The sequence below is a fragment of the Ruegeria sp. BHSB064 genome (genome assembly GCF_059613205.1).
The window spans coordinates 1-57671 of sequence record NZ_JBXWSB010000007.1; the positions used below are offsets into that span (position 1 = coordinate 1).

A 57671-nucleotide genomic window follows, 5' to 3' on the forward strand; every position below is an offset into this window, starting at 1 on the left:
GCCACGGGCCAACCTCGACAAACACAGCCCCCTGTTCTTCAGCCCATTGATGGCTGGGCGTCAGACGGGTGGGTTTGAACTCTTTCCCGACCGAGCGTCCTGCCCATGCGCCCATCGGTACCGGCGTATACGGAGGTCGGAAGATCGTGGTGCCTGTTTCAGGTATGGTCTTGCCCGTGATCTCGGCCATAACGGCCAACGCGCCCACGTTTGCTGTCTTGCCTTGATCGGTCGCCATACCCAGCGTGGTATAGCGTTTCAGGTGCTCGACACTTCGGAACCCTTCCTGCTCTGCCAGCTTGACGTCTTTGACAGTCACATCGTTTTGAAAATCCAGCCAGGCGCGACCCTTTCCGGGCACGTACCAGAGCGGAGATATCTGGTATTCTTCGTCCTTGCTTTCGGGCAAGTCCATCCGTTTGGATTTGATCCCCAAGTCTTTCAAGGCAGCAAGCGCCGCATCTTTGCCGGACGCAAGCGCGCCGGAATTGGTAAGCTCACCCGCCGCAGCCCCTGCAACACCCATACCCGTTGGCAGATCTGCCGACGGCACGAAGGCTGCAAGTGTGTCGGACCATTGCGGGCGACCGCGTTGGTGACACGTCAGTTGCACATTCGGGTTCCACCCACCCGAGACACCCAATCCGCTTACCTCAATCGGTCGGGTCTGACCGTCGGACAATTGCACGGTGATCATTTTCAATCCAAGTCGGCCCCGCGCATCTGTGACCTGTGCGCCCGCCAGCAATTCACACTCGGCAATGCGTGGCACGTCGTGACGAGGGTCGATCACAGCGACGACCTTTACCCCTGCGCGGATCAAGTCTTGCGCGGCAAAGTGGCCTTCGTCGTTGTTGGTGAAGATCGCAACGCGCTGACCCGGTGTAACCGCCCAACGGTTTGCATATTCGCGCATCGCACCTGCCAGCATGATGCCCGGTCGATCATTGTTGGCGAACGCAATGGGCCGTTCCGTCGCCCCGGCACACAGTACCGAACGCTTTGCGTAAACGCGCCACAGAATCTGCCGCGGCTTGCCCGCTTCGGGCACCGCGAGGTGATCTGACACGCGCTCGAGCGCACCAAAGATGCCATGATCGTACACACCAAACACAGTGGTGCGTGTCAGCAGGCGGACATTGTCCATTGACGCCAGCTCGCCCAACGTCTGGGCAACCCAATCGGCATTCGATACACCCGCGAACCGGTCGCTGTCAGCCAGCAGGCGACCGCCCATCTGGCTATCTTCGTCAGCCAAAATGACGCGTGCCCCAGACCGGGCCGCCGTCAATGCGGCGATCAATCCCGATGGGCCCGCCCCGATCACAAGCACATCGCAATGCAGGTAGCCTTTGTCGTAGATGTCCGGGTCGTCTTCTTGTGACAGGCTGCCCAACCCGGCGGCCTTGCGGATCATTGGCTCGTACAGCTTTTCCCAGAACGCTTTGGGCCACATAAACGTCTTGTAGTAGAACCCTGCCGTCAGAAACGGCGACAACCGATCGTTGATCGACATCGCATCAAACGCCAACGAGGGCCAGCGGTTCTGCGATTTCGCCTCAAGCCCGTCAAACAGTTCGATCGTCGTCGCGCGCGTGTTCGGTTCCTGCCTGTTGCCCGTCCGCAATTCGACAAGCGCGTTGGGTTCTTCCGAACCCGCCGCCAGCACGCCGCGCGGGCGATGATACTTGAAGGAACGACCAACCAGCCGCACGTCATTGGCAAGAAGGGCCGAGGCCAGCGTGTCGCCCTGATAGCCCTCGTATGACTTCCCATCGAACGTAAAACGCAGCTTTTTCGAGCGGTCGACTAAGCCCCCTTGCAAGCGATTTTTCTGAGTCATTTCCCGCGCCCCATCTTGCGGGCAACGTCCCGCGCCAGTTCCGTTGCCAGAATTTCATGCGTCAATGTATTGCGGGTAACCACCAGCCAGGACCGGTCCCCCTGCTCATGAAACCAAAGCTCGCGATGCGTGCCCGCAGGGTTGTCCCGCAAGTAGACATAGTCGTGAAACTCGTCTTGCGCTGTTTCTGACTGCCAATCCGGCCGTTCGATCAACGAGGCGTCGCCCAGATAGGTGAACTCGGATGCATCACGCGGGCCCAGCAGTGGGTGATTGATGATCATGTCCTGGCTTCCTCAGTGCAAATTCGGTTGGGCGCCCGCGCCTCGTTCGTCAATCATCCGACCGGTTTTGAAGCGGTCCAGGCGATACGCGGTGGCGACCTCATGAGGGCGATCAGTGGCCATCAGATGCGCAAAGCAAAAGCCCGAGGCCGGTGTTGCCTTGAAGCCGCCGTAACACCAACCCCCATTGAAATAGAGACCTTCAATGCCTGTGTGATCGATAAAGGGTGATCCATCCATCGACATGTCCATGACACCGCCCCACATGCGAAGCAGACGGGCACGCCCAATCATCGGCATTACTGACATACCGCCTTCAACAACATCCTCAACCACTGGCAAATTGCCCCTTTGTGCGTAGGTGTTGTAGCCGTCGATATCGCCGCCAAACACCAGCCCGCCCTTGTCGGACTGGCTGATGTAAAAGTGACCGGCCCCATAGGTGATCACGCCGTCCAGAACAGGCTTTAGACCTTCTGACACAAAAGCCTGCAAAACATGACTTTCGATAGGCAGACGCATTCCCGCCTGCCCCATCACGCGACCAGACGAACCTGCAACGGCGACGCCCACCTTTTTGGCACCGATGTACCCTCGGGTGGTTTCAACCCCCAGAACTTTGCCGTTTTCGATACGAAATCCGGTGACTTCGCAGTTCTGAATGATATCGACGCCCCGCTGGTCCGCCGCGCGTGCATAGCCCCAGGCCACCCCGTCATGTCGTGCGGTACCGCCACGCCGGTGCAGCAAGCCGCCGAGGATCGGGAACCGCGCGTTGTCAAAATTCAGGAAAGGATACATCGCGCGCACGCCCTCTGTATCCAGCAGTTCGGCACCGGAGTCGGTGAACATCATCGCGTTGCCCCGACGGCGGTAGGCGTCGCGCTGTGAATCCGTGTGACAAAGGTTCAGAATGCCGCGCTGGCTGACCATCGCATTATAATTCAGATCCTGTTCAAGGTTCTCCCAAAGCTTGAGCGACAGCTCATAAAACGGCTGGTTGCCGTCCAGCAGATAGTTAGCCCGGATGATCGTCGTATTCCGACCGACGTTACCACCACCGATCCAGCCTTTTTCCAAGACCGCGATTCTGGCTGCACCGTGCTCTTTCGCCAGATAGTAGGCGGTTGCCAGCCCGTGACCGCCACCGCCGATGACAATGAAATCATAGTCTGATTGCGGCTCGGGATCTCGCCACGCGGGGCCCCAACCCCTGTGACCATTCAGAACCTGTCGCAAAATAGCGAGTGCCGAATACCGCATATGGATGTGTTCCTAACTGTCTGTGCACCAACGCATCTTGAGACACCCGAATGGCCGCTGTCAGTGCATATTCCGTCATGCACTTTAACAAGAGCGACAAATTGTAGACGAGTATGTGTTTGTTGTGATGGGATGTACCTGCAAGAAGACCTTCATTTGCCTCAGAAGCGGGAAACCACGGATCTGAAAACAAACACATCCCAGATGCCGGTTACACGTCGATTGCCTGACCGGTTCGCCGACTCAAACCCCGGATTTCCGCACGTTTGCGGCAAAGCAGTACCCGATTCCATGAACTGTCTTGATGAATGTAGGTTGGGTCGGATCGGGTTCGATTTTTTTGCGAAGCCGTAAAACGTGGACATCAATTGTCCGATCACCGACAACGGTCTCGCGCCCCCGCGCCTTGTCCAGCAACTGATCGCGTGAAAAAACCATATGCGGGCTTGTGACAAAAGCTTGCAAAACATCAAACTCAGTCGTGGTCAGGGGCGTTTGCTGTCCACTGTCTTTGGATGTCAACGTCCGTTCATGAGGGTTCAAAACCCAGTCACCGAAGGTGATAAGCACAGATTCAGACCCGTTTTCAGAGGTCAAACTCTCTTCTGCGCGGCTTCTGCGCAGTACGGTTCTGATGCGCGCCAGAACCTCGCGTGCTTCAAAGGGCTTGGTGATATAATCGTCAGCCCCGAATTCCAGACCGACAACCCGATCAAATATGTCATCGCGGCCCGACAAAACGATAATCGGGATGTTCGATTCAACGCGAAGCTCACGCGTAATGTCAAAACCGTTGCGCCCCGGCAAACCGATATCCAGCAGGATCAGATCCACACCCCCAAGGGCCAGAACCGCATCCATTGCAGTACCATCCGCCGCGCATGTGACCTGACAACCCTGCTTCTCAAGATACCTCTGCAAGAACGAGGTGATCTGCGGATCATCATCAACAACAAGAATATGTTCTTTGACCATAAGGGTTTCCGGGCGGGCGTTGCAGGCTGGCGCAGATCTGTTGTAACCGCGCCCGCTTGAATCGCGCAAGCCGCGAGCGGTAACAGTTTTCAACATAACGCGCGACATCAGAACCTTAGAAAGCTCAGCCCCTGCCCCGAGGACATTGTTTCAGTTTCGGCCGGTATGACCACCAAACCGTCGGCCTGCGCCAGCAACGCGACGCGCCCACTATAGGACGGAGCCATCAGCCGCAGGCGCGGCGACCCATCTGCGGAGACGCCTTCGATCTGAACGGGACGATACTCTTGTCGACCAGCGCGGCGTTGCAGCGGTTCCGCCAGAACCGCGTGTTCCGGTGCTTGAGGTGCGCGATGCAAGCCGGCTCGTCTTGCCATCATTTGTGATCCTACAATTTGCCAGGTCACATAGGCCGATACCGGATTGCCCGGCAGCCCGACATAAAGAGCGTCCCCGCGCCGTCCGAACATGATCGGTTTGCCGGGTTTCATAGCGACCTTCATCACTTCGGTCCGGCCGCCAATCGCCTCAAACAAGCGCGGCATGTGGTCTTCATCCCCAACCGAAACACCGCCGGTCGTGATGATCAGATCAGATGTCTCACACGCATCGCGCAAAACCCGCTCTAACAGTGTCGGGTCATCTTCGACCGGGCCCTTGTCGGTCAAATCGATCCAGGGTTTATCCAACAACGCCCGTAACATATAGCGGTTCGAGTTGTATATCTGACCGGGAGCAAGATCCTCACCCGGTTGTTTCAGCTCGCTTCCCGTTGAAAAGATCGTAACCCTCAGCTTGCGCACCACGTTGACTGCACCATACCCGGCAGACGCCAATGCTGCAGCTTCTCGTGCGGTAATCTCGCATCCTCGACGCAGGATTGGGGCACCAGCGTTCAGGTCCTCGCCTACCCGGCGGATATGCTGCCCCGGTTTTGGCCGGCGGGTGAACCGAATGCCCGTCTCTGTGGCTTCACAATCTTCCTGCATCAGTACAGCATCGAAATCACCCGGAACCGGCGCGCCAGTGAAAATGCGCAGTGCACTGCCCAATGGGGCCGAATGCTCGCCACTGTCGCCCGCTGCGATGCGACCGCCAACCGGCAAATCGAACAGCGGACCGTCGCCCAGATCCTGAGTCCGAACCGCATAGCCGTCCATTGCCGAATTATCAAAGGCGGGCATGTCGACCTTGCTGGCGCAGTCCTCTGCCAAAACCCGTCCGATCGCTTGGATCAACGGCAATGTTTCCGTGTCGGTCAACGGATCAGAGACGGCCAAGCCGCGGTTCAGTGCCTGATCGACAGACAAATACATATGAGCGTGACGATCACAGGCGCATCCATCAGCCATTTTGGTTCTCCAATTGTTCGAACAGCGCTTCAAATCCAGCTTGTTCCGCCTCACCGAGTTTGGGCAGATAGGCGCGCGCCTCTTCCAGGTTCGAGTTGGGATCGCCGACAACCAGCAGCATGACCATACCATGTCGGCCATGCACGCGGCAGCGAATACCATAGACGCCCTCTTTCTCGAAGGTCAGGTCCATCTCGGGCTTGCCCCTGATCTCGAAACTACGGGCTCCGACGGGGATCATTCGGATAATCGACGTTACCGTGTGACGCCCGGTCGACCCCTTGAAGCGCACAGTTGCTCCGGTGGGGACACGCAAAAGGTTCGGTTCAAACCGAAAGGCATGTGCCGGGGTATCGGCGTTCAAATCGATGATCTGATGCACAACGGCAACCTCGGGAACATCCTCGGCCTGTGCTGCAGGAGCAAATGCTATAGCCCCTACCAATATCGCTGCACATAGTTTCAGCGAAAATACCATCTGTCCCTCCGGGTTCAGGCCGCCCGTGAAGGTTCCCCCAACAGATCGGCCAGCGCGCTTATCATTACCGGCCATTCGGCGCGGTGGTCTTCGTCGCGCAGCTCGGTCAGCAATTGGCGACCAATGGACATCACCGCAGGGGCGTCGTCTTTGACATAGGTCAGGATGCGCTGTTCAGGGTTGGCCAACAAGAACGGCACAATAGCAGCGCCTGCCTGATCCGGAGCTGTCACTGACAAAAGACGCATCGCTGCTTGCCGCACCGGGGCCGAGATGTCATCCAGCAGGCTACGCGCCACGTCCGGGGTGCCATCCCATCGGGTCAGGACGTGCATGGCATCGATGCGAAAGGCGGTGTCTCCGGTTCTTACCATCGCTCGCAATTTACCTCTCAGCGCGTCTTGCGGTGGCAGATCGGCCTTCTGCAGCAATTTCAGCGCTTGCAGCGAAAGGGTGGAGTCTGTGTGCGAAAGCCCTTGAGTGATCAGGTCGATCAGTTGCGCTTCGTCCAGCTCAAGCCCGTTGCGCACAACCGAAACGCCAAGCGCCGCAAAGGCGTGTTGGGCTATGTCGCTTTCGGGGTCCTTGGCGATCTGGGCAAGCATGATCTGCATCCCGCGAATTTCGCCCAACAAGCGGATGGCAGACATGCGGGTCTCTCTGTTCAGCGCCTCGGCATCGTCGTCCAGCGCCACGCGGCGGCGTTTGGGATGGCGGGTAGCCTTGGCCAACAGAGCTTGTTCGCGCGGGGTAAGCGGCTGAAGGTCGTCTTCCGCGGCCTCTTGTGTCATCTCAGCAGCAATAGCGTCATGTCCCAGAATCGCACCGAGGCTGGACGTCGGACCATTCTCGCCGCCCTCGGACACATCCAGACCGGCGTCCTGCAAAGCAGCAATGTCGGCTAGTGGAGCGTCTTTTTCTTCCTCTTCTACTGCAACCGGCATAGGGGCCAAAGCGTAGGACAGCAGCAACTCGCGGCCCTGTTGTTGGTTTACATGCGGACGATCCGCATCAGTAACGATCAAGGCAAGTGACGCTACAGCTTTGAGCCGAACGGATCGGAAGGGTGAGCGACATGCACGCTGCAACCATTCTGCCGCCTCTTGCAGGGGCGAAGTTGCAAGAGCATCCACGATAGCCCATTGCAAACGCTCAGCCTTGAGGTCATCACTTTCTACAGAAAAGAGCGCATTCAGGCGATCCGCCACCAAATTCGGCGCCAAGGCTGACAACAGACCCAACGCCTGCGCCGAGACCTCAGGCTGTTGACCGGTGGCGAGGAAGTCCAGCACTTGCCAGCGCAAATCTTCCTCATCCGTGATAGGCTGGCTACGATCCAGTCGACCGATCAGCGCCAGTTGAACCTTGGCACCGGGATCACGCATCATACGGTCCAGCAGTTCGGGTTCCGAAAAACCGGACTGGTTGAGCGCGGCAATCCGAATTTCTTCCACAGAGTCCGTCAATGCCTGTTCGACCAAAACCGGATCGTTGGGCATCAGTGCTTCATAGGCAATCAAACGAACTGCGCCGTCCTTGTCATTCAAAGCTTTGCGCAGAATGCCTTCGGCTTCGGCGCCACCAATCGTCGCCAGGGTACGTATGGCGCGGTGGCGAAGGCGGCGGTTTGAAGACTGTGTGAAAACGCCCAGAGTCGGTACGGCTGGTACACCGATCCGTCCCAAGGCTTCGCAGGCAACCTCGCCCAACTCCTGCCCGTCTTCGTCCATCAAAGCCACGACAATGGGTTCAATCGCAGCGGCATCCCCCATCTGACCCAATGCCTGGATGGCTGCGATTTGGGTGTCCAGCCAATCGTCCCACTCATCCTGATGCAACTCGTCTTCGTCCCACGTGATCTCTTCGCCACGTCCGGTTACGAGTGTGCGCAGATAGGGCGTGGCGTCTGCGGCTTGCAATTCGGCCAGAGCGGTCACGCAGGCCAGTTTGACCTCACCGCAAGGGTCGTGGATCAGGTTTTCAAGCAATTGCGGAACTGCTTCTTTCACACCCAATGCACCCAACGCCTGGGCGGCATCCTGGCGGACGTCCTCATCGTCGTCCAGAAGCGCTTCGATCAGAGCCGGGCTATTGCTGGCGCCTATTGTGGTCAGGGCCTGAATCGCGCGCAGACGAATGACGTCATATTCGGATTTTGCGTATTCGGAAAACAGGCCGGTGGCCTCATCTCTCAGGGCGGTATTGGTCTGAATGTTCATATCAAGCTGCCATGTTTGTGTTGGGAAGGTTGGGAAGTGGAAGGCAGGTTTCCCAACCGATACCTGCCTTCCAGGTGGTCCCTTCTGCAGTGGGACCGAACCAGAGGGGCGGCATGGCGTCCGCCCCCCGGCATGCTGTCATCAGGCGATGTCACGCGGTGCAAAGGACATCGTGCGGAACGACGTTTTGTAGGGGCTGGGCCCCAGTTTGCGGACTTTGGCGACACCCATCTTGTAGTTGTAGTTGCCGCTGATCCAGTCGACGATCCGGCCCTCAAGCGCGTTTGCAGGTTGCTGCATGTGCAGAAAGTCCATGTAGACCACGCTTTTCTTGATGGCAGGCGTGACCATGGCCACGGCGGTAATCGCCGCCTTGGTCAGCTCGATATGCCCGTTCTCCATCAGTTTCGAGAACTGGAAGTCATCGCCTTCCACACCCAGCAGCGTGTGTTTGTTGCCCGGAACCCGTTCCGAATACACCATCACATAGTCGCCGCTTTCGATGCCGCGTTCAGCTGCATCGTCAGGGTGGATTTCGACCCAGTTTTCCGGCCAGCGCTGCACGATATACGGGCGGCGGCGGTCATCGAAGCCGGACTGCCAGCGTTCGTTGATCCGGCCCGAGGTCGCCCAAAGCTCGCCTTCTTCCTTGTTCGGGCTGAGCCATTCCCAATAGTCCGAGAACAGGTTCCACGGCGATTTCTGGATGTTGCACTTGCCGGTCTGGCTGTTGAAATGCGTCAGCTTCTTGTTGAACACATCCGCGCCGGCTGCACCGGTGTCAGGCAGCGTGCGGGTTGTGTCGTGCAGACGCTTGGTTTCAATCAGCGTGACCCCATCGGTATCCAGCATGACCGGGCATTGCACACCATCGGTGCCGAATTCGCGAACCTTCTGGTGAAGGCCTTTGCCCTCTTTCTTGGCCAAGCGGTAGACCGCGTGGAAGTCCTTGCGCGACCCACGGGTAAAGCGCACGGCCTCTTCCGCGACTTCGTTCGAGTTCTGCCAGTCGAACCCGTCAAAGCCCATCCGCTGCGCCAACTGTCCGACGATCCACCAGTCAGGCTTCGCTGAACCGGGCGCATCATAGAACTTCTGATACAGGCGCAGACGGCGTTCGCCATTGGCGCGTAAGAAGTCCTCTTCGCCCCAGGTCGCTGCGGGGAACACGATGTCGGCGTAACGGTTGCCGATCGGGTCCTGCAGATAGATGTCCTGGTTGATCACCACCAAGCCACCACTGTCGGCGCGGGCCTTCAGCGTGTCGATCATCTCTTGCTTGTCGAAGCTGGCGATCTGGTGCGGGTTGCGAACAGTCAGTTCTTCGAACTTGTCGGCCAATTGCTGGCTGCCGCACATGGACTGGATCCAGGTGGTGCCGATCACGTGTGCCATACGGGTATGGCCTGCGATCAGATACCGGTCGGTATCCATGGCGCGGCGACGGCGACCCGGCAGTTTCTCGGGCGATTTGTTGCGCGGGTATTTCCCGCCCTTCACGCCGCCCCGCTGGTGGCCACCGGCCCGGCCAATGACCTGACCCGGACGTCCGCCACACCCACAGATGATGCCCAGAGCAGAAATCGCCTGCGTGTTGCCGGTATTGTTGGACCAATAGAACCCTTTCTCGATCATGATCGAAGTTTTCGGGCGCGAGCCGTCATCCTTGGGTTTGGCGAGCCATTCGGCAGCCGTGTAGATCTTCTGCACGTCGATCTCGGCCATGGCCGCCGCAGTCTCAGGCGCGAACTCGTCCTGCGAAAGAAGCCACTCTTTCCAGTCGTCAAAGCCCTTGGTCTGGAATTTGCCCCAGGTTGTCCGCCACTGCCATGGCGTGTTCCGGGTGCCCTGACCAAAGCCGGATGAGCTTTCCCACTTGTTGTTGACCCATTTCTTGATCCAATCGCTGTCTTCCCAGCCATTTTCCACGATGACACGGGCGATGGCGTTGACGACCAGCAGGTCAGTGCCCGGCAGAACGTCGATATGCAGACCGCCCATTTTCTCGGCATGAGCCACACCAGCAGACCGGCGCGGGATCAGATAAATCTCCTTTTGACCATTCTGCATCCCCTTCATCATCCATTGGGTATAAAGGATGGTCTTGGTCTCATACGGGTCGGTGCCGCAGACCAGCAGGGTTTCCGCATCACGCCAGTCCTCGTACGAGGGGCCAAAGTTGTCAAAACCCGCATCCCGGAACCCGGGGGTCGAGGTCACATCGGACGGCGTGTCGTGGAAGGTGAAATTCGCAGTGTTGATATGGCGCAGCGCGTATTTCGAGATCGCATAGGTGTTCTCGATATACTGATAGCTGAAAGTCTTCACGCCATAAGCATTGGTGCCGTGCTTGGCGATGACGTGGTTGCCCACCTCAGCTGCCACATCCAGCGCCAGATCCCACGGAACCGGCATTAGCGTGCCATAGATCCGCATCAGCGGTGTCTTCAGACGGTCGCGTGTCGGTGTTTGCGGGTTATAGCATTTCTGCGCGATACACCCGCCCCGCAAGGAACTGTCGCCGTCTGTGTTGACGTATTGCGTGTCCTTGTCAGGAATGATCACCACATGGTGCGGCTGACCTTTGTGCAGAACGATATTGTGCTGGTTCGGCGCGACCCAGGCACCCAGCGGTGCGACGGGGAAATCCTCGCCAAAGGCATTCTCGTCCGCAGTTGGGCCACCGGGTTTGGCCGTCACGGGCCAACGGTAGACTTTGTAACCACAGGCCACGATGCAGTAATCACAGGCGGTCGAAATAACCTCGGCGCCTTTGGGCGGCAGCGGGACGTTGGTTTCGGGTACGTAATACGGGGTTGCCATGATACCGTTTCCCCTTATGCAATCAGATTGTCGTAACGGCCGTAGATCAGGCCGAACATGCCAACGGCGTAGATGTCATCACCGTCCAGTTCCAAAAGGACCTGTGGCAATGACTGGTAGGCTTGCCCCGAAACGAGGATGCCGTGCCGTGTCACGTCATAGGTGGACAGGTGCAGCGGGCACGGGCCCAGCACCTTATGTTCCGGCTTGTAGCTGTCATACATCGACCCACCCTGATGGGTGCAGGTGAGGTTAAAGGCCACAACGTCCTTTTTCGGTCCGATGCCACCGCCGCTTTCCACGCCGGTCTTGACCAGGATCGAGTCCGAATAGTCGCCCTCATCCGGGTAGTAGAACTCGACCGGTACATCCTGTTCCAGCTCGGACAGTTTGCCGATCAGCTTACGCGGATAGGTGGACACAAGGGCGGGCACCTGTTCGGCCTGACCGTGTCGGGTGGGCATCGCCACCATCACGGCAAAGGTCGTGGCACCCGAGGCGAACAGGAACTGGCGGCGGTTCACGGTGCAGGCCTTTTTGGCCTCACCCGAACAGCTGCATCCGGTTGCGTTATGATCTTTCATGACGCTTACTCCTCTGCTGCAACCGCAGGAAGCGGCTGGTAGTCCGGTAGATCAGGTTCTTCGACCAAGATCTCGTCACCGGACAGGGATTTCAGGAAGGCCACCAGATCCGCCTTTTCCTGATCATTCAGGCCAAGGGGTTGGATCAGCTGGGTTTTGTTGGCAGAGAACTCATTCTCGCCGCCGCCCTGGTTGTAGAATTCAACCACATCCTCAAGCGACTCCAACATGCCGTTGTGCATGTAGGGTTCGGTATAGAGTGTGTAGCGCAGGCTTGGCGTACGGAACTTGCCCTTGTCAGCCTTTTCCTTGGTGCGGAAATAGAAGCCGGGGTCGTCCTTGGTGTGGCGATACATCTCTTCGGTCGAACCTTTGGCATAGAGCTCGTACCGGAAAGTCACCTGCGCCAGGCCGTCATCCTGCCAGCCGTCATAGGCGGGCACGCCAGTGTTGTAGTATTTCTCATCCGACAGCAGCGCGCCGTTGTGGCATTCGGAACATTGCGCCTTGCCAGTGAACAACTCCAATCCGCGTTTCTGTTCTTCGGTCAGCGCCGCATCGTCCCCGCGCAGATAATTGTCGAAGGGCGTATCAGTCTGGACAATAGTGCGTTCAAACGCAGCAATAGCCCGCCAGGCATTGCCGATACGCGGCCACTGGTCGCCGAAGACATCGTTGAACCGTTCGACATATTCGGGAACGAAGGCCAAACGCGCCTCCATCATGTCGGCCTCGCCGTTGCCGGCAACCGCACCGCCTGCGGCGGATTTGGCCTGGCTTTCAAGGCTTTTGCTTGAGCCTGCCCAGAACAGTTTACCGTAGTAAGCCGAATTCACGATGGTCTGGCTGTTGCGCCAGTGTGTTGTGCCGGGATAGCCGAACGAAATCGGTGCTTCGACATCCCAGCCCACATCCGGGCTGTGGCAGGCCGAGCATGGCGTGGACGGGTTGCCGCCCAGACGCGCGTCGAAGAACAGCATCTTGCCCAGTTCGATCTTGGCGTCGGTTTGAGGGTTGTCCAATGGGATGGGTGGTTCACCCAGCGCCACCAGCGGCGCATCCGGGTCAGGATCTGCCCCGCCGATACCGGCTTCAATCTCCATACTGGTTTCCGCGATGGCCTGCGAACCAAGGACGGCAAACAGGGCAGCGGTGGCAATTGTGCCTGAAAGGTAAGACTTAAGGTCTTTCATGGGTCCACTCCTCAGTTTGTTGCGTCTTGCCAGTTTTCGATCGGCGCATAGTCCGTATCGATCTCTTCGGCGACGAATTCGGGGCCAGTCAGTGGCTCGCCGGACAATGCCTTTAGGAACGCCACCAGCTGCGCTTGTTCGGTCTCGTTCAGGTTCAGCGGTTTGATGCGCGGATCCTTGTTTTCGTCGTCACCGCCACCGGCGTTGTAGAAAGCAACCACATCCTCGAGCGTCGCAATCGACCCGTTGTGCATATACGGCGCGGTATAGGTCAGCTCGCGCAGCGTGGGGGTCATGAAGGTGCCGAACGTGTCAGCGGTGTGTGTGCGGATATAGGCACCCGGATCGTCGCGCAGGTTCATGTAGTTCTCGACGCCGAGGAACTTCATCATGGTCACGAAGGTGATGTGACGTTCCGGATTTGCCCAGATATCGGGATTGTCGCCAACGCCGATGTTGTGCGGTAGATCGTCGGTGAACCGCTCACCCGAGTGGCAGGAGTTACAGCCGCTGGCATTGAACAACTCGTACCCTGCTTTGGCCTCATCCGACATCTCACCGGTGTCAAACGGAGCACCGCGCGAAATCAGGGTTTTCAGGTATTCCGGGATCGCATTGCGAACACCACCGTTCGAGGGCTCGCCAAATCCGGCGGCTTCGAACATTTCGACATAGACCGGGTCTTGCTTGATGCGTTCCTGCATCAGACGCATGTCCATATTCATCGAGTAAGTCTCGGTGATGCTTTCGCGGGTCACGTCGTTGAGGTTGGTGCCTATGCGACCGTCGTGGAACCACGCTGCGCGCTTGGCGCTGTTGATCAGCGTCGGTACGTTGCGGAAATGCAGGCTGCCCGCATATGCATCTGACAGCGCTTGCCCGTCGGTGAACCCGTTTTCCGGCTGGTGACAGCTGGCGCATGACAGTTCGGTGTCGCCTGACAATCGTGGATCGAAAAACAATCGTTTGCCAAGGGCCGCCTTGGCTGGGTCGAACTCTATGGCTTCTACCGGGCCCGGCTCATCCGCCTGGGCCTGGTGAACCGGGAACGCGACGCCCATCGTCAGCAGCGAAACTGTCGATAGCGCCGAGAACCATGTTCTGGCTTTGGTCATCATCTAAAAGCCCCTTTTTCGCTATTCCGATCTCTCGGCTTGGCCAAGGACCGGCTGAGCAAAGACTAAGGAGCAGTTGTTTCGTGAGAATTTGACCTTTGTTAATTTATGAGAAGAGATGTTAAATTATGTTACAAACTCAGGTCATTTGAGACCGGATGATCCGGGCTAGTGACTGAACTTCCAGTGGTTTTTGAACCATGATTGGCGAAGCCCCAGCAACCGTCACCTCGGCATCGTCGAAATAACTGCTGATCAAAATAGCCGGTAAATCAGACCGGATCGCGCGTACGGATTCGATCAGATCTGTACCCCGCAGACCGGGCATCATCAGGTCGCTGATCAGGATGTCATAGCCGTCGGGGTTCTCGCGAAACGCATCGCGCGCTTTGAGCGGATCGGAATACGCCTCGACACGATAACCGTATCTCGTCAGCAGCCGCCGGGTCACGTAAAGAATGTTCTCATCATCGTCGACCAACAGGACATGTTCGTCCCCGGCGACAGCTTCGACCTCGGCCTGATCTTCAAGGCTGAGTGCAGGCATCAACGGATAGTAGAGGCTGAAACAGGTGCCTTTGCCTGGCTCCGAATGCAGCTCAACACGACCGTGGCATTCCTCAACGGTGTTATGCACGATGGTCAAACCCAGACCGGTGCCTTTGCCAACAGGCTTCGTTGAAAAGAAGGGTTGGAATACCTGTTCCTGCAAGTCCTGGGAAATGCCTGGGCCCGTGTCGCTGACATCCAGACGGATCACGCCGATGGCGCCGTCTGGCAGGTCATCCAGCACATCCTTGTCGGCCAAGCCTATGCGCAACACAACTTCGCCGGGCTGATCGCCGATAGCTTCAAACGCATTGTGACACAGGTTCAAAAGAGTCTGGAAGAACAGGGTGCCATCAAAATCGGAGAAAGCGGTTTCGATCTCTACGTCAAAGCGTGTTTGGACACTGGGTGGCGCAGACACCCGGATAAGGTCCAGCGCCTCTTGCGTGGCTTTGACCATATCGCCGCGGCGCGGGTTACGGGGTCTTTGCCGGGCGAATGTCAACATCTTGCGGACCAACGCTTGCGCACGGCGGGCGGCAATACGAATGTGATTGACCGAGTTTTGGATGTCGTCGTTCCCGTCCGCATCCAATTCGATCAGATCGGCGTTTCCGGTGATGCTCATCAACACATTATTGAAATCATGTGCAACCGAGCCCGCCAGAATGCCCACTGCTTCCATTTTTTGAACTTGGGCAAATTGCTCATGTGTCCGCCGGGTTGCGGTGATGTCTTCGCCGATACCGATGTAGTGTGTATCCTTGCCGTTTTGATCGACCAACGGGAAAATCGCGGTCGAGACCCAAAAATGGTTGCCGTCTTTGCTGAGGTTCCGAAAAACACCGTACCAGCTTTGCCCGCGCTGCAGTTTCTGCCTTAGATCGGCGTAAACCCCCTGCCCTGAATGTCCCGATTGCAGCATTCTGGGGGTGCGCCCATAGACCTCGTCCGCCTCATACCCACTCAGATCAAAGAACTTGCGATTGGCATATTCTATTTTCAGGTCGGTGTCGGTGATTATGATCGATGCCGGGCTCTGTTCGACCGCCCGTGCCAGTTTGCGTTCGGCCAGTTCTACTTGCTCACGCAGCTCTAGTTCGGCTTTCAGACGCCGGTTGGCGCGCAGGATGTTGGTGATTAGCAATGTGGTCAGGATCGCAATAACGCCGACAACAACAATCAGGCCAACCAGCAGGACAGAGAAACGTCGCACCAGTTGTTCCCCTTCCGAGAACGCCTGAACCATGTCCGATAAGCTTTGATCCCGCTCGGTGATCCAAAGCGCCTCGAGCTGGGACAGCGCTTCAAGGGCATCGCTGTCATCGACCCGCACCAGCGCATCTATTTCTTCAGCACGCAGACCCGCTGCTATCCCTGCTTCGATCTTGGGAATATTCCCGATGTACTCCCGCGCCACCTTCTCGATTCTCTGCAATGCATCCAGTTCGATCTGCGAAGGCGCGGCATTTCGATAGGTCTCAATCGTTGTCAGAAGGTTCTGCGACTGTGTTTGCAAAATCGGACTGTACTCGGCGTCAAGCCGCAACACGTAATTCTTGAAGTTGTGGATCAGCCCACCATAGCCAAAATATCCCCGGATTTCCGATATCCAATATCCGCGCGGGGTCGTCTCGACAGAATAACCCTGCCAAACCTTTCGCATGTCGCCAATACGGTCCGTGGTTTCTCGGGACATGTACAGAAACACCGAAAGTATGAAAACAAGCGCGACACCCATGGCAATGGCCACACCAAGAGGTGCGGTCGGAGACTTTTCGGGTGGGGTGTCTTTGGTTGTCACGGGATGGCTGTGAGTGAACACCATGATACCTCCGACCTGATGCTTGCCGAGTAGACTTACCCTTGGTAGCCGGACAACGCGTTACTTGCGAAGCGTTTTATGCGCGGCAAATCGTGCGGTTCTCGGGATTTGCAAAGCTGCTCAGACAATCTTGGCTGAATGCCAGACGTTCTTGACCGTCATGTAGTTTTCAAGCCCTTCGGTACCGCCTTCACGGCCGGACCCGCTGGATTTGACCCCTCCGAAGGGTGTTTCCGGCATCGACGCTTCAAGCGTGTTGATCGACAGGTTGCCAACCTCGACCTCATCAACCAGCCGATCAATATAGTCTGCCCTGTTGGTAAAGGCGTATCCGGCCAGACCATAGGGAACAGAATTTGCTTGTTCGATTGCTTCGTCCAACGACGACACAGGGTTGATGACGGCCACTGGACCAAACGGTTCTTCCTGCATGATCCGCGCGGCCTCGGGAACGTTCAACAAGACCGTAGGCTGGAAGAAATAGCCCTGGTTTCCCAAAGGCGCGCCTCCTGTGGCGACAATCGCTCCGTTGGCGCGCGCGTCCTCGACCAATTCATTCAGCGCAGGCACCCGGCGGTCGTTGGCAAGAGGGCCCATTTCGACCTCTGAATCCAAACCGTTACCAACAACTGTTTCAGCGGCCCGCTGCACAAAATTATGGGCGTAGGTATCAAAAATGCTCTGATGCACAAAGAAGCGAGTGGGCGAGGTACAGACCTGCCCCGCGTTGCGCATCTTGCGCACCGCACCAGAGATCGCCGCAGCTTGTACGTCCGTGTCTTCGCACACAATGACCGGCGCATGCCCGCCCAACTCCATCAGAACGCGCGTATCATGCTGCGCCGCGAGTGCGGTCAAGTGCCGCCCAACAGTTGTAGATCCGGTAAACGCCACAAGGCGGACCGGGTCCTGAGGGATCAGATGCCCGGAAATTTCCGCCGGTTCCCCAAATACCAAATTCAGAACGCCTGGCGGCAACCCGGCATCTTCAAACGCTTTGGCAATATGTAAAGCCCCTGCGGGCGTTTCTTCTGCTGCTTTCAAGATCACCGAGCACCCCGAAGCCAATGCTCCGGCGATTTTCCGGGCCGGTTGGCTCATGGGGAAATTCCACGGTGAAAACGCGGCGACAACGCCGATGGGCTGGTGATGTACAGCAAATTTGTGACCCCGGGCCGCAGGAATGATCCGCCCATAGGTTCGCATGGCCTCGCCCGCATCCCATTCAAAGAACTCGGCCCCGCGGATCACTTCTAGCCGGGCTTGCTTGAAGGGTTTGCCATGTTCCAAGGTCATTGAATGCGCAATCATGTCGATGCGTTCGCGCATCAGGGCCGCAGCGCGCAGGATTGTATCCGCGCGTTCGCGAGGAGACGTGCGGCTCCAGACGCGGAAGCCTTTGACAGCAGCTTCCAGCGCATCGTCCAGGTCCTTGACCGACGCGCAGGGCAGCCGTCCAAGCTCTTCTTCGGTCGCCGGGTTAATCACCGGGATGTCACGCCCGGTCTTTCGCCACGCGCCATCTATGAACAGTTTGAGCTCTGGATACATGAAGCTGACACCTCTTCTTGCCTTGTTTTCAAATCGCGTGACACCTCGTATTACATCAAGTGAATTGAACAAATACGGGTATCACTTTGGCGAATAGCTGATCGGTTTATCCTGCGCCGCTCTGTGCAATGCTGTCTTAAAGGCCCTCCCGGCGGGCGACAGATCATCGTCTGCTCGGAAAGACACCCCAATCGGCCCCTGCCCGAACGGAACCGTCCAGGCCAGCTGGGCAAGATGCCCGTTTTCGATATCCTGGGCGACAACTTCTGCTGGCATAAGGCCGATCAAGTCGCGTGATTGCAACAGCGCACGGCTCGTCAGATAGGATACGGATTCGATCATGACCGGAGGCACATATTGTTGCTGACCGACAAAGAAATGATCCACCTGACGCCGCAACGTTGTCTCTTGTGGAGGGAGTATCCATCCGAATGGTTTGGTTTGCGCAAATGTCACCTCGTCCCGCCCGGCAAGCGGATGTTGAGGGCCGACAATGGCCAATATTCGATCCTCAAACAGTTTTTCCTGTCGGATCTTGTCGCGATGCCGATGCGAGGGCAGACGACCCACAACCATGTCGATCTCACCCGAAAGCAGTCGTGGCATAAGAACCTCGTTGGTGCCTTCGCTGATCTTGACCGCCACATTCGGACGGTCTTCCAGTAGCAGTTCAATGGCCGCAGGCAGCAGGCTGGTCGACGCTGCCAGCAATGTACCAACCACAACGCGACCCGAATTTCCTTCGTTTAGATCATCAAGTTCCTGTGCAGCGTTCGAAACCTGCGCAAAGATCAGTTTGCCGTGACGGATCAGGGTCTCTCCAAATACGGTTGGCACGACCCCACGATTTGTCCGCGTGAATAGTTTGACTTCAAAGTCCAGCTCAAGATCCTGAATCATCTTGGTGGCAGCGGGTTGAGAGATTCCCAACTCACGCGCAGCATTCTGGATGTTTCCATGCGCACCCACCGCGACCAGCAGACGCAGTTGGCGCAGCTTCAGCCGGGTTAAAGCACGATCCACGATGCGGGAATGACGTCCAACCATGGCTAAAGGACAATCGGTTTGCAAAGCTGATCCAGCTTGGACAGAACGCTCATGGCTGCAAGCGCAGAACTTCGCGGATTGTCGGGCAGGGCTGCGCCGCTGATGCGAAACTGAAAGGTACCAAAGTCGCCTTCGGCCTCGACCTCGTGAATGTTCTTCTGAATTGTCGGGTCGGCGATCAATCGAACCTGTGTTTCATCAAATCCAACACCCGCTAATGCAACGGCAGCCGCGACATTGGCATTCTTGGGATAGGCCAACGATGCTTCTCGGGCAGAACCCTGAAAATGCGTTTCGGCCCTGCTGATATTGTCTAAATCAAGAGCTTGCTCAGCAAGCGACCCCTTCCACCCCGCAGGCGGTTTACGCCCCACATAGGTAACGGACTTAAGCGGACCAACTGCTGCAGCGCTGAGGCAGTCCAATCCTCCGATAGCGCCACTTGCCAAATGCAAGCGGCCTCCTCCTTGTCGCGCGGCCCTGTCCAACCGGTCGGCAACCCGCTGATCCGCCAGCGCCCCGACCGAGACACTGACAATATCTATGCCCCGCGCCAGAATCTCTGGCCCCAAACCGGCCAAAGCCTCGTGCCCTGCGCAGTCGAGAACCATGTCGATCCCATCCGGCAGATCCTCAACAGAGCCGACTGACAGGGGCGTTTTTGAATCGACACGATGCGGCCTGACCAGAATGGCCGTCAACTCATGTCCATGCTCTGGCAAGGCGTGCTGCACATATTGCGCGATTGCGCCGGTTCCGATGACTGCAATTTTCATGCCTGAACCCTAGACCAGCATTGAAAAATTCTGAATTGGTAAGTTTGTGATATAAAATTTTCTGATAGCCATTTCCCTGAAATTGCTCTGGATCGACTGTCGCGTTGTGCTTTTCATAAGATCAAAGCCACTGGGACTGCGCAAAAAATGAAATACTCAAAACACGACGCCAAAGCCTACGCTCGCGAAAACATGACGGGGATCTGGGCCGCGGCGTTGAATCCGTTCAATGAAGATCTTTCGCTGGATGAGGCCGGACTGCGCGCCAACATCCGACATTGGATCGACGATCTGGACATTCAGGGCCTGTTCATTGCCGGAAAACAGGGTGAGTTCTTTTCGATGAGTGTCGAAGAACGCAAACGAAATTTCGAGATCGCTGTTGACGAATGCGCAGGTAAAGCTGGTGTGATTGTCTCGGTCTCGGATCAGAACATGAATACCGCTTTGGAACTTGCCCATCACGCACAGAGTGTCGGAGCGGACTACATCGTGCTTCACGCTCCGGTTCTGAGTTTCGTGCAGGATCGTGGTGAGGTTTTGTACCAGTATTACAAGCGTTTCTGCGATGAACTGGACATAGGGATCGCCATGTGGAGCCACCCGGACAGCGGTTATCTGATGCAGCCCGAAGAATGCGCGCGCATTGCGGAATTACCGAACATTGTCGCGATCAAATACTCGGTCCCGCGCGAGATGTATGTGAAACTGACCCATATGGTGGGCGACAAGATCCATGTCTCGACTTCGGCGGAACATGAGTGGCTGGATAACATCCTGGAACTCGACTGGAAGCTCTATCTTTGCTCCTCTCCGCCCTATCAGTTGCAAAGCAAGGTCGATCAGCGGATGAACGAATACACGCAACTGGCCTTTGCCGGAAAGGCGGATGAAGCGCGACGTGTGTTTGACAGCCTGAACCCGGTTCGGGATGCCATGAAGCGCGCGCGTCCGGCGGGCAAACCCACGGCATTTGGAAAATATTGGCAGGAGCTTTTGGGTCAGGTTGGTGGCCGGGTTCGCTCACCGATGCTGGAACTGACCGAGACCGAAAAGACGATCATTCGCAAAGCATTTGACGAAAGCGGTCTGCGCACCTGAACCAGAAAATGGCGGGGCAGTATAAAGAAATCTGATAACGAGATGCTGATAATTCCTTTGCAGTTATGGAAAAACGCGCCAAACTTTCAGGAATAGGGAGTGGGACATGTCAAAACTGAAAGCGTTCAACTTTAAGGCCTGGATCGACGAACACCGCCATCTGCTCAAGCCACCTGTGGGCAATCGTCAGGTATGGGAAGACGCAGATTTGATGGTCACTGTTGTTGGTGGGCCGAACAAGCGGACGGATTATCATGACGACCCCGTCGAAGAGTTTTTCTATCAGCTGGAAGGCGACATGGTGCTGAAAATCTTTGACGGAGAGGAATTCTATGACGTTCCGATCCGCGAGGGTGAGGTTTTCCTGCTGCCTCCACATGTGCGCCATTCGCCGCAACGCCCTCAGGAAGGCTCGATCGGGCTTGTAATCGAACCGAAACGCCAGACGGGTGAGCTGGATGCCATAGAATGGTATTGTTTTGAGTGCGGATCACTGGTGCATCGTTCGGAAATGCAGCTAAAGTCCATCGTTGATGACCTGCCTCCGGTCTATCAGAAGTTCTATGCCTCGGAAGAAGACCGCACCTGCCCTAACTGTCAGGCGGTGCATCCGGGCAAGGAACCGCCCGAGGGTTGGGTCACGTTGTAAAATAAGTTCAAACAGGGGAAGTCATGAAACACTTTGCAAAAATCGCCGCTTCTGCGGCTGTGCTGGCGATGTCATCCGTCGCCGCTCAGGCCGAAGAGTTCCGGTTAGGCCTGATCACACCGCCACCCCATATCTGGACCAAAGCCGCCGAGGCGTTTGGGGCTGAGCTGAACGAAGCCAGTGGTGGCACGCATTCGGTGTCGGTTTTCCCGGCCCGTCAGCTGGGGAACGAAGCTGAAATGCTGCAGCAATTGCAGACCGGCGCGTTGGACATGGCTTTCATGACGGTGGCCGAAGTTTCGAACCGCGCGCCTGAGCTGGGGGCGTTTTATGCGCCTTATCTTGCAGATGACATTGGGCACGCAGGTCGGATCCTTCGGTCTGACACCGCCAAATCCATGCTGGAACCGCTACCGGGACAAGTTGGAGTTGTTGGCCTGGGTTACGGAATGGCCGGATTGCGCCAGATCGTCAGTAGGGGCGATGTTTCATCTGCTGCGGACCTGTCTGGCCTCAAGCTGCGGATCACGCCCTTCACGCCGATCCTCGACTTCTACAACGCGGTGGGTGCAGCACCCACTCCGATGCCTTTGCCAGCGGTCTATGATGCGCTGGCCAATGGTCAGGTAGACGCCATCGATATGGATGCCGAGCTGATCTGGGTTCTGAAATACTATGAACACGCCGACACCATCGTGCAGTCGGATCACATGATGTTCCCGATGGTTGGTCTGGTTTCTGCCAAGGTCTGGGCTGGTTTGTCGGATGAAGACAGGGCAATGATTGCCGAGTTGATGGCCAAACATGTCGACAGCACCATCGACGCCTATGTCGAAAACGATGCCAAATGGCTGGAGCAGATCGAGGGTACGGGCAAGGCCTACAAGAAAGTTGACGCCTCGTTCTTTGGCGACGCGATTGAAGAGTGGAACGGGATCTGGTCCGAGAAGACCTCTTCCCTTGACGCTTTGCGGCAGACTGCGGCAGAAACAAAATAACGAAAACGGCATGACGGAAAGGGCGCAGGTCGATCCTGCGCCCTTTTTCACAGGGGAACGGCGATGTTGTATCGGCTGTCGGCTGGCTTGGCGCGGGTCGAATTGTGGTGCGCTGCCTTTTTGGCGGTCTGCACAACGATTTTGATTTTGCTGAATGTCGTCACCCGCACGGCGGGCAATGCCCTGTTCTGGGTCGATGAACTGGCAATTTATGCCATGGTTTGGATGACTTTCCTGGGGGCATCTGCCGCGTTGCATCATCGCAGTTCCGTGTCGATTTCCATTCTCTCAGACAACGTTCCAGACCAAGCGAAGCGGCTGATCCGCAAGGCAGTCGATGTGGTTGTTTTCGCCTTTTCACTTGCGATGCTGTGGTTCTGCTGGCGCTGGTTCCTGCCGCTGGACATCGCCCGCAGCGGCTTTGACACCACCGCCTTTCAGGGCCAGACATTCAACTTCATCTATGCCGAACCGACACTGACCCTGGGCCTGCCAAAATACCTGTTCTGGCTTGTCATGTGGCTGTTTGCACTTGGTGCAACTTTGCATTCCACCATGCACCTGCTGACCGCCCCCGCGAAGGGATCGCAACCATGAGTCCCATCGTCTTTCTGACCACCCTGCTCTTGTCTGTACCTGTGGCAATTGTACTGGCCATCACGGCCATCTGGTACATCTGGGAAAGCGGCAACACAGTTCTTTATGACAGCTTCGCGCAGAAAATGTTCGGGGGGCTTGAGAACTACGGTCTTCTCGCTATTCCGCTGTTTATGCTGACCGGAGAGCTTATGAACGAAGGCGGCATGACCCGACGCCTCGTCGCTTTGGCGCGGGTGTTTGTCGGCGGGTTTCGTGGTGGTTTGGCCTATATCAACCTGCTGGCCAATATGTTCATGGCGGCGATCATCGGCTCGGCCACTGCACAGATCGCTGTGATGTCGCGGGCCATGGTGCCAGCAATGGATGAAGAAGGCTACGACAAAGGCTTTGCCGCCGCGACAACTGCCGCCGGAGGATTGTTGGCCCCGGTTATTCCACCATCGATGATGTTTGTAATCTTTGGGGTTCTGGCCCAGATCCCCATCGGAGATATGTTCATTGCTGGTATTTTGCCGGGCCTGATCCTAGCTGGTGCTTTCGCGCTGGTCATCACCTTGATCGGGTGGCAGCAACAATTTCCCAAAGGCCGCTGGATGACACGAGCCGAGGCCATCCGGTCCCTGATCAGCGCCGCTCCGGCCCTGCTGATTCCGCTGTCGATCATCGGCGGCATCTTGTTCGGGATCGCTACGCCCACCGAGTCCGCGGCGGTTGCGTCCCTAATCGCCTTTCTTGTGGGCTGGCTGGTTTACGGCGATCTGAAACCGCAAAACCTGGCCGAGATGTTCAAACGCACCGCCGCCAATGCCTCGATGATCCTCTTCATGATCGCCGCCGCCAGTGTGTTTGGCTGGGTCATCATCTACGAAGAGATACCACAGCACCTGGCCGGGCTGATCACTTCCGTCACCTCGAACCCCTTTGTATTTCTGCTGATCGTGAATCTGGCGCTTTTGTTGGTGGGAATGGTGATCGACGGTATTGCAGCGATTATCCTGATCACACCTATCCTGCTGCCCATTGCAACCGGGTCCTATGACATCAGCCCGTACCAGTTTGGTATTGTAGCCTGTCTGAACCTGGTCCTCGGTTTGCTGACCCCGCCTGTCGGAATCGGCCTCTACATTGCCTCATCGATGAGTGGTACAACACCGGGCTCAATCCTCAGATCGCTCTGGCCTTTCCTGATCGCGGTGGCATTGGTTCTGCTTTTGCTCAGTTATTTCCCGATCCTGTCGACGCTGCTGATCTGAGGGTGACCCCATCGGGCTAATCAATCACCGACCAACCAGGAGAGCTTTCGTTAAGACCCAAAGCTATGGTCAGACGGGCTGGCTCAAACATTGCTCCGGTGGAAAAAGAGGCCGGATAGTCTTCCAGACGGCCCAATCTGCGGTTTCGGCAGGAAAGCCCCAGATTCCACGCAAATTCGTTCCGACTTTTGCATTTTCAAGGTGTTCGATTTTTTTTTGGACAGCGTACGACTGAGTAAACTGTACCCGGCTCTAGCCCGAGCGCAGTTGATCGAAAAGCGGCATTCGGGTGCAGTTACCTCTCGCTCGGGTCGCTTTCCGCATAGTCGCGCAAAACATCGATATCCGCGATATCGGCATGGTTTCTGTTAATCTTGACACCCACAGATTTCAAACGTGAAAACGCGCGGCTCAGGCTTTCGGGTTTCATTCCCAGGCGTCCGGCAATCAACATCTTGTCGTAAGGCAGCTCCACTTCGCATGCACCGCTTTCGATCTCACATAAGTTAAGCAGGAATTCGGCAACGCGTTGCGCACCAGTTTGCGCCTTAAGCTGCTCAAGTTGCGCAACCAGCGAATGCAGATGTGTAAAGGTGGATGCCAGAATCGAGACACCTATCTCTGCGTCTTCCCGCATCAGCGACAACAATACCGGGCTGGGAATGTGCATCACTTCGCAGGGTGACACTGCTTCGGCCGAGACTGGGTACGGCACATCCCGAAGGGCCACGGCCTCACCAAAACTGTCGCCGCGCGTGAAAACGCTGACGACCGCTTCTGCGCCCGTAGGCGTAACCCGGAACAGCTTGACCCAACCGGCCAGAACGACGTGAACGGCTTTGGCTTCTTCCTCTTGAAGAAAAATCGTTTCGCCCCGGTCATATTGCCGCCAGACGGCCTGCCGCAACAATGTATCGACATGCTGCTCGGGCAGGCTGCGCAACAGCAGTGATTGGCGTGCGATTGCCTTCTGAGCCTCATGCGACATGCAGGCATCCCCCTGTTAGTCCGTTCCGGGCCGACCCCGGGTTATCATCCCTGGGCAAAGCTATGCCAAAGCACGCTTAGTGTTGCCAGCCCTATTCTTGCGCCGAAACTTGACAATTGTCATGTCACGACCAAGTCGACTGACTTAAATTCAGCTCAAAGCCAGTTATCCGGGGAGCATGTCAGATGGACTTCGAGCGATTTTTCAGCCAGAGCCTCGACACTTTAAAAGATGAAGGCAACTATCGGGTTTTCATCGATTTACAACGACATTGCGGCGCGTTTCCAAACGCGCGGCAGACGGATGGACCGGTTCAGCGGGACGTTCGAATCTGGTGTTCGAACGATTATCTGGGCATGGGTCAGCACCCCTCGGTGATCACCGCCATGCACGATGCGTTGGATCGCTGCGGTGCTGGAGCAGGTGGAACCCGCAACATTTCAGGCACCACCCATGACCATGTGGTACTTGAGGCTGAACTGGCTGATCTGCATGGCAAAGAAGCGGCGCTACTGTTTACCTCGGGTTATGTTTCAAATTGGGCCGCGTTGGGGACGCTGGCTGCGAAAATCCCGGGTCTGATAGTTTTCTCTGATGCGTTGAACCATGCCTCGATGATCGAAGGCATTCGCCACTCACGGGCGCAGAAGGTGATCTGGAAACACAACGACCTTCAGGATCTGGAAACCAAACTGGCCGCCGCTGACACCAACGCGCCCAAAATGATCGCCTTCGAGTCGGTTTATTCTATGGATGGCGACATTGCCCCGATCAAAGAGATTTGCGATCTGGCCGACAAATACGGCGCGATGACATATCTGGACGAAGTACACGCCGTTGGCCTCTATGGTCCGCGCGGAGGCGGCATTGCCGAACGCGAAGGGTTGATGGATCGTCTGACCGTTATTGAAGGTACGCTGGGTAAGGCTTTTGGTGTGGTGGGCGGGTATATCGCTGCCTCTGCCGCGCTGTGCGATTTCGTGCGCAGCTTTGCCAGCGGGTTCATCTTCACCACCGCATTGCCGCCATCGATTGCGGCCGGGGCTGCGGCCTCGATCCAGCATTTGAAGCGATCGAGCACGGAACGTGACTTGCAAAAACAACGGGTAGCGCAGGTTCGGGCGCGGCTGGATGCCGAAGGCATTCCGCATTTGCCCAACCCAAGTCACATCATCCCGGTGATGGTTGGCGATCCGGTGAAATGTAAGTTCATTTCGGATACGCTATTGGAAGAATTCGGCATCTACATCCAGCCCATCAACTATCCCACCGTTCCCAAAGGCACCGAGCGGTTGCGGATCACACCGTCGCCTGTTCATACAGACGAGGATATCGACCACCTGGTTGGTGCGCTGTCAGCCCTGTGGCAACGCTGCCAGATTGCGCGGATGCCAATGGCCGCACAGTAATTCAAAGCACCCCTTTGCTTGAAAGACTGCCGCCCTCCGGGGCGGCACTTTTTTTCAGATCACGTAAAGGATTAATATGATTACCGCAAAGCCTGTCAGCACAATGGAAAACCCGCGCAACCAGGCCGGGCTGGTCGCAAGGTCGAGATACTGCGCGAGGATGATGCGGCACTTGAGTAGTGCGAGAATTAGAATACCTGCGCCAACGACTTTGGGCGCAAAGTGCAACAGGGTCAGCAGCGCAGATACGACACTGAGCGCTAAAAGGCTAAACCACGCGCGTGTGAGTGCGTTCGGGAGCCTCCGGCGGGAGTATTTGTTAAAAGATGAAGTCGTGGGCATCGATTTACCCCAGCAAGTAGATCACTGGGAACAGCATGATCCAGACCAGATCGACCATATGCCAGAACTGTGCGCCTGCTTCGATGTTTCGCGGATCGTCACGCCAAGCCACCAAGAGGAGTATTCCGACCCCGGCAAGAACATGGGCGGCGTGAAAACCGGTCAGCAGGTAATAGAACAAAAAGAAAGGGTGGGTTTCATAGGTGATACCCTGCGCTGCCTTTCCTGCGTATTCCGCACCTTTGATAACAAGGAATACAACCCCCAGCGCAGCCGCAGCCACGAGAGCAATCCGTGCCTTGAACCGTTCCGCGGCGCGGCGCCAGAGCAGAGCCTGCGCGGCAAGGTAACCTGACGTAACCAGCACCGCAGTGTTCAAGGCAGCGCCGGTGCGATAGAGATGGGACTGTGCTTCGGCAAAGCCAGTCGGATCGGTCAGTCGCACGCACATGAAGGCGATCAGGCCCGCGCCGAAGACCAAAAGCTCCGAGATGATCAGAACCCACATCAGCAACTCACCCGGAAGCTCGTCGATCAGAGTGGTTTCGCTCATGCTCCGACCAGTTGACGGTAGATTTGCGGAAGGGCCATGGTCAGGCGATGTGGATCGGGAATAACCGCAAAGCCGCCCTGCCCGAACATGCGCGGGAACCAGCTTTTGCCGGTCTTATCGATGGTAACACCAAACACTGATTGACCGGCGCGGCGCGCCTCGCGCACCGCCATGCAGGTGTCTTCGATACCGTGACGGCCTTCGTAGTGATCGAGATCGTTGGGTTTGCCATCTGTGATCACCAACAGCAAGCGGCGTTTACGGGATTGCTCTGCCAGATCAGCGGAGCAATGGCGGATCGCAGCGCCAAGGCGCGTATAGTGGCCTGGTCGTAGCGAGGCGATGCGCTGTTCGACGGTGCGTCCCATCGGCTCGTCGAACCGCTTGCAGCGCTGTACGTATACACGCTGACGTTTCAGCGAGCTAAAGGCGTGGATGGCGAAATCATCGCCGCAGGCATTCAGGCCCCAGGCCAGCGCGGCCAAAGCCTCACGCTCAATGTCAATCACCGCGCGACCTGTCACTGCGCTTTCGGTCGATCGGCTGACATCCAGCAGAATCGACACCGCCAGATCGCGGGCCTCAGGGCGGGATTGCATCCAGACGCGCTCGTTTCCTTCGCCACTTGCCATCCGATCAGCCTGTGCCCGCACCGCGGCTTCGATGTCCAGTTGGTCTCCGTCCAGATGGCCGCGTGTCATCACCCGACCGGGGCGCAGGGCCTCGAACTGGCGTTTCACGGCACGGATACGGCGGGCTGTTGCAGGGTCCTTACCAAATTCTGCCGCGTCCTCGCCGATTTCAGCGTCGGACAGTAGCACGTTGACGTGATCTGGCAGGTATTGACCAGTGCGCACATCCCATTCGGGGTAAAGTATACGGCCAGACAAGCGCTCGCGGTTCACATCCTCTGGCGCAAGGTCCAGATGCAGTTTCAGCTTGGTTGGTGGCGCTTTTGAGATCTGACCCAAACCGATCTCTTCGTGATCGTCAGCGGCTTTCTTGGCGTTGTCTGGGTCATCGTCGTCGATGCGGCGATTGATATTCAGAAACTCGGCCCAGCTGAGGATCGCTTCGAATTTGTGCAGGATGAAACTGTCGCTGCGCTCGGCCTGATCGGACTTCCTGCGTCGAGCCCGGTGGGTTTTTTCGCCAGACTCTTCTGGTTCGCCTTCTGTCTCAGGGTTTTCCACCTCGTTATGCTCGGAAAACCCAACCGCCCGCAAGTCAGGCCACAGGGGAACCGGGCGGAAGCTCTGATACCCGCGTGGGGCAATCAGTTCGTCGTCCAGCGTCAAGAATAGTTCGGCTTTCGGCGACAGAGGGGCGGACTCACCCAGCATATAACGGACGAGCTCTTCAACTGCCGCCTCATCCGGAGGCAGGTCGGGAACGTCGCGATGATGCAGAACGCCTTTGCAAAGTTCATCGTAGAGCGGACGTAACCCGGGGGCGTTCTCCAGAGTCGCCGCGACCATGTCACGGGAAGCAACCAGGGCACGCAGGTCAGCGCGTAGTGGATCGTTTTCCTCGATACGGGTTCCGGCATGGGCCGCAGCGGCAGCAAGCCAAACATAAAGCGCACCATTTGCTTCACGCGCCGGGAAGACGGCCAGCCGGTCCGGCAGGCGCAGCACTTCGCCGTCAAACGACGCGCGGGGCATCAGTTCGACCTCGGTCGCCAAACGCCGACGCCAACTGAGACGGTGACGCGAAACCTCGGGTGAGACCGGGCGCAATTCTACGCCCGGGCTACCCCCGAGTCCTCGGAAGAGAACGGCCAGTCGCCCCGCGACCTGTGACAGGTCGACCGCGGCTCCATCATGCACCTCAGGTGCATCAAGGCGACTGGCAAGGGTGTGCCACAGTTTCCCGATCGTTTCTTCGGGTTCCCATGGCTCAAAGTCGATCTTGACCATTGGCCGGCCTCACCCAAAGACAGCCGTGACAAGATCGAGGAGCCCGCGTTTGATATCCTCGTCATCGGTCAGAGGTTCGATCATCGCGGCAAGGATGGCGCGGTCGGTGGACATGCCCTGTGCAATCAGTGTCGCAGCATAGACAACCAGACGGGTGGAAACGCCTTCCTCAAGGTCCTGCCCCTTTAGCCCGCGCAGCTTGTTCGCCAGCCGGATCAACGGCTTGCACCGTTCCAGCGGCAGACCGCTTTCCTGGGCGACAACCTCGGCCTCCATATCAGGAGATGGGAAGTCGAACTCGAGCGAGATAAACCGCTGCCGGGTCGAGGGTTTCAGGGTTTTCAGGATATTCTGGTATCCGGGGTTGTAGGAAGCAACCAGCATAAAGCCGGGCGCGGCTTCAAGTTCCTCACCCGTACGATCTATTGGCAAGATACGCCGATCATCTGTCAACGGGTGCAGCACTACGGTGACGTCTTTGCGGGCCTCGACAACCTCGTCGAGGTAGCAGATCGCGCCTTCGCGCACCGCCCGAGTCAGGGGGCCATCGACCCAGACGGTCTCACCGCCCTTCAGCAGGTAGCGCCCGATCAGATCGGCTGCAGCAAGATCGTCATGGCAAGCTACAGTATAAAGCGGGCGGCCAAGTTTGGCGGCCATATGGGCCACAAACCGTGTCTTGCCGCATCCTGTCGGCCCTTTCAGCAGAACCGGCAGATCGTTGTTATACGCGGCGGTGAATACATCGCATTCATCGCCTTGGGGCAGGTAGAAGGGGGCGTTCGCCGCCCCCTCATTCAGTTTCATGGAGCCGTCCATATCCATCACTCCGCAGGAGTTTCGGCTGCGCCGGGTTCAATGACCTCTTTCCGGGGGACCCAGATCGAGTAGATGAACAGCAGCGCGCCAAGAACGACGACCACACCGGAACCAAGACGCATCCAGTAGAAGACTGCGATTTGGTCCTGTACGTCCATGAAGTAGTCACCGACCACGCGCTGCATGTGTGTTTGCACGGTACCGCCGAAGGTCAGGACAAAGGTCATGAAGACCATGCCGCTGGTCATCAGCCAGAACGAACCCATGTTCAGCACCTGATTGTACGGATCACGGTTCTTCAGGATTGGCATCGCGTAGGTGAAGATCGCCAGGTTGAGGCAGACATAGGCACCGTAGAAGGCCAGATGACCGTGTGCTGCAGTGATCTGCGTGCCGTGGGTATAGTAGTTCACCCCGTGCAACGTGTGCAGGAAGCCCCAGACACCGGCACCAAAGAAGGCAAGCGTGGCACAGCCCAACGACCACAGCAGCGCGGCCTTGTTCGGGTGGTCACGACGGCCCTTCCAGACCATGACAAAGGCAAAGGCCATCATCGCAAAGAACGGGATCACCTCGAGGCTCGAGAAGATCGACCCGATCCACTGCCAGTATGCAGGCGTACCGATCCAGTAATAGTGGTGCCCCGTGCCAAGGATGCCAGAGAACAACGCGGCGGCGACAATGACATACAGCCATTTCTCGACGATCTCACGGTCCACACCGGTCAGCTTCAGCATCAGGTAGGCCAGGATCGAAGCCATGATCAGCTCCCATACGCCTTCCACCCACAGGTGGACAACATACCACCAGTATTGCTTGTCCAGGGACAGGTTGCCCGGATTGTAGAAGGCAAACAAAAACAGCAGCGCCAGACCCCACAGACCCAACAGAAGGATGTTGGTAATGGCGGTCTTTTTGCCCTTCAGAACGGTCATCGACACGTTGTAAAGGAACATCAGCGCAGCCACGACGATACCCGCCTTGACCCATTTGGGTTGTTCCAGGAACTCGCGGCCCTCTTTACCCAGCAGCCAGTTCCCTTCGAACAGGTTGAAGACATAGGTTACGACCACACCCAATGTACCGACCACAAGAATGATCAGTTGCAGATAGGCCAGCGTGGGTGAATGAATCTCGCGCTCGGATTCTTCGGGGATCAGGAAATAGGCCGCGCCGAAAAAGCCCAGCAGCAGCCAAACGATCAGTGAGTTGGTGTGTAGCATCCGCACGATGTTGAACGGCAGAAGCTCACTCAGGAAGTTCGGGAATACATAGATGAAACCGGCCAGAAGGCCGCCAATCACCTGTATCGCGAACAGGGCCATGGCTACCGCAAAGTAGGCATAGGCGATTTTTTGGGTTTCGTATTTCATTGCTCCGTTCCCTTTCTCAGCCTGCCTCGTTGGGCGGCCAGCCCTGAGCGTCGATATTATCCGTCCAGATCAGGAAGTTCGCCAGATCACGGATCTCTTCGTCGCTTAGGTTGAAATTGGGCATCTGTCGGCGACCGGGAATGCCGGTCGGCTGTGCTTCCATCCAGCCTTTTAGGGTTTCAAAGGCCGATTCCGGGTCGTCCAGCACGCCCCAACGGGTCATCACATTACCAACTTCAGGAGCGTAGTAGGCCCCTTCCCCAAGGATCGTGTGGCAATTGATACAGGCGTGTTTTTCCCAAACATGCTTGCCACGCACCACGCTTTCATCAAGCTTGGCGGCGTTTTCCGAATTGACGATATACAGGTGCGAATGGGCCGATAGGGCCAGAAAGATGAGGATGAAGAACAGTGACCCGCCATAGAAAATGTTGCGAGCCATGCTCTTTGTCATGACTTCTCGCATCGCGCTCTCCTTTGCGCAGATTAGCTAGTGTTGTCAGCATGGCGGGTGGCGCGCATCCGTGCCTTAACGAAAGTCAAGACGTTGGATGTGACGCGATCATGTTTCTAAAGTTCTTTATGGGCACCCAAATAGCGCCCTGAAATTGACTTAAAATCACACAATGTTAATTGGTATCGCGTGAGAGTAGCCGAAGAGTGCATCAACGCTTCGGATCAGCAGTAAATAGTTACGGGTTAATCGATGGCGAACTATTCCTATATCGGCTATGTGCCGGGGGTCATTTCAGTGAACTTTACCGGTTTTAACACTGGTACGATCACGCTTTCGGGGACCTACGACGCCGCGACTGACCGAAGGGTTTTTGATGTCACTGACGCGGCTGGCGGCACGCTGGTGAATGGCGACCCAGACAATGGAACAGACTTTAACGGCGATCGGTTCAATAACGAATTTGGCGATGACCTGACCCAGACCGGTGTTGTGACCAACCTTGATGGTTCTGTCACGATAGATTCCGGTGCGATCTATCTCGAGGAATCCTACAGCCTCAGCAAACCGGGTGGCGGAACCATCGATGTCTTTAGGGTTGAAGTTGAAGGTAATCTGGTCGGATACATTACATCAGAACCGCTGGTCCCCGGAACGAATTACTCCTTTGTCAGGTCAAACGTTACACCGACCAACGCACCGGACACATCAGACCCAACCGCGATTGTAGATGTCCCCTGCTTCGTGGCCGGAACACGGATCACGACACCGGATGGTCCGGTTTCCATCGAAGATCTGAGTGTCGGTGATTTTGTGCTAACAGCCGACAACGGGCCGCAAGAAATCCGCTGGATTGGTTCGCGTGTGATGGATGCAACTGAATTGACCACGCATCCAAAACTTCTGCCCATTCGGATAGCAGCTGGAAGCCTTGGAAAAGCTCTGCCGGAACGGGACCTCTTGGTCTCGCCACAACATCGGATGATGCTTCGTTCACCCATCGCCGTTCGTATGTTTGACAGCGCGGAAGTTCTGGTTCCGGCCCACAAACTGGTGGGCATTCCTGGCATAGAACCGGATATGACGGCGCAAGACGTCGTCTATTTTCATATTCTATTTGATCAGCACGAGATCATCTATGCCGAGGGTGCCCCTTCCGAGAGCCTTTTTACCGGTGCGCAGGCGTTAGCCAGTATTCCGTTGGACGCGCGCGACGAGATCTTCGAACTGTTTCCAGAGCTTGCACAACCGAATTACGTCCCACAACCCGCAAGGCAAATCCCTGAAAAAGGCAGGCGCGCACGCGCTCTTGTCTCGCGCCACATAAAGAATGAGCGTCCACTGATTTCCGAATACTAGGTCTCAAATCGCCTTTGCCACCCGTGGCCCTGTCAGGGCAGGCCACATCGCAATGACATACAGCCCAACAGCTGCAATCCAAAGGCCGTCAGCCATCAACATGGCGGTCATATAGCCGCCTGTCAGCTCTGAGCCCAACCAACGCACTAAAGCCGCAGCTGCCATAAGCCCATAAGCAACCACCATCGGAGACGGTGCAACAAGAGGGCGGCCACTGTGGCCCAGGGCGGCACGGCTCATGACTGCAAGGGTCATGCCACCCACGCACCCGATCCCCAGAAGGTGAATCGCACCAATCTCGTTGCCAATGCCGATAGCTGCCAGCCCCCAGAGAACCAGTCCAAGAGCCAACATTCCGAGGCCCAAAAACAAAGCCAGAAGGATTGGTTGACGCATAGCCCATCCCGCTCTCCAACGCGCCATACGCACTAGTTGAACACAGCCCAACACCAGAGCGACAACACCTGCTACCAGGCTTGTTCCCAGCGTCAGCACGAGCAAAGGCAAAAGCAGGGCCAGGATCATCGCCGCTTTGTCCAGCTGCGGTACAGAAACAGGCCAGGACGCTTCTGGCTGCCCCGCACGCTTCATTGCATTGCGGGTAAAAGCCGGCGTGATCCGACCGCCCAGAATCGCAATCATCGAGCAAAGAGCAAGCAACCCTGCCCGCACCCCTGTGTTCAATGTATCAGCGGTTACACCGATCCATTCCAGATGAACCATCAGATTGGCGACCCAGATCAACCCCAGAAGATACAAAAAGACCATGTTTTGCGGCTTGGGTCGACAGATCAACTGGCTCGCAACTTTTAGCGCCAGAATTGGTACAAAACTCAGATCCAAGACGGCCACGAGCAAAGGCGATAACGACCCTGAAAACCAAACGGCAAGCCGCCCGGCAATCCAGAGCAACGCGACTACGGTAATAAAGCGGGCCCGTGCTTCGGGGGCGCCCGTCCAATTCGGAACAGCGGTCAGGAAAAACCCGCCCAAGGCCGCGGTCGCATATCCAAAGATCATTTCATGCGCGTGCCACATGACCGGTGGCATGGCATAGCTTTGATCCCAAAACGGCAAAAGGCCGTCCAGCGAAGCCAACCACGCGCCCCAGGCCACCCCTGCGAACACACCGTAAAGACCTGCCAAAAGGAAAAAGACACGAAAACCTTCACTGAAAACGCGTGTTATCACGGATGCCATGCCCGCTCTCCATAGCCTCGCTTGTCGTTCAGCAAGCTCTATCCCAGCAGGTGTTGCCCGGCCTTAACCGAAATCAAGACATCCAAAAACATGCGCGAAAATCTCAAGTTTTACTGGCGCTTCAACCGTTCGCTTTTTGCTCAGAAGTCTCAGTTTGCATCCTTGCCGTTGACTTTGGTCAAGGATGGCATCCCTGTGATGGCGCAGTCTCTATCTTGCCTCACCACGCAAATGGAGAGTGATCATGTCACTTGGAATCAGCTACAACAAAACTGGCCGCGCATTGGGGGTCGGATTGGCAATGTTGTTGGGCAGCGTCGCTGCTCCGACCTTTGCCGAAGAGCCAACTCTCAGCAAGGAAGCCTTTGAATCATCGAAACAACTGTACTTTGAGCGTTGCGCCGGTTGTCACGGCGTATTGCGCAAAGGGGCGACGGGCAAAAGCCTTGAGCCATTGGTGGAAACCAAAAACGCCGATGGAACCGTCACCGAATCCGGCACCCTGAAACTGGGTCAGGAACGGCTTGAAAAGATCATCGCCTGGGGGACCGAAGGCGGGATGAACAACTTCTCGGACGTTATGTCCGAGGACGAAATCCGCGATATGGCGACCTATATCCAGATGGAGCCGCCCAAGCCGCCCGAGATGTCGCTTGAGCAGATGATGGCGACCCGCAAAGTCTATGTCGAACCCGAGGATTACCCCACCGAGCCGCTGCATGGCCGCAACTGGGAAAACTTTTTCGTGGTCATCGAACGTGACGTCGGCAAGGTGGCCGTGATCGACGGCGACACCAAGGAAGTGCTGGCGCATATTCCGACGGGCTACGCGGTGCACGTTCTGAAAGCATCCGAGCACCACAAACTGGAAGAGCCGGAAAACCCGGGCCGCTTCTGGTACACCATGGGCCGCGACGGCAAGATGACCAAGATCGACCTGTGGCAGAACCCTGAGAACATGCTCGTGGCCGAGGTCAAGATCGCCTATGACGCTCGCGACGTAGCCGTATCGGGCGATGGTAAATACGTCATTGGTGGTGGATACTGGCCCCCGCATTTCGCCATCGTTGACGCGGAAACCATGGAGCCGAAAAAGGTTGTCTCAACCCGCGGTGTAAACGTAGACGGGGACTATGTGGAAGAAAGCCGCGTGGCCGCCATCTACACCACCCCGAACGAGCCCACATGGATTGTTGCCGTGAAGGAACTCGGTCAGCTCTGGCAGGTCGACTATACCGATCTGGACAATCTGCGGATCGACAAGATCGACAGCGCCAAATTCCTGCATGACGGGTTCTTTGATCCGACTGGCCGGTTCTTCCAGATCGCCGCAAACGCGTCGAACAAGATGGTTGTTGTTGACACCCAGACCCACAAGCTGGAAGCCATGATCGACACCGCGCCGCTGCCGCACCCAGGCCCGGGCGCGAACTGGGAAGACCCGAATTGCGGTCCTGTTGCCGGGACGACCCACCTGGGTGAAGGCACGGTTACTGTGTGGGGCAACGACCCCGAAGGTCACCCGGATCAGGCATGGAAAACCTGCTATGAGGTGGAAACCGACGGACCCGGTCTGTTTATCCGGACACACCCGACCTCGGACTACATCTGGGCTGACCAGACCAAGCACCCTGAGCCTGAAATTCAGCAATCGGTGCAGGTTATCGACAAGGCAACCGGTGAGATCGTGAAAACGATCCAGATCACCGAAGAGGAAGGCAATGTCGCCGTCCACTTCGAGTTCAACCAGGACGGTTCTGAGGTCTGGGTTTCCAAGTGGAACCGATCGACCTCGAAAGAACCAAACGGTGAGATCGTGATCTTCGACGCCAAGACGCTGGAAGAGATTGGCCGCGTGAAGGGCCTGTTTGCCCCGACCGGCAAGTTCAACGTCTACAACCGGTCGAACCACGTCACCTGACGGGTTCGCAACCAACACCGGAAAGGGCGGGCCCCTCGCCCGCCCTTTCTTTGTTTCCCCTCAGCCAAACGCGCCGGTTTGACACGCCGCGCCAGTCTAGAAAGCCAAAACGGAGCCCGATATGACCTCCGAACCGGAAAAGAAAAAACCAATCTGGCGCCGGTATTTCCTGTGGGGAATGCCAGTTGCCGGGATCGCCGCAGCCTTTGTAGGCGGCATCATCTTCTGGGGCGGGTTCAACACCGTCGTAGAAGCCACAAATACAGAACCCTTCTGCCTGTCCTGCCACGAAATGCGGGACTATGTTTACGAAGAGTACAAAGGTACGATTCACGACGTGAACCGGTCTGGCGTGGGGGCTGTCTGTTCGGACTGTCACGTCCCGAAGGACTGGACGCACAAGATGATCCGCAAAGTCAAGGCAACCAGAGAATTGTACGGCAAAGCGGTCGGCTCGATCAGCACACCAGAAAAGTTTGAGGCCAAGCGCATTCATCTGGCAATGAACGAATGGGAGCGAATGAAGGCCAACGATTCGCGCGAATGCCGCAACTGTCACGATTTTGAATCGATGATGCCGGAATTTCAAAAACCCCGTGCCCGTCAACAGCACCTGAATGCGATGGAAAGTGGTCAAACCTGTATCGACTGCCACAAAGGGATTGCACACTCCAACATCCGTGATCGCGCGTCAGACGAGTATCTTGAAGAACTGGAAGCACCCAATCCGGCATTTATCCGTCAGATCCCACCGGAATATCTGGCCAGCCTTGAACGTGTCCAAGCCAAAGAAGCGGCAGAAGCCGAGGCCGAAAAGGCTGCGAAACAGGCACAGCTGGAATCGGTTCAAGCACAGATTGCTGCAGCCGTCGACGCGGCTGTTGCCGAGGAACGCGCCAAGGCCGCCGGTGAAGAGGCCGCTGCCCCGGCAGGAGGTGGTGGCAGCGATGTCGGCACTAACATCGATTGGGCCGCTGTCCCCGGTGCGGATATGAAACTGTTCTATCCCGGACAAGCCTCATTCGAATGGGTTCAGAACGGAAAATCGCATGGTGGCGCGCGCCCGCTGACCAAGGGCGGCGACAAGTGTACCACCTGTCACGCTGCTGAGTTGGACGCGATTGGCAACAAGATCGTTGCAGGCGGGGATCTTGAACCTACTCCGATCCCCGGAAAACGCGGTGTGATCGATGCAACCGTTCAAGCTGCACATGACGACGAAAACCTGTACATCCGCCTGCAATGGCCGGATGCGGGTCACAGCCCTGCCCCGTTTGTGGACGGCGGCAAGATGGACCCCGACAACCAGATTAAGGTGGCTATGATGATTACAGGCACCGGTATTGAGCTTGGGGAACAGGTTGGTTGCTGGGCGTCGTGCCATGCCGACAACTCGTATATGCCGTTTGATCCGGGCGCGGATGCGATTGCCGCCAACGCAGATGTCTCGGGCCGTCTGACCGCACAGGACACTGTGACCAAATACATCAGCGAAAGCCGGACCGAGGTCGAAGTCAAAGGCCGCCGTGGCAAGGCGCTGGGTGGCTGGGACAAGCTGCAGGCTGCGGAACAGATCGAGCAGTACCTGGCCGATGGCACCTATCTTGACCTGATGCGTGTCTACGCCGACGGCAACGCCACCAACGGCTATTTGCTGGAACAGCGTGTGGTCAATGACGGTGAAATCGCCGCCTCGGCCAGCCTTGATGCGGGCATCTGGACAGTGGTCTTCAGCCGTCCGCTGAACTCGGGCGCGCCAGGAGACGTCCCGCTTGAACCCGGTCAAACCTACACAGTCGGCTTTGCCATTCACGATGACTTTGCCGCCGCAAGGTTCCACCACGTCACGCTGGATACCAGCCTTGCACTGGATGACGACAGCGCGTTCATCAACGTGGTCAAACAATAAAAGACAGGGGCCGGTCGATCCGGCCCCTTCCACCAAGAAGAGGAGACTTGGACGATGAAACCCCAACACCTTCTTCCCGCGTTACTGCTTATTGCCGCGCCCGTCCTGGCGGATGAGACCGCAGAACTGTGTGCCGAGGCCGAGGAACGATATGTCGAGCTGTTTGGTCAGCCTTCATCCTCTGTTGAGGACGCCGAAGTGGTTCTGATGTACAAATACAATTTCTGCCCCTTCGAGCTGACCGTGAAGGCAGGCACAACTGTCCGCTGGGTGAACGTCGACAAAAGAACCAGCCACTCGGTCTTGTTGAAGGAAGGCAGCGAACCGGAAAGTGATCGTTTGTTCCCAGAAGAATCGGTTGATTTGACGTTTCTCACACCTGGGCCGCAGGAATACCTGTGTGGCCCGCACTGGGAAACACAGAACATGATCGGAATGATCACCGTCGAACCCTAACGCAATAAAATACAGGCAAGAAGTAAGGAGTGCGGGCGCAAATCCCGCGCTCCTTAACTTATGTCAAGGAGGTTGGATCGCGATTGCGCCAACTTGATTTCATGACACGCCCGGCAGGCCCAGCGACGTCCCTTTTGCGCAAGGCAGATCCGGGTTTCGATGACATTCAGACCAAGCGAGTTTGCACATGAGCGGTAAGGTTTTTCTGATTGGCGCAGGCCCCGGCGACCCTGAACTGATGACCCTGCGTGCACTGCGGATGCTGCAAGAAGCAGATGTGGTAGTCTATGACCGGCTGGTGTCTGCCGACATTCTGAATTTGCACAACGAAGGTGCTCGGCTCATCCCGGTTGGCAAGGCACCAAAGTGCCACACGGTTCCACAAGACCGCATCAATGAAATCCTGCTTGAAGAAGCCCGCGCCGGGTACACGGTCGCTCGTTTGAAAGGCGGCGACCCGATGATTTTTGGTCGCGGCTCGGAAGAAGCGGCTTTTCTAATGGCACATGGCGTCGCTGTTGAATACGCGCCGGGCATTACTGCAGCACAGGGCGCATCCTGTTCGACCGGTGTTCCATTAACCCATCGCGGGCTGGCTACGTCGGTGCAGTATGTCACCGGGCATCGTCAGGCTGACAAGGTGCTAGACCTTGACTGGAAACGTTTGGCCGATCCGGACTCGACATTGGTGGTCTATATGGGTGTAGCCAATATCGGCCAGATCGCAATGGGCCTGATGACCGAGAACCTTCCCGGCTCGACACCGGTTCTTGCGGTTGGCAAGGCAACTACGCCAGACGAACGCCGGATGGTGTCACGACTGGATAAATTGGCCACCGATGTGCGCGAAGCTGGCTTGAAAGCACCCACGCTCTTCATCATTGGCAACGTCGTTTCACTTTATGCGGAAAAACCGGTGGCTGACCTTTTGGAGCAGGCCCATGGCTAAACTTGGACGCAGACCAGGTGCAGCCAATGGTGCTGTGACGCAGCGCCCGGCGGTACGTCGGCATTCAGCGCATTCGGTCTTGTTAACGACGGTCGTTCTTATCGCAACATCTGCCTTCGCGGCCGACACCCTTGATCCCAATGCCTTAAAACGCCTTGTGCATCAGGATTGCGGGTCTTGCCACGGGTTGTCATTGAAGGGCGGTCTTGGCCCCGACCTGCGCAGTAAGACGCTGGATCACTACGATGCGGACGTTCTGACTGGCGTCATCCTAGACGGCATCCCCGACACCGCGATGCCCCCCTGGCGGCCCCTGATCAGCGAAGAAGAGGCCGAATGGATTGCCCGCTACCTGCTGGAACAGGAGGCACAATGAAACACCTCATACTCGGCTTTGCAGCCTCATTGATGATAACCACCGCGCAGGCGGAACCCACCGCGACCGGTGACCTTGGTCTGGTGATCGAACGCGCCAAAGGCTCGGTCTTGTTGGTCGATCAATCCGACCGTGCGGCTCTGGCCCGTATTGAAGGTTTTGGCGATCTGTCCCATGCCTCACTGGTCTATTCGCCCGATGAACGCTTTGCCTATGTCTTTGGCCGTGACGGCGGGCTGACCAAGGTTGACATCGTCACCCGCCAGATCGTGAACCGCGTTGTTCAAGCGGGCAACGCCATTGGCGGTGCTATCTCGGACGACGGAACGCTTGTTGCCGTGTCGAACTACGAACCCGGTGGTGTGCGCGTGTTTGATGCGGACACATTGGAAATGGTCGCAGACATCCCCACCGACAGCAAAACCATCGGTCTGGTCGACGCGCCGGGGCGTAGGTTTGTGTTTACCATGTGGGACACGGGTGAGACATGGATTGCCGATTTCGCCAAAGGCGAGCCCGCGATCACCAAGATACCTGACATGGGCAAGAACCCCTATGACGCGCTGATCACCGCCAATGGCCGCACCTATATCACCGGCCTGTTTGGCGAAGACGGCCTGACCGCGCTTGATCTGTGGGCCGACACCCTGGAACCCATCCGTGTGCTGCCTGACTATGGGCGCGGGCAAGAGGAAATGCCCGTCTACAAGATGCCTCATCTGGAAGGCTGGGCGCTGACCGGGCGCGAATTCGTGCTGCCTGCAGTGGGTCATCACGAGGTGCTCTGGGTCGATGCCGACACTTTGTCGGAAACCGGGCGTACCAAGACACACGGCCAGCCGGTCTTTGCCATGGCCCGCCCTGATGGACGGCAAGTCTGGGTGAATTTCGCCCACCCGTTGAACGATACCATTCAAGTGATCGATAGCGTCAGCAAGGAGATCATTCACGAATTCAAACCCGGCCCCGCCGTGCTGCATATGGAATTCACGCCGCGCGGGCATGAAGTCTGGATCAGCGTGCGCGATGCCAACAAGGTGAAGGTCTACGACACGCAAACGTTTGAGAAATTGCGCGAAATCGATGCCGACAGCCCTTCGGGCATCTTCTTCACGGCCCGCGCGCACAAGACGGGGCTTTGACGGATGCAGCATATCACCGACCCAATCGATTGCCGCCTGTTGGACGACTTTCAACGCGATTTCCCGATCACAGAGCGCCCTTTTCAAGTGCTGGGAGACGCGCTGGGATTGGACGAAACCGAAGTACTTGACCGGCTGACCCGGATGCGTGCCACCGGCCGCATCACGCGGGTTGGCGCAACCATCACGCCCGGCGCGGTGACGGCCAGCACTCTGGCAGCTGTGTCCGCCCCGGAAAATCGGTTGGAAGAAGTTGCCGCCCTGATCGATGCCGAACCTGGGGTGAACCACAATTACCAGCGAGAGGATGCCTGGAACCTTTGGTTTGTCGCAACAGGCCCGGACCGGGAACATGTCAACGAGACACTGGCCCGGATCAGCCGGACCTCGGGGTTGCAGGTGCTGGATCTGCGTCTTGTCCGGCCGTTCAACGTGGACCTTGGGTTTCGCATGACTGCTGGCGCCAAGAACGTCCCTAGTGCGCGCAAAGTCGACGCATCGGCCATGCGCGACGGAGATCGTTGCTTGCTGCAGACACTCAGTTCGGGCCTGTCACTGGTCGCAGAGCCCTATGAGGCTCTGGCTCGTTCATTGAACCGGAACGTGGATGATGTGATGGCGCGGATCGTTGCCTTGCACTCCGCCGGTATCATTTCACGGCTCGGCGTTATCGTGCGCCACCGGGCACTGGGGTGGTCCGCCAACGCGATGGTCGTTTGGGATTTGCCAGCGGAACAAATTGAAACGGCCGGTCCGGCGCTGGCCGCCTATCCCGGTGTCACGCTGTGCTATGAGCGAAATCCGGTTGAAGATGTCTGGCCCTATCGCCTCTATTCGATGATCCACGCCCGGACCCGGAACGAGGCTCTGGGTGTGCTGGCTGGCGCGATGGAGTTGCCCGAGTTGGCCGGCGCGCGGAACAAAGTTTTGTTTTCGACCCGCTGTTTCAAGCAGACCGGAGCCTTGATTCAAGCGCGGGAGGTTGCCGCATGACTCTGGACGACAAAGACCGCGCGATCCTGAACCGGATGCAGGACGATCTGCCGCTCACCTCTCATCCTTATGCGGCAGTGGCCGACGAGCTTGGCCTGTCCGAAACCGAGCTGCTGGAGCGTCTGACACGGCTGAAGGAAGACCGTGTCATCACACGCTTTGGTCCGTTTTTCGACGCTGCTGCTATGGGCGGGGCCTTCTGCCTTTGCGCCATGGCTGTTCCGCCTGAAAATATCGAAACCGTCCTGACGAAAGTCAATGCACACCCGGAGGTCGCCCATAATTATGAACGTACGCACCGGTTGAACATGTGGTTCGTGCTGGCCACCGAAACGCCCGAGGGGATCGAGGCCACCGCCGATGCCATCGAACGGGAAACGGGGATCCAGGTTCTTCGTTTCCCCAAACTTCAGGAATTTTTCATAGGCTTCCGGGTGGCGGCATGATCGATGCAACCGACAGACAGATTATCGAGGCGTTGCAAGGGGGGTTACCCTTGACCCCGACGCCGTATGCGCAGGTTGCCAATGATCTTGGGTTACAGGAAACCGATCTGCTCGAACGGTTGTCAGCCCTGAAAGCACGCGGTGTGATCCGCCGCATTGCTGCGGCCCCCAATCACTACAAACTTGGCATGACGTCGAACGGCATGACCGTTTGGGATGTGGACGATGTCAGCATCACCAAGCTGGGTGCACAGATCGGCGCCCTGCCTTTTGTGACCCATTGTTATGAACGGCCCCGCGCCCTGCCCGACTGGCCCTATAACCTGTTTGCTATGGTGCATGGTGCCAACCCTGATGAGGTTGAACAAAAGCGCGCCGAAATCGCCGAAATTCTGGGCGACGCCTGCCGGGCCAAAGATATCCTCTATTCCACGCGCATCCTGAAAAAGACCGGGCTGCGCCTGAAAAAGAAAGGCTGAGACATGTTCCGCCTGACAGAATACATGCACCAGCTGGTCGACCCGACCCCGGTGCGCAAACGCCGCCCCGGCCCAGTGAAACCTGTGGTGATCTGGAACCTGACGCGACGCTGCAACCTGAAATGCCGCCATTGCTATACCGTCTCGGCGGATGTGGCGTTCCCCGGTGAGCTCAGCCATGAGCAAGCCATGGTAACCCTTGAGGATCTTGGCCAGTTTCGCGTCCCGGCCTTGATCCTCTCGGGTGGGGAGCCGCTGGATCGGTTCGACTTCTTCGACATCGCAAAGCGCGCCCGTGAACTGGTGCCGATGCTGGCCTTGTCGACCAACGGCACGCGAATCCATGATGAAACCGCCGACATGATTGCCGACGTGGGGTTCAGCTATGTTGGCATTTCTTTGGACGGGATTGGCGCCACCAATGACTGGTTTCGCGGTGTCGACGGTGCCTTTGCGGATGCCTTGCGCGGTGTGCGTGAATGCAAGAAACGCGGCATCAAAGTCGGCCTGCGGTTCTGCCTGACTGAAGGCACGCAGCATCACCTGCCGGACCTGCTGCAACTGTGTGATGATGAAGGCGTTGACAAATTTTACCTGTCGCACCTCGTCTATGCCGGGCGCGGTGACAAGAACCGAGGCGAGGACGCCGAACACCAGCGCACCCGCAGGGGAATGGACCTGCTGTTGGAGCGCGCATGGGAGGCGGCCTCGGGTGGGCGACCGCTGGATATCGTGACCGGCAACAATGACGCCGATGCTGGGTATTTCCTGAATTGGATCCGCGCGCATTTCGATGCCGAGAAGGCTGCCCATGTCCGCGCACATTTGTCTGCGTGGGGTGGGAATTCCAGCGGTTTGGGCGTCGCCAATATCGACAATCTGGGCCGGGTTCACCCCGACACATATTGGTCCGATTACACGGTCGGCAACGTGAAAACCAAACCGTTTTCCGAACTCTGGACCAGCGATGACCCGATGCTGGCCATGCTGCGCACCCGCCCTCGCCCCTTGAAAGGCCGCTGCGGCGCATGTGAACTTAAGGACGTCTGCGGTGGCAACACGCGTATTCGCGCCTTGCAACTGACCGGCGATCCCTGGGCCGAAGATCCGGCCTGTTACCTTTCAAACGAAGAAATCGGTGTGGACGATGCAGGAGAACGCCTGCGGGTCACACCGTTCCGGGGGAAAAGCCATGATCCGGCGCATCAGTTCTTTTGATAACCCGTTCCTGTTCCGGCAAATCGTACCGCCTGTGAAGCCTGCGGGAGCCTCCGGCGGGAGTATTTGGAAAAAGATGAAGATCGGGCTGATGTGTTCCGTTCTGAGCTTGGGCGCGGCATGGGCTGATGCGCCCTCGGATTACGCTGAACACTGCGCTTCATGCCACGGCGAGAACCGATTGGGCGGCGTTGGGCCCGCTTTGATCCCCGAGACGTTAAAGCGGATGCGGGGGCCGCGGGTTGCAGCGGTGATCGCCGAGGGCCGCGCGGCGACGCAGATGCCCGCGTTTTCACATGAGCTTGACGCGTTGCAGATCGAAGAACTGGCGGGGTGGCTGAAATCTCCGCTAGAGAGCGACCCGGAATGGGGCGAAGCTGACATCATGGCCAGCCGTATTCTGGACGAGGATAATGCCCCGGTCGAAGCACCCGTGTGGGACAGTGACCCGATGAACATCACGCTGGCGGTTGAGACCGGCGATCACCACGTCAGTGTTCTGGATGGCGACACGTTTGAAGTGCTGGACAGGTTCGAGACCCCCTTTGCCGTTCATGGTGGCCCAAAGTTCAGCCCCGATGGCCGGTATGTTTTCATCATGTCGCGCGATGGCTGGGTCCAGAAATACGATATCTGGGCATTGAAGCAGGTGGGGCGCGTACGCGCCGGCCTCAACAGTCGCAACATTGCCATGTCAGGTGACGGAAAATGGGTGGCAGTGGCAAATTACCTGCCCAACAGCCTGACCCTGCTTTCGACCGAGGACCTGTCGGTCGCCACCGTCATTGAAGTCAAAAGCAAGAAAGGTGTGCCCAGCCGGGTGTCCGCCGTCTATCAGGCTCCACCGCGGGAGAGCTTTGTTTTGGCCCTGAAAGACGTGCCCGAAATCTGGGAAGTGTTCTACGGGGACAACCCGCCGCAATTTGGTATCGGGCATGATTTCCGCATTGAAGGGCAGTTCAAGAATCCCAACCCTTTCCCAGTGCGCAAGATCACCACGCCCGACTATCTGGACGATTTCTTTTTCGACCAGAGCTATGAGTTTGTCATGGGGGCGTCCCGTGACGGCAAAGGCGGTCAGGTGATTGATCTAGTGATCGGGCACAAGGTGGCCGACCTGGACCTGCCGGGGATGCCGCATCTTGGTTCCGGCATCACATGGAAGCACGGCGATACGACCGTGATGGCCACCCCGCATCTGACCGATGGTACCGTGTCCGTGATTGACATGGAAAGCTGGGAAACCATCAAGCGGATCAAGACCGAAGGGCCCGGATTCTTCATGCGCAGCCATGAAAACTCACCTTATGTCTGGGCCGACGTGTTCTTTGGCCCGAATAAAGACGCCATGCATGTGATCGACAAGCAAAGCCTTGAAATCGTGAAGACTCTGCGCCCTGCGCCGGGTAAAACCGTCGCCCATGTCGAGTTCACCAAGGATGGTCGTCACGCATTGGTTTCAATCTGGGAAGATGATGGCGCGGTGATCGTCTATGACGCGCGAACGCTGGAAGAGGTCCGCCGCCTGCCGATGCGCAAACCCTCTGGAAAGTACAATGTCTGGAACAAAATCACCTTCTCGGAAGGCACCAGCCACTGAAGACAAATGGCCGGTTTGGAAACTGGCCATTCTGCTCTATCCCGCCACGGCGCTGACCGTGGCCATCAATCTGTTTTTGCTGGGATTAATCTTACACAGTGCCGGGTTCGGCGCGATTGAACCTGTTCCCGCACTTCTGTGGTCCGTCCCTTTGGGCATTCCTGCGACATGGCTGGCAGGGCGCTGGGTGCGCGGATTGATGGACGAAGCCGACAGTTGAAGCCTGATCTTAATCTACTGCTTTTACGGAAAAAACCAGAGAAAGATTAATTTTTGAGCGGCTTGTGAACAAATGACTTAAGTCAAGTCTCGAATCGAGAGGGCCGCCTACAAATCTGGAAAGATTGCCGAGTTGGATTCTCCATGTCCGCCTATCAATTTCTCCACATCCTCCCTGACCGCGCCGTGCGCGCGGCGTGTGGATTGGCGGGCATCCTTCTTCTGTTGTTGCAAATGCTTGCTCCGGCGCTGGCGAGTCCCGGACAAAGCATGTGGGTGGAGATCTGCTCGGAGGCAGGGGCGGTTTGGGTTGAGATGGACCTTGAGGAGGATAATCCCGATCCAACCGCGCCCTGCCCCAAATGTGCCGACTGCGCGCTTTGCGCGGTCACTTCGGCAGGACCTGTGCCAGACGCTCTGCCGCTGGTCACAGACCGCAACGAGCGTGTTGTAAGCCCTTTGCATGAGTATCTGTGTCGTGCACAGAACTCGAAACGATTGTGGCCTGAAACCCGAGGGCCCCCGTTCGCGACCCAAGCAGAATTTGTACGCGCCCTGCGCGCGCCCATGGCGTCCACCCAAGTTATCGGAGGTGCGCCGTGGTCGTAAGTCGCGCAATCCATTTCCTGCTGGCTTTCACTCTGTCCTGCCTGATGGCGATCAGTGCCCATGCCGACAGTCTTGCCAGCTTCCTACCTGAAATAGAGCCCGCCGATCTGGCCCCTGATGCCGATGCCTTTGGTCCGGTCCGCGATGACGTTCCGGTTGCACCTGTCCTGAAGGATGGCGAGACCATCGCCTGGGCCTTTCTGACGTCCGACTTCGTAGGAACAACGGGCTACTCAGGCAAGCCGATCCATGTGGTTGCGGGCATTGATCAAGATGCGGTGCTGACCGGCGTTCAACTGGTCAAACACTCAGAACCCATCGTACTGATCGGTATCCCCAATTCCCGCATGGTTGAGTTGACCGAGGGATATGCCGGGCTTGATCTGAAGGTTGAGGCCGAAACCGGCGGTGAAGGGCATGATCTCGACATCATCTCAGGCGCAACAGTCACGATTATGGTCATCGACGACAGCCTCGTACGCGGTGGCATCAAGGTGGCGCGCGCGTTGGGGTTGGGCGGGCTATCTCCGCTACAGGCGGATGGGCCAAAGCGCGAAGTCGATATGGCGCAAGACGCGGTCTATGACTGGACCACTCTGTCCGGCGACGGCTCGGTCCGTCGTTTGACGCTGGATATCGGTCAAGTCAATTCAGCCTTTGAAGCCACCGGCGATCAGCGGGCGATCAAGCGCCCCGAGCCCGGCGAACCGGATGAGACGTTCATCGACATGCATATGGCGCTGGTTTCTGTGCCATCGATCGGCAAGTCGTTGCTGGGTGAGGCCGAATACCAGAACCTCGTGGATTGGTTGGACGAAGGCGAACAGGCCATTCTGGTGCTGGGCCGAGGGGCATACAGTTTCAAAGGGTCGGGCTATGTTCGCGGTGGCATATTTGACCGGATCCAGTTGATCCAAGGCGACAGTTCGGTCCGGTTTTTTGACAAGCAACAGCGCCGTTTGGGCACGGTTGCCGCGCTGGACGCACCCACCTTCACAGAGCTCGACATTTTTAAAATCCCTGCCGATTCCGAGTTTGATCCAGCTGAACCTTTCCGCCTGCAACTGCTGGTCCAGCGCGCCGTGGGTGCGGTCGAGAAAACCTTTCTGACCTTCGATCTGGGCTACAAGCTGCCCGAACAGTATTTGTTGCCGGTCGTTGCTCCGGCGGTCGTCGATGACGCCACTGGCGAGGCCGCCGCCAAGGCCGCCCTTTGGCAGCGCATCTGGAAGGACCGCGTGGTCGAAATCGTGGTTCTGGGCGCAATGCTGCTGGTGTTGACCGCCACCTTCTTCTTCCAGTTCCACGCCACGATGAACGCGCGCGTCTTCTACTGGTTCCGCATCGGGTTCCTGACCATGACGCTGTTCTTCATTGGCTGGTACGCCAATGCGCAGCTGAGCGTCGTGAACCTGATGGCGCTGGCGGGCAGCTTGCGGACTGGCTTCTCATGGGATGCTTTCCTGCTTGATCCGCTGGTGTTCATCCAATGGTTTGCCGTGGCCGCTGCACTGTTGTTCTGGGGTCGTGGGGCCTATTGCGGCTGGCTCTGCCCGTTTGGCGCGCTGCAAGAGCTGACCAACAAGATCGCGCGGGCCTTCAAGGTGCCTCAATGGACCTTGCCATGGGGTCTGAACGAACGCCTCTGGCCCGCAAAGTACATGATTTTCCTTGTGCTTTTTGGCATCAGTTTTGTCTCGATCCCGCTGGCTGAAAAATATGCCGAGGTCGAGCCGTTCAAGACCGCGATCATTCTGAAATTCATGCGCGACTGGCCTTTCGTGGTCTTTGCGCTGGCCCTACTGGGGATCGGGCTGTTCATCGAACGGTTCTATTGCCGCTACCTCTGCCCCTTGGGCGGAGCGCTGGCGATCCCCGCCCGAATTCGCATGTTCGATTGGCTGCGCCGCTATAAGGATTGCGGCACCCCCTGTCAGACTTGCGCCAACGAATGCCCCGTTCAGGCGATCCACCCGACTGGTGAGATCAATCCGAACGAGTGCGTCACCTGCCTGCATTGTCAGGTGCTCTACCAGTCCGAGGACAAATGTCCCGTCGTTATCCGCCAGCTGAAACGGCGGGCCAAGACAGGGTCGGTCCAGATGAAGACCCCTCTCGGACAACCACCGGCGAACCATCCGAACGCCAAACCGCAATCCGTTTCCTAAAAAGGAGGAACGATCATGTCGGACAATGAAAGTAAACTGAACATCACACGCCGCGGAATGTTGGGGGCTACGGCCACCGGCGCGGTGATTGCCGGTACCGGACTCGGCTCGACTCTGATGACCGCACGCGAAGCCAGCGCCGCCGCCAATGCCCATCTGGAGCCTGGCGAGTTGGATGAATATTACGGCTTCTGGTCCTCGGGCCAGACGGGCGAGGTGCGCATCCTTGGTGTGCCTTCGATGCGCGAACTGATGCGTATTCCGGTGTTCAACCGTTGCTCGGCCACGGGCTGGGGACAGACAAACGAGTCGCTGAAAATCCTAACCGAAGGCCTGCTGCCCGAAACCAAGGCGTATCTGGCAGCTAACGGCAAGGTCACGTACGACAACGGCGACCTGCACCACCCGCACATGTCCTTCACTGATGGCACCTATGACGGGCGCTATTTGTTCATGAACGACAAGGCGAACACCCGCGTGGCCCGCGTGCGCTGCGATGTGATGAAATGCGACAAGATCATCGAGATCCCGAACGCGCATGACATTCACGGCCTGCGCCCGCAGAAATACCCGCGCACCGGTTATATCTTTGCCAATGGTGAACATGAGGCACCGCTCGTCAACGACGGCGAGATCCTCGACGATCCATCGAAATACGTGAACATCTTCACCGCCATCGACGGCGATACGATGGAGATCGCATGGCAGGTGATGGTGTCGGGGAACCTCGACAACACCGACTGCGATTATCAGGGCAAATACGCGTTCTCGACCTCGTATAATTCGGAAATGGGTATGAACCTGGCCGAGATGACCGAGAACGAGCTGGACCATGTGGTCGTGTTCAACCTGAAAGCCATCGAAGAGGCCGTGGCCGCCGGGAACTATCAGGAATTGAACGGCATCAAAGTCGTCGACGGTCGGAAAGAGGCAGGTGGCAACCTGACCCGCTATATCCCGATCCCGAACTCGCCGCACGGTGTGAACGCAGCACCCGACAAGAAACACATCATGATCAACGGTAAGCTGTCACCGACCGTGTCAGTGATCGATGTTGAGAAAGTTGATGCGCTGTTCTCGGACAATGCCGATCCGCGCTCGGCCATCGTGGCTGAACCGCAGCTGGGTCTTGGGCCGCTTCACACCGCGTTCGATGGCAAAGGCAATGCGTTCACCACGCTGTTCCTGGACAGCCAGGTTGTGAAATGGGACATCGCCAAGGCCATCGAGGCTTATGGCGGCGCCGACGTTGACCCGATCCTCGACAAGGTGGACGTACACTATCAGCCGGGCCACAACTCGACCTCGATGGGTGAGACGGCTGAGGCTGATGGCAAATGGCTGATTTCGATGAACAAGTTCTCGAAAGACCGCTTCCTGAACGTTGGCCCGCTGAAGCCTGAAAACGAGCAGTTGATCGATATCTCGGGCGACAAGATGAAGGTGGTCCATGACGGCCCAACCTTTGCGGAACCGCATGACTCGATTCTTGTGCACCGGTCCAAGGTGAACCCGGTCAATGTCTGGGATCGCAATGATCCGATGTGGGAAGATGCCCGCAAACAGGCCGAGGCCGATGGTGTCGATCTGGACGAAGGTGCCGAAGAGCCCATCCGGGACGGCAACAAGGTCCGCGTTTACATGACCTCAACCGCGCCTGTGTTCAGCATGGAGAAGTTTACCGTCAAACAGGGTGATGAGGTGACACTCTATGTCACCAACCTGGATGACGTGGATGACGTGACCCACGGGCTGTGCCTGTCGAACTTCGGCATCGCGATGGAGATCGGACCGCAGGCCACCGCCTCAGTCACCTTCATCGCCGACCGTCCGGGCGTGCACTGGTTCTATTGCCAGTGGTTCTGCCACGCGCTGCACATGGAAATGCGCGGCCGGATGTTTGTTGAGCCGCGGAGCGCATAAGCCATGCGTTGGTCCCTGCTCATACCGCTCCTGCTCGGCTCGCCCCTTTGGGCGGCGGATTGGGATGTGCCCAACCGGGCGGGGGCCATCAACGAGATACTGGCACGGGCGGCGGATGGAGACACCCTCCGCCTGCGCCCCGGTGTTTACACTGAAACGCTGGTTCTGGACCGGCCCGTCACGATCGACGGGCTGGGACAGGCCACGATCGACGGACAGGGAGAAGGCAGCGTCATCACCGTGACCGGGCCGGGCGTGACGGTGCGCGGGCTGACGGTGATCGGCTCGGGCTCGGACCATGACGGGATCGACAGCGGTATCCAACTGACCAAGACGGCATACGCGCCGGTGGTCGAGGATAATGTCTTGCTGGGCAATCTCTATGGCATCGACATCCACGGCGCGAAAGACAGCCTCGTCCGGCGCAACCGGATCGAAGGACGGCAAGATCAGCGCATGAACGACCGTGGCAATGGCGTCTATGTCTGGAATGCGCCGGGTGCGCGGGTTGAAGACAACGACATTCGCTATGGCCGCGACGGGATCTTTGTGAACTCGTCCAAGAAGAACACCTTTACCGGCAACCTGTTCCGCGACCTGCGTTTTGCCGTGCATTACATGTATGCGGATAATTCCGTGGTCAGCGACAATGTCTCGATCGGTAATGATCTGGGCTACGCGGTGATGTTCACGACCAATGTGACCGTGGCCAACAATGTTTCGATCGGCGACCGCGAACATGGCGTGATGCTGAACTATGCAAACAAGAGCGTAATCACCGGCAACGTTGTGAAAGGCGCGAAAGAGAAATGCACCTTCCTCTATAACTCGAACAAGAACGAATTCACTGACAACTGGTTCCAGGGATGCGGCATCGGCATCCACTTTACCGCTGGCAGCGAACGCAACCGGATCGTTGGCAATGCCTTTGTCGGCAACCGGACGCAGGTGAAATACGTCTCGACCAAGTGGGTCGAGTGGTCTGAAGACGGGCGTGGAAATTACTGGTCCGATTTCGCCGCCTATGACGTGGATGGCAACGGCATTGCCGACGCCCCCTATCGCCCCAACGACTCGATGGACCATGTGCTGTGGACCCAACCCGCAGCCAAATTGTTGCTCGGCTCACCCGCCGTGCAGCTGGTGCGCTGGTCGCAATCGGCCTTCCCGGCGCTGTTGCCGGGGGGTGTGATGGACAGCAATCCGCTGATGCAAGCCCCTGAACCCCCAGCTATGAAAAAGGTGCCTCATGACGGATAAGGCCCTGACGATTGACCATGTTCTCAAGGACCGAGGGAAAACCCGCGTTCTTGACGATATCACCCTGTCTCTAGCCCCCGGTCAACGCGTTGCGCTGCTGGGCCATAACGGCGCGGGCAAGTCGACCCTGATCAAATCCATCCTCGGCCTGACGCGGATCCAAGGCGGGGCCATTCGGATCGGAGATGCCACACCCGGCAGCGCGCAAGCGCGGCGCGAGACGGCGTATCTGCCCGAAGCAGTGTCGTTCCACCCCGCTTTGACCGGCCGCGAGCAATTGACTCTGTTCGCGAAACTGTCCGGTGCGAGGGCCGATGTGCCCGGTCTGCTGGAACGCGTCGGCCTGAGCGATGCTCTCGACCGCCGGATCGGAGCCTATTCCAAAGGGATGCGACAACGTCTGGGTCTGGCGCAGGTGCTTCTGGGCCAGCCGAAAGTGGCGCTGTTAGATGAGCCGACAAGCGGGCTGGACCCGATTTCCCGGCAGGATCTTTATGCCATCATCGACGAGTTGTCTGCCCAAGGCACCGCCGTGTTGATCGCATCCCATGCGTTGACCGAGGTCGAGGCCCGCACGGATCGCATCGCCATCATGCGCAAAGGCCGGATGGTGGCTGACGATACGCTGAACAACCTGTCGGCGCTGGCCGGTCTTCCGATCCGCCTGAAGGTGCGCGCCAGTGCCAATGCCGATGCACTGGCCGCCGAACTGGGCGGCAGCCGCATCAACGGCGCGTCGGTGGAATTGCTCTGTAGTCCGGCAGACAAGATGGAAGCCCTGCGCCGTATCGCTGGCATGGGCGACGCGGTGGCGGATGTCGAGATGACGCCGCCGAAACTGGAAGACCTCTATCGTCACTACGCACAGGAGGAACTGCAATGACCCGTTTCCTCGCCATCACCCGCACCGAGATGCTGATCCTGCGCCGCAACCGCTGGCTTCTGGTCGCCACACTGATCATGGTGCTGTTCGCTTTGGCCCTGACTTTCGCAGGCAGCGCACCCACCGGCACTCTGGGTGTCGACATGCTGACCGTCTCGGTCGCGTCTATGACCACCCTGTCGGTCTATCTTGCCCCCTTGCTGGCACTGATGATTTCCTTCGACGCCATTGCGGGCGACGTGGACCGGGGCAGCCTGTCCCTGCTGCTGTCCTATCCAGCAGGGCGCGGAGAGATCCTGCTGGGCAAGTTCACCGCCCATCTGGCTGCATTGGCCTTCGCCATGACCGTCGGTTTTGGCACCGCTGGCGCAGTGGCCGCATTCTTTGGCGGCGCGGGACCGGAGAGCCTGGTGGCGCTGGTCCGCCTCATCCTCACATCCATCCTGCTGGGCGCTGTCTTTCTGGCGCTGGGATACCTGCTGTCCGCCCTGGCAAAGGGGGCCACGGCGGCGGCGGGTCTGTCGGCCGGGCTCTGGCTGGTCTTTGTCGTCCTCTATGATCTGGGCCTGTTGGGGGCCGTCGTCATGGACAAGGGCGGCAGCTTCACCCAATCCGTCTTTCCATGGGTGATGGTGGCCAACCCGGCTGACGCGTTCCGGCTGTGGAACATCGCCGCAACCGAGGGCGTCGCCATGGCCTCCGGCATGACAGGTGCTGCGCAGGCTTTACCAGTTTGGGCCGCACCTGCCTCATTGTTGATCTGGCCCGTGCTGGCCTTCACGCTTGCGCGGCTGGCGTTCCGGAGGGTTGAGCCATGAAACATCTCGCCCTGATAGCGCTGGTCGCACTGGCGGCTTGCAAGGAAGAAATTGCCGAAGTCCCCGATCCGGTTGATCTGACACCAGACGCGCTGAGCTATTTCTGCCAGATGAACATTGCCGAGCATGGCGGTCCTAAGGGTCAGATCCATCTAGAAGGCTATCCCGCGCCACTGTTTTTTGCGCAGGTGCGTGACATGGTGGCATACCTCAAAAGCCCCGAACGAGATGCAGATATCACGGCTGTCTATGTCAGCGATATGGGCGTCGCGCCAAGCTGGCGTCAGCCGGGAACTTCAAACTGGATCGCGGCGGATGGCGCGACCTTTGTTGTTGGTGCCAATGTCGCCGGAGGCATGGGGGCGCGCGAAGTGGTGCCGTTTGCCGATCCTGCAGACGCCGAATCCTTCATCAGTGTTTACGGCGGCGCGGCGATGAGCCTGCCGGACATCCCGGATTCCGAAGTGCTTGGTCCTGTTGATCTTGATCTACCGCTGGAGACACCCGTATGAAAGCCTTGTCTCGCCGTCGTTTTTTGTTCATCTCAGCTGTATGTTCCATGACTGGCCCAGCGTGGGCCTCGGATGCACGGTGGAACGGAACTGCGCTTGGTGCTGCCGCAAGTCTGCGATTGGTCGGGCTATCGGATACAGACGCAGCCCCAATCATTGGCGCTGTAGAAGCCGAGATAGCGCGGTTAGAGGATATCTTCAGCCTGTACCGCCCTGACTCGCAGCTCTCCCAATTAAACAGGCGCGGTACACTGAACGCTCCGGCTCCTGAGTTGTTGAACGTGTTAAGCCTCTGCACAGTGTTGCACCGGGCATCGGACGGTGCGTTTGATCCAAGCATACAGCCGCTTTGGGCTGCTTTGGCGACAGAGACACACCCTGAGAATTTGCTTGAAGTTCAGCGGCTAATCGGCTGGGAAAAGGTCTCTTTTGACGTTTCGGCGGTGCACCTTCCGGTGCCGGGTCAATCAGCGCTCACGTTGAACGGCATTGCGCAGGGCGCGATTACCGATCGGATTGCAGCCCTTCTCCGCAACTTTGGTTTGCGTGATGTTCTGGTGAATATGGGTGAGATCGCCGCTTTGGGATCGCGGGGCGATGGCGCGCCATGGAATGTCGGTATCGCCTCACCAGACCAAAGGGTGTTGAAGCACATTACATTGCAGAACCGCGCAGTTGCTACATCGTCGTCCTTGGGCTCACAACTGAGCCCTGGGCTTGGCCACATCATCACGCCAAACGGGCCAGCACGCGACAGCAGGACGGTTTCGATTTCCGCCCCTGACGCAACTCTGGCGGATGGATTGTCGACCGCCCTTTGTGCCGCCCCATACCGGCAAGCAAGCGAAATTGTGCGGCAGTTTCCGGACGCTCGTATCGAGTTGAACGCATGAAAAGCGCCCCTCAAGTCTCAAAGTGATCAATAAAATTTCTGAAGAAATATGACTTAAGTCAAATCGCGTCCCCGGCTGCACGGCTATGACAACAAACACGCGAACTAAACTGTCCAACTTCGAGTCGCCAGCAATGAGCCAGATGACGAGCAGACGCGCTTTTCTGAGCGCGCGCATCCTACGGGAAGATCGCAACGCGATCCGACCGCCGGGCGCGGCCGTGTCGGACTTTGCCGATCTGTGCTCGCGTTGCGAGGATTGCGCCGGAGCCTGCCCCGAAGACGTCATCACTTTCGACGACGGTGGTTTTCCGGTTCTCGACCTTTCCGTGGGCGGCTGCACCCTTTGTGGTGAATGTGCTGACATTTGCCCAACACCAGCGCTCTTGCCAGAACTTGTCGCCGAGTGGCCGTGGCGCGCGCAAATCGAAGCTTCAACCTGCCTGTCGATGAACGGGGTCAGCTGCCGCTTGTGTCAGGACAATTGCGAACAGGACGCCATCCGCTTTCGCTTGCAGCTGGGCGGACGCGCGGAACCTGCGCTTGATACCGAAATCTGCATCGGATGCGGCAGTTGTTCCGCCGCGTGCCCCGCCGGGGCCATCGCGATGCACCGCCCCACCCCACAACACCCGGAGGTGACTTTATGAATATCTGTGGCTGTCTCGTCCACATCGCCCCCGATCACACCGACGCCGCGCGCGCGGCGATGACCGGCACCCAAGGCGTCGAGCTTCATGCCGAAGCCGAGGATGGCCGATTTGTGGTGGTTGTCGAAGATACCGCCGACCGGCTGGCTTCGGAAACCATTATGGATCTGCATCAAATCCCCGGCGTGATCTCACTGTCGCTGACCTATCACCATTTCGAAGATCTCGCGGAGGCTCCTCCGCAATCCAATGCCCAAAGCCAACCGACCAGCAGGAGGCCCATGCAATGACTGTTTCTGAATCCCGCCGCACTTTCCTTAAAGCGTCAGCCGCTGCCGCAACGGCCTCAGCTGCCGGTATTCCTATGGCTGCCGGTCAGGCCAACGCTCAGACCGGTGCGCCCGATATTCGCTGGGACAAAGCCGCTTGCCGGTTCTGCGGCACCGGCTGCTCGGTTCTGGTTGGCACCAAAGATGGCCGCGTCGTTGCCACCCAAGGGGACCCGGACGCGCCTGTGAACCGGGGCCTGAACTGCATCAAAGGTTATTTCCTGTCCAAGATCATGTATGGCAAGGACCGTCTGACCACCCCACTGCTGCGCAAAACCAACGGCGAATACGACAAGAACGGTGAGTTTGAGCCGGTTAGCTGGGACGAGGCCTTTGACGTCATGGCCGCCAAATGGAAAGAGGCTCTGGCCAAGAAAGGCCCGACCAGCGTAGGCATGTTCGGCTCTGGTCAGTGGACTGTTTGGGAAGGCTACGCCGCCGCCAAGATGATGAAGGCAGGCTTCCGTTCGAACAACATCGACCCGAACGCACGGCACTGCATGGCCTCGGCCGTGGTAGGTTTTATCCGCACCTTCGGCATCGACGAACCGATGGGCTGCTATGACGACCTAGAGCACGCGGACACTTTTGTGCTGTGGGGGTCGAACATGGCCGAGATGCACCCGATCTTGTGGTCGCGCCTGACCGACACGCGTTTGACCAAACCGGGCTGCGAGGTGCACGTGCTGTCGACCTTCGAACATCGTTCGTTCGAACTGGCCGACAATGGCATGGTCTTTGCGCCTCAAACCGACCTGGCGATCCTGAACTATATCGCCAACTACATCATCCAGACCGGCGCGGTGAATGAATATTTCGTCAGAAACCACGTCAACATCACCAAGACCGCAACCGACATTGGCTATGGTCTTCGCGACAATCACCCGTTGCAGCAAGAGGCTGCCAACCCAAATGTTGGCAAGATGGAACCGATCAGCTTCGAAGAATATGCCGAGGCCGTCGCGCCCTATACCTTGGAATACGTCTCTGAGCTGTCCGGCGTTCCGGCGGACAAGCTGGAAAAA

The 57671-nt window shown here is 57.6% G+C and carries 53 protein-coding genes (1 of these 53 running past the window's edge); 30 read left to right on the forward strand and 23 right to left on the reverse strand.

Going from position 1 to position 57671, the window contains the following annotated elements:
• The 15 genes from AC2FNU_RS02835 to AC2FNU_RS02905 all read right to left on the reverse strand — a co-directional run.
• Positions 1-1843: 2Fe-2S iron-sulfur cluster-binding protein (locus tag AC2FNU_RS02835; protein ID WP_496784613.1), on the reverse strand; the 1843-nt coding region annotated here is incomplete at its 3' end.
• Positions 1840-2127, reverse strand: a complete 288-nt coding sequence (locus AC2FNU_RS02840; protein ID WP_171671459.1) for a sarcosine oxidase subunit delta — start codon at positions 2125-2127, stop codon at positions 1840-1842. The genes AC2FNU_RS02835 and AC2FNU_RS02840, both read right to left, overlap by 4 nt.
• A gap of 12 nt (positions 2128-2139) precedes the next feature.
• A complete protein-coding gene (locus AC2FNU_RS02845; protein WP_496784614.1) occupies positions 2140-3390 on the reverse strand; it encodes a sarcosine oxidase subunit beta family protein in 1251 nt (416 codons plus the stop codon).
• 243 nt (positions 3391-3633) lie between these two features.
• Positions 3634-4365 carry a response regulator gene (locus tag AC2FNU_RS02850; protein WP_496784615.1) on the reverse strand — a complete coding sequence of 244 codons (732 nt, stop codon included), beginning with the start codon at positions 4363-4365 and terminating at the stop codon, positions 3634-3636.
• 107 nt (positions 4366-4472) lie between these two features.
• Positions 4473-5717: a molybdopterin molybdotransferase MoeA gene (locus tag AC2FNU_RS02855; protein ID WP_496784616.1), complete on the reverse strand. Its 1245-nt coding sequence runs from the start codon at positions 5715-5717 to the stop codon at positions 4473-4475.
• On the reverse strand, positions 5710-6195 hold the full coding sequence (locus tag AC2FNU_RS02860; RefSeq protein ID WP_496784617.1) for a plastocyanin/azurin family copper-binding protein: 486 nt from the start codon (positions 6193-6195) through the stop codon (positions 5710-5712). Before AC2FNU_RS02860 ends, AC2FNU_RS02855 begins: the two co-directional genes overlap by 8 nt.
• A 14-nt stretch (positions 6196-6209) precedes the next feature.
• Positions 6210-8414, reverse strand: coding sequence for a HEAT repeat domain-containing protein (locus tag AC2FNU_RS02865; RefSeq protein WP_496784618.1), 2205 nt, complete (start codon positions 8412-8414; stop codon positions 6210-6212).
• 141 nt (positions 8415-8555) lie between these two features.
• A complete protein-coding gene (locus AC2FNU_RS02870) occupies positions 8556-11237 on the reverse strand; it encodes an arsenate reductase (azurin) large subunit (RefSeq protein WP_496784619.1) in 2682 nt (893 codons plus the stop codon).
• 14 nt (positions 11238-11251) lie between these two features.
• Entirely contained in the window at positions 11252-11821 is a 570-nt protein-coding gene (locus AC2FNU_RS02875) for an arsenate reductase (azurin) small subunit (RefSeq protein ID WP_496784620.1), read from the reverse strand.
• A gap of 5 nt (positions 11822-11826) precedes the next feature.
• The gene (locus AC2FNU_RS02880; protein WP_496784621.1) at positions 11827-13014 is read right to left on the reverse strand and encodes a cytochrome-c peroxidase; all 1188 of its coding nucleotides are present in this window, start codon (positions 13012-13014) and stop codon (positions 11827-11829) included.
• Positions 13015-13025: 11 nt separating this feature from the next.
• A complete protein-coding gene (locus AC2FNU_RS02885; protein ID WP_496784622.1) occupies positions 13026-14129 on the reverse strand; it encodes a cytochrome-c peroxidase in 1104 nt (367 codons plus the stop codon).
• A 139-nt stretch (positions 14130-14268) separates the two neighbouring features.
• The gene (locus AC2FNU_RS02890; protein ID WP_496784623.1) at positions 14269-16506 is read right to left on the reverse strand and encodes a hybrid sensor histidine kinase/response regulator; all 2238 of its coding nucleotides are present in this window, start codon (positions 16504-16506) and stop codon (positions 14269-14271) included.
• Positions 16507-16623: 117 nt separating this feature from the next.
• Complete coding sequence (locus AC2FNU_RS02895) at positions 16624-18054, reverse strand: NAD-dependent succinate-semialdehyde dehydrogenase (protein WP_496784624.1); 1431 nt, start codon at positions 18052-18054, stop codon at positions 16624-16626.
• Positions 18055-18135: 81 nt separating this feature from the next.
• Positions 18136-19101 (reverse strand): LysR substrate-binding domain-containing protein, encoded by a 966-nt coding sequence (locus AC2FNU_RS02900; protein ID WP_496784625.1) that lies wholly within the window; start codon positions 19099-19101, stop codon positions 18136-18138.
• A gap of 2 nt (positions 19102-19103) precedes the next feature.
• Entirely contained in the window at positions 19104-19877 is a 774-nt protein-coding gene (locus AC2FNU_RS02905) for an aspartate dehydrogenase (RefSeq protein WP_496784626.1), read from the reverse strand.
• A 147-nt stretch (positions 19878-20024) separates the two neighbouring features.
• Between AC2FNU_RS02905 and AC2FNU_RS02910 the strand changes: the two genes are divergently transcribed.
• The 5 genes from AC2FNU_RS02910 to AC2FNU_RS02930 all read left to right on the forward strand — a co-directional run bounded on the left by AC2FNU_RS02910 (position 20025) and on the right by AC2FNU_RS02930 (position 24478).
• Positions 20025-20978 (forward strand): dihydrodipicolinate synthase family protein, encoded by a 954-nt coding sequence (locus AC2FNU_RS02910; protein ID WP_496784627.1) that lies wholly within the window; start codon positions 20025-20027, stop codon positions 20976-20978.
• 106 nt (positions 20979-21084) lie between these two features.
• Positions 21085-21627 (forward strand): 3-hydroxyanthranilate 3,4-dioxygenase, encoded by a 543-nt coding sequence (locus AC2FNU_RS02915; RefSeq protein WP_496784628.1) that lies wholly within the window; start codon positions 21085-21087, stop codon positions 21625-21627.
• A 23-nt stretch (positions 21628-21650) separates the two neighbouring features.
• Positions 21651-22625: a TRAP transporter substrate-binding protein gene (locus AC2FNU_RS02920; RefSeq protein ID WP_496784629.1), complete on the forward strand. Its 975-nt coding sequence runs from the start codon at positions 21651-21653 to the stop codon at positions 22623-22625.
• Positions 22626-22688: 63 nt separating this feature from the next.
• On the forward strand, positions 22689-23222 hold the full coding sequence (locus tag AC2FNU_RS02925) for a TRAP transporter small permease (protein WP_496784630.1): 534 nt from the start codon (positions 22689-22691) through the stop codon (positions 23220-23222).
• Entirely contained in the window at positions 23219-24478 is a 1260-nt protein-coding gene (locus AC2FNU_RS02930) for a TRAP transporter large permease (RefSeq protein ID WP_496784631.1), read from the forward strand. Before AC2FNU_RS02925 ends, AC2FNU_RS02930 begins: the two co-directional genes overlap by 4 nt.
• A 295-nt stretch (positions 24479-24773) precedes the next feature.
• Here AC2FNU_RS02930 and AC2FNU_RS02935 read toward each other — a convergent pair whose 3' ends face one another.
• A complete protein-coding gene (locus AC2FNU_RS02935; RefSeq protein WP_496784632.1) occupies positions 24774-25466 on the reverse strand; it encodes a Crp/Fnr family transcriptional regulator in 693 nt (230 codons plus the stop codon).
• Positions 25467-25651: 185 nt separating this feature from the next.
• On the opposite strand from AC2FNU_RS02935, the gene hemA reads away from it, so the two are divergent.
• A complete protein-coding gene (hemA, locus tag AC2FNU_RS02940) occupies positions 25652-26875 on the forward strand; it encodes a 5-aminolevulinate synthase (protein ID WP_496784633.1) in 1224 nt (407 codons plus the stop codon).
• A gap of 54 nt (positions 26876-26929) precedes the next feature.
• On the opposite strand, the gene AC2FNU_RS02945 is transcribed toward hemA, so the two are convergent.
• The 6 genes from AC2FNU_RS02945 to AC2FNU_RS02970 are packed head-to-tail and all read right to left on the reverse strand — an operon-like array spanning position 26930 to position 32347.
• Positions 26930-27217 carry a cytochrome C oxidase subunit IV family protein gene (locus AC2FNU_RS02945; protein ID WP_496784634.1) on the reverse strand — a complete coding sequence of 96 codons (288 nt, stop codon included), beginning with the start codon at positions 27215-27217 and terminating at the stop codon, positions 26930-26932.
• 4 nt (positions 27218-27221) lie between these two features.
• Positions 27222-27770, reverse strand: a complete 549-nt coding sequence (locus AC2FNU_RS02950) for a cytochrome c oxidase subunit 3 (protein ID WP_496784635.1) — start codon at positions 27768-27770, stop codon at positions 27222-27224.
• A complete protein-coding gene (locus AC2FNU_RS02955; RefSeq protein WP_496784636.1) occupies positions 27767-29689 on the reverse strand; it encodes a nitric oxide reductase activation protein NorD in 1923 nt (640 codons plus the stop codon). Before AC2FNU_RS02955 ends, AC2FNU_RS02950 begins: the two co-directional genes overlap by 4 nt.
• Positions 29690-29698: 9 nt before the next feature.
• Positions 29699-30508, reverse strand: coding sequence for a CbbQ/NirQ/NorQ/GpvN family protein (locus AC2FNU_RS02960; RefSeq protein ID WP_496784637.1), 810 nt, complete (start codon positions 30506-30508; stop codon positions 29699-29701).
• Positions 30509-30513: 5 nt separating this feature from the next.
• Positions 30514-31881, reverse strand: a complete 1368-nt coding sequence (locus tag AC2FNU_RS02965) for a cbb3-type cytochrome c oxidase subunit I (RefSeq protein WP_496784638.1) — start codon at positions 31879-31881, stop codon at positions 30514-30516.
• A gap of 16 nt (positions 31882-31897) precedes the next feature.
• Positions 31898-32347 carry a c-type cytochrome gene (locus AC2FNU_RS02970; protein ID WP_496784639.1) on the reverse strand — a complete coding sequence of 150 codons (450 nt, stop codon included), beginning with the start codon at positions 32345-32347 and terminating at the stop codon, positions 31898-31900.
• A 240-nt stretch (positions 32348-32587) separates the two neighbouring features.
• On the opposite strand from AC2FNU_RS02970, the gene AC2FNU_RS02975 reads away from it, so the two are divergent.
• Positions 32588-33694: a Hint domain-containing protein gene (locus AC2FNU_RS02975; protein ID WP_496784640.1), complete on the forward strand. Its 1107-nt coding sequence runs from the start codon at positions 32588-32590 to the stop codon at positions 33692-33694.
• Between the two features lie 3 nt (positions 33695-33697).
• Here the strand turns inward: AC2FNU_RS02975 and AC2FNU_RS02980 are convergent, their stop codons facing one another.
• Positions 33698-34894: an NnrS family protein gene (locus AC2FNU_RS02980; protein WP_496784641.1), complete on the reverse strand. Its 1197-nt coding sequence runs from the start codon at positions 34892-34894 to the stop codon at positions 33698-33700.
• 244 nt (positions 34895-35138) lie between these two features.
• Between AC2FNU_RS02980 and AC2FNU_RS02985 the strand changes: the two genes are divergently transcribed.
• The 23 genes from AC2FNU_RS02985 to napA all read left to right on the forward strand — a co-directional run.
• Positions 35139-36815, forward strand: coding sequence for a cytochrome D1 domain-containing protein (locus tag AC2FNU_RS02985; RefSeq protein ID WP_496784642.1), 1677 nt, complete (start codon positions 35139-35141; stop codon positions 36813-36815).
• A 121-nt stretch (positions 36816-36936) separates the two neighbouring features.
• Positions 36937-38724 (forward strand): NapC/NirT family cytochrome c, encoded by a 1788-nt coding sequence (locus AC2FNU_RS02990; RefSeq protein ID WP_496784643.1) that lies wholly within the window; start codon positions 36937-36939, stop codon positions 38722-38724.
• A 54-nt stretch (positions 38725-38778) separates the two neighbouring features.
• The gene (locus AC2FNU_RS02995; RefSeq protein WP_496784644.1) at positions 38779-39180 is read left to right on the forward strand and encodes a cupredoxin domain-containing protein; all 402 of its coding nucleotides are present in this window, start codon (positions 38779-38781) and stop codon (positions 39178-39180) included.
• 187 nt (positions 39181-39367) lie between these two features.
• A complete protein-coding gene (gene cobA, locus AC2FNU_RS03000) occupies positions 39368-40129 on the forward strand; it encodes a uroporphyrinogen-III C-methyltransferase (protein WP_496784645.1) in 762 nt (253 codons plus the stop codon).
• Positions 40122-40505: a c-type cytochrome gene (locus tag AC2FNU_RS03005; RefSeq protein ID WP_496784646.1), complete on the forward strand. Its 384-nt coding sequence runs from the start codon at positions 40122-40124 to the stop codon at positions 40503-40505. The genes cobA and AC2FNU_RS03005 overlap by 8 nt, the downstream gene beginning before the upstream one ends.
• Positions 40502-41647: a cytochrome D1 domain-containing protein gene (locus AC2FNU_RS03010; protein WP_496784647.1), complete on the forward strand. Its 1146-nt coding sequence runs from the start codon at positions 40502-40504 to the stop codon at positions 41645-41647. Before AC2FNU_RS03005 ends, AC2FNU_RS03010 begins: the two co-directional genes overlap by 4 nt.
• Before the next feature lie 3 nt (positions 41648-41650).
• Positions 41651-42640, forward strand: a complete 990-nt coding sequence (gene ahbB / locus AC2FNU_RS03015; RefSeq protein WP_496784648.1) for a siroheme decarboxylase subunit beta — start codon at positions 41651-41653, stop codon at positions 42638-42640.
• Positions 42637-43086 (forward strand): Lrp/AsnC family transcriptional regulator, encoded by a 450-nt coding sequence (locus AC2FNU_RS03020; protein ID WP_496784649.1) that lies wholly within the window; start codon positions 42637-42639, stop codon positions 43084-43086. The genes ahbB (AC2FNU_RS03015) and AC2FNU_RS03020 overlap by 4 nt, the downstream gene beginning before the upstream one ends.
• Positions 43083-43565, forward strand: coding sequence for a siroheme decarboxylase subunit beta (ahbB, locus tag AC2FNU_RS03025; protein WP_496784650.1), 483 nt, complete (start codon positions 43083-43085; stop codon positions 43563-43565). Before AC2FNU_RS03020 ends, ahbB (AC2FNU_RS03025) begins: the two co-directional genes overlap by 4 nt.
• Positions 43566-43568: 3 nt before the next feature.
• Positions 43569-44783 carry a heme d1 biosynthesis radical SAM protein NirJ gene (gene nirJ, locus AC2FNU_RS03030; protein ID WP_496784651.1) on the forward strand — a complete coding sequence of 405 codons (1215 nt, stop codon included), beginning with the start codon at positions 43569-43571 and terminating at the stop codon, positions 44781-44783.
• Positions 44758-46383, forward strand: a complete 1626-nt coding sequence (locus AC2FNU_RS03035; RefSeq protein ID WP_496784652.1) for a cytochrome D1 domain-containing protein — start codon at positions 44758-44760, stop codon at positions 46381-46383. Before nirJ ends, AC2FNU_RS03035 begins: the two co-directional genes overlap by 26 nt.
• Entirely contained in the window at positions 46340-46603 is a 264-nt protein-coding gene (locus AC2FNU_RS03040; protein ID WP_496784653.1) for a hypothetical protein, read from the forward strand. Before AC2FNU_RS03035 ends, AC2FNU_RS03040 begins: the two co-directional genes overlap by 44 nt.
• A gap of 143 nt (positions 46604-46746) precedes the next feature.
• The gene (locus tag AC2FNU_RS03045) at positions 46747-47211 is read left to right on the forward strand and encodes a DUF2946 family protein (protein WP_496784654.1); all 465 of its coding nucleotides are present in this window, start codon (positions 46747-46749) and stop codon (positions 47209-47211) included.
• A 44-nt stretch (positions 47212-47255) separates the two neighbouring features.
• A complete protein-coding gene (locus AC2FNU_RS03050) occupies positions 47256-49379 on the forward strand; it encodes a 4Fe-4S binding protein (protein WP_496784689.1) in 2124 nt (707 codons plus the stop codon).
• A gap of 15 nt (positions 49380-49394) precedes the next feature.
• Positions 49395-51302, forward strand: a complete 1908-nt coding sequence (gene nosZ / locus AC2FNU_RS03055; RefSeq protein WP_496784655.1) for a TAT-dependent nitrous-oxide reductase — start codon at positions 49395-49397, stop codon at positions 51300-51302.
• Between the two features lie 3 nt (positions 51303-51305).
• Positions 51306-52562 (forward strand): nitrous oxide reductase family maturation protein NosD, encoded by a 1257-nt coding sequence (locus AC2FNU_RS03060; RefSeq protein ID WP_496784656.1) that lies wholly within the window; start codon positions 51306-51308, stop codon positions 52560-52562.
• On the forward strand, positions 52552-53445 hold the full coding sequence (locus tag AC2FNU_RS03065) for an ABC transporter ATP-binding protein (RefSeq protein ID WP_496784657.1): 894 nt from the start codon (positions 52552-52554) through the stop codon (positions 53443-53445). The genes AC2FNU_RS03060 and AC2FNU_RS03065 overlap by 11 nt, the downstream gene beginning before the upstream one ends.
• The gene (locus AC2FNU_RS03070) at positions 53442-54263 is read left to right on the forward strand and encodes an ABC transporter permease (protein ID WP_496784658.1); all 822 of its coding nucleotides are present in this window, start codon (positions 53442-53444) and stop codon (positions 54261-54263) included. Before AC2FNU_RS03065 ends, AC2FNU_RS03070 begins: the two co-directional genes overlap by 4 nt.
• A complete protein-coding gene (locus tag AC2FNU_RS03075) occupies positions 54260-54775 on the forward strand; it encodes a nitrous oxide reductase accessory protein NosL (protein ID WP_496784659.1) in 516 nt (171 codons plus the stop codon). Before AC2FNU_RS03070 ends, AC2FNU_RS03075 begins: the two co-directional genes overlap by 4 nt.
• The gene (locus AC2FNU_RS03080; protein WP_496784660.1) at positions 54772-55668 is read left to right on the forward strand and encodes an FAD:protein FMN transferase; all 897 of its coding nucleotides are present in this window, start codon (positions 54772-54774) and stop codon (positions 55666-55668) included. The genes AC2FNU_RS03075 and AC2FNU_RS03080 overlap by 4 nt, the downstream gene beginning before the upstream one ends.
• A 133-nt stretch (positions 55669-55801) precedes the next feature.
• A complete protein-coding gene (gene napF, locus AC2FNU_RS03085; RefSeq protein WP_496784661.1) occupies positions 55802-56317 on the forward strand; it encodes a ferredoxin-type protein NapF in 516 nt (171 codons plus the stop codon).
• Complete coding sequence (locus AC2FNU_RS03090) at positions 56314-56607, forward strand: chaperone NapD (protein WP_496784662.1); 294 nt, start codon at positions 56314-56316, stop codon at positions 56605-56607. The genes napF and AC2FNU_RS03090 overlap by 4 nt, the downstream gene beginning before the upstream one ends.
• A protein-coding gene (gene napA, locus AC2FNU_RS03095; RefSeq protein ID WP_496784663.1) for a nitrate reductase catalytic subunit NapA crosses the window boundary here: on the forward strand, positions 56604-57671 show its beginning. 1425 nt of this gene lie beyond the right edge of the window; 1068 of the gene's 2493 nt are visible here — the first part of the coding sequence; the start codon lies at positions 56604-56606; its stop codon lies beyond the right edge, outside the window. Before AC2FNU_RS03090 ends, napA begins: the two co-directional genes overlap by 4 nt.

Excerpts from the sequence above, each read along its gene's own strand:
- AC2FNU_RS03080 (WP_496784660.1), top strand. The coding sequence starts at position 54,772 with ATGAAAGCCTTGTCTCGCCGTCGTTTTTTGTTCATCTCAGCTGTATGT.
- AC2FNU_RS02865 (WP_496784618.1), bottom strand. The coding sequence starts at position 8,414 with ATGAACATTCAGACCAATACCGCCCTGAGAGATGAGGCCACCGGCCTG.
- ahbB (WP_496784648.1), top strand. The coding sequence starts at position 41,651 with ATGCAGCATATCACCGACCCAATCGATTGCCGCCTGTTGGACGACTTT.
- AC2FNU_RS02915 (WP_496784628.1), top strand. The coding sequence starts at position 21,085 with ATGTCAAAACTGAAAGCGTTCAACTTTAAGGCCTGGATCGACGAACAC.
- AC2FNU_RS02960 (WP_496784637.1), bottom strand. The coding sequence starts at position 30,508 with ATGGACGGCTCCATGAAACTGAATGAGGGGGCGGCGAACGCCCCCTTC.
- AC2FNU_RS03035 (WP_496784652.1), top strand. The coding sequence starts at position 44,758 with ATGATCCGGCGCATCAGTTCTTTTGATAACCCGTTCCTGTTCCGGCAA.
- AC2FNU_RS03075 (WP_496784659.1), top strand. The coding sequence starts at position 54,260 with ATGAAACATCTCGCCCTGATAGCGCTGGTCGCACTGGCGGCTTGCAAG.
- nosZ (WP_496784655.1), top strand. The coding sequence starts at position 49,395 with ATGTCGGACAATGAAAGTAAACTGAACATCACACGCCGCGGAATGTTG.
- napF (WP_496784661.1), top strand. The coding sequence starts at position 55,802 with ATGAGCCAGATGACGAGCAGACGCGCTTTTCTGAGCGCGCGCATCCTA.
- AC2FNU_RS03005 (WP_496784646.1), top strand. The coding sequence starts at position 40,122 with ATGGCTAAACTTGGACGCAGACCAGGTGCAGCCAATGGTGCTGTGACG.
- AC2FNU_RS02905 (WP_496784626.1), bottom strand. The coding sequence starts at position 19,877 with ATGAAAATTGCAGTCATCGGAACCGGCGCAATCGCGCAATATGTGCAG.
- AC2FNU_RS02990 (WP_496784643.1), top strand. The coding sequence starts at position 36,937 with ATGACCTCCGAACCGGAAAAGAAAAAACCAATCTGGCGCCGGTATTTC.
- AC2FNU_RS02890 (WP_496784623.1), bottom strand. The coding sequence starts at position 16,506 with ATGGTGTTCACTCACAGCCATCCCGTGACAACCAAAGACACCCCACCC.
- AC2FNU_RS02910 (WP_496784627.1), top strand. The coding sequence starts at position 20,025 with ATGAAATACTCAAAACACGACGCCAAAGCCTACGCTCGCGAAAACATG.
- AC2FNU_RS02855 (WP_496784616.1), bottom strand. The coding sequence starts at position 5,717 with ATGGCTGATGGATGCGCCTGTGATCGTCACGCTCATATGTATTTGTCT.
- AC2FNU_RS03090 (WP_496784662.1), top strand. The coding sequence starts at position 56,314 with ATGAATATCTGTGGCTGTCTCGTCCACATCGCCCCCGATCACACCGAC.
- AC2FNU_RS02995 (WP_496784644.1), top strand. The coding sequence starts at position 38,779 with ATGAAACCCCAACACCTTCTTCCCGCGTTACTGCTTATTGCCGCGCCC.
- AC2FNU_RS03045 (WP_496784654.1), top strand. The coding sequence starts at position 46,747 with ATGTCCGCCTATCAATTTCTCCACATCCTCCCTGACCGCGCCGTGCGC.
- ahbB (WP_496784650.1), top strand. The coding sequence starts at position 43,083 with ATGATCGATGCAACCGACAGACAGATTATCGAGGCGTTGCAAGGGGGG.
- hemA (WP_496784633.1), top strand. The coding sequence starts at position 25,652 with ATGGACTTCGAGCGATTTTTCAGCCAGAGCCTCGACACTTTAAAAGAT.
- AC2FNU_RS02850 (WP_496784615.1), bottom strand. The coding sequence starts at position 4,365 with ATGGTCAAAGAACATATTCTTGTTGTTGATGATGATCCGCAGATCACC.
- AC2FNU_RS03040 (WP_496784653.1), top strand. The coding sequence starts at position 46,340 with ATGTCTGGAACAAAATCACCTTCTCGGAAGGCACCAGCCACTGAAGAC.
- AC2FNU_RS02875 (WP_496784620.1), bottom strand. The coding sequence starts at position 11,821 with ATGAAAGATCATAACGCAACCGGATGCAGCTGTTCGGGTGAGGCCAAA.
- AC2FNU_RS02950 (WP_496784635.1), bottom strand. The coding sequence starts at position 27,770 with ATGAGCGAAACCACTCTGATCGACGAGCTTCCGGGTGAGTTGCTGATG.
- AC2FNU_RS03060 (WP_496784656.1), top strand. The coding sequence starts at position 51,306 with ATGCGTTGGTCCCTGCTCATACCGCTCCTGCTCGGCTCGCCCCTTTGG.
- nirJ (WP_496784651.1), top strand. The coding sequence starts at position 43,569 with ATGTTCCGCCTGACAGAATACATGCACCAGCTGGTCGACCCGACCCCG.
- AC2FNU_RS02870 (WP_496784619.1), bottom strand. The coding sequence starts at position 11,237 with ATGGCAACCCCGTATTACGTACCCGAAACCAACGTCCCGCTGCCGCCC.
- AC2FNU_RS02925 (WP_496784630.1), top strand. The coding sequence starts at position 22,689 with ATGTTGTATCGGCTGTCGGCTGGCTTGGCGCGGGTCGAATTGTGGTGC.
- AC2FNU_RS02965 (WP_496784638.1), bottom strand. The coding sequence starts at position 31,881 with ATGAAATACGAAACCCAAAAAATCGCCTATGCCTACTTTGCGGTAGCC.
- cobA (WP_496784645.1), top strand. The coding sequence starts at position 39,368 with ATGAGCGGTAAGGTTTTTCTGATTGGCGCAGGCCCCGGCGACCCTGAA.
- AC2FNU_RS03065 (WP_496784657.1), top strand. The coding sequence starts at position 52,552 with ATGACGGATAAGGCCCTGACGATTGACCATGTTCTCAAGGACCGAGGG.
- AC2FNU_RS02895 (WP_496784624.1), bottom strand. The coding sequence starts at position 18,054 with ATGTATCCAGAGCTCAAACTGTTCATAGATGGCGCGTGGCGAAAGACC.
- AC2FNU_RS03050 (WP_496784689.1), top strand. The coding sequence starts at position 47,256 with ATGGCGATCAGTGCCCATGCCGACAGTCTTGCCAGCTTCCTACCTGAA.
- AC2FNU_RS02845 (WP_496784614.1), bottom strand. The coding sequence starts at position 3,390 with ATGCGGTATTCGGCACTCGCTATTTTGCGACAGGTTCTGAATGGTCAC.
- AC2FNU_RS02930 (WP_496784631.1), top strand. The coding sequence starts at position 23,219 with ATGAGTCCCATCGTCTTTCTGACCACCCTGCTCTTGTCTGTACCTGTG.
- AC2FNU_RS02975 (WP_496784640.1), top strand. The coding sequence starts at position 32,588 with ATGGCGAACTATTCCTATATCGGCTATGTGCCGGGGGTCATTTCAGTG.
- AC2FNU_RS03010 (WP_496784647.1), top strand. The coding sequence starts at position 40,502 with ATGAAACACCTCATACTCGGCTTTGCAGCCTCATTGATGATAACCACC.
- AC2FNU_RS03070 (WP_496784658.1), top strand. The coding sequence starts at position 53,442 with ATGACCCGTTTCCTCGCCATCACCCGCACCGAGATGCTGATCCTGCGC.
- AC2FNU_RS03020 (WP_496784649.1), top strand. The coding sequence starts at position 42,637 with ATGACTCTGGACGACAAAGACCGCGCGATCCTGAACCGGATGCAGGAC.
- AC2FNU_RS02900 (WP_496784625.1), bottom strand. The coding sequence starts at position 19,101 with ATGGTTGGACGTCATTCCCGCATCGTGGATCGTGCTTTAACCCGGCTG.
- AC2FNU_RS02880 (WP_496784621.1), bottom strand. The coding sequence starts at position 13,014 with ATGAAAGACCTTAAGTCTTACCTTTCAGGCACAATTGCCACCGCTGCC.
- AC2FNU_RS02970 (WP_496784639.1), bottom strand. The coding sequence starts at position 32,347 with ATGCGAGAAGTCATGACAAAGAGCATGGCTCGCAACATTTTCTATGGC.
- AC2FNU_RS02840 (WP_171671459.1), bottom strand. The coding sequence starts at position 2,127 with ATGATCATCAATCACCCACTGCTGGGCCCGCGTGATGCATCCGAGTTC.
- AC2FNU_RS02955 (WP_496784636.1), bottom strand. The coding sequence starts at position 29,689 with ATGGTCAAGATCGACTTTGAGCCATGGGAACCCGAAGAAACGATCGGG.
- AC2FNU_RS02945 (WP_496784634.1), bottom strand. The coding sequence starts at position 27,217 with ATGCCCACGACTTCATCTTTTAACAAATACTCCCGCCGGAGGCTCCCG.
- AC2FNU_RS02985 (WP_496784642.1), top strand. The coding sequence starts at position 35,139 with ATGTCACTTGGAATCAGCTACAACAAAACTGGCCGCGCATTGGGGGTC.
- AC2FNU_RS02885 (WP_496784622.1), bottom strand. The coding sequence starts at position 14,129 with ATGACCAAAGCCAGAACATGGTTCTCGGCGCTATCGACAGTTTCGCTG.
- AC2FNU_RS02920 (WP_496784629.1), top strand. The coding sequence starts at position 21,651 with ATGAAACACTTTGCAAAAATCGCCGCTTCTGCGGCTGTGCTGGCGATG.
- AC2FNU_RS02980 (WP_496784641.1), bottom strand. The coding sequence starts at position 34,894 with ATGGCATCCGTGATAACACGCGTTTTCAGTGAAGGTTTTCGTGTCTTT.
- AC2FNU_RS02935 (WP_496784632.1), bottom strand. The coding sequence starts at position 25,466 with ATGTCGCATGAGGCTCAGAAGGCAATCGCACGCCAATCACTGCTGTTG.
- AC2FNU_RS02860 (WP_496784617.1), bottom strand. The coding sequence starts at position 6,195 with ATGGTATTTTCGCTGAAACTATGTGCAGCGATATTGGTAGGGGCTATA.